The organism is Faecalibacterium sp. (genome assembly GCF_052358865.1).
Lineage (GTDB): Bacteria > Bacillota > Clostridia > Oscillospirales > Ruminococcaceae > Faecalibacterium > Faecalibacterium butyricigenerans.
Genome location: NZ_DAWCVJ010000012.1, coordinates 1 through 43561 on the forward strand (window position 1 = coordinate 1; position 43561 = coordinate 43561).

Below are 43561 nucleotides of genomic sequence, written 5' to 3' on the forward strand. Positions count from 1 at the left end.
ACTTGCAGTAAAGCTTGGCATTACCACGAGTGCAGTCTGCAATTCAGAATGCGGTGCAAGTTTCCCCAAAGCAGAGATGGTCTTCGGTCTTTGTGATATTCTTGACCTTACGCCCCGTGACTTGTTCGAGTGTGAATAAGTTCTTCCTGACCCGACAGCTTCTTGATAAGCGTTCGGCTTCAAACTTTTGCATAAAAGACGGGCTTACCACCTCAATTCTGTTCCGAAATGGACTGGAATTGCAGTTTTTCTACAAAACCGCCGAGACAGCAAAAAGCCCGAAAACCTTTTGATTTCCGGGCTTTTTTGTTACTTCGACTTTTCGTCGTCTTTCATGTTTCCGATAAACATAGCGTCGCCGAAAGAAAAGAATCTATAACGCTCCTGAACAGCCACTTTATATGCGGCCATCGTCTTTTCGTAGCCATAGAGGGCCGACACCAGCATGATGAGGGTGCTTTCGGGCAGATGGAAGTTGGTGATGAGACCGTCGATGCAGTTGAATTTGACACCGGGATAGAGGAAGATGTCGGTGTTGCCGCTGCAAGCTCGGATCTCACCGTACTTTGCGGCGACAGCTTCCAGCGTGCGGCAGCTGGTGGTGCCCACGGCGATGACCTGGTGGCCCGCAGCTTTGGTGTCATGGATGAGCTTTGCCGTTTCCTCGCTGACGGAGTACCACTCGCTGTGCATCTTGTGGTCGGCGATCTCGTCTTCCTGCACGGGGCGGAAGGTGCCCAGACCGACGTGCAGCGTCACTTCTGTGATGTTGACGCCCTTGGCGCGGATGGTGTCCATCAGCTCCGGAGTGAAGTGGAGGCCCGCCGTGGGGGCGGCAGCACTGCCAAGTTCTTTGGCATAGACGGTCTGGTACTGGCTCTGGTCTTCCAGCTGCTTGGTGATATAGGGCGGCAGCGGCATCTTGCCGAACTCGTCCAGCTTTTCGTAGAGCGTTTCGGTGTCATAATAGAAGGTGACAAACTTATTGCCGTCCTCCAGCGTCTCGTCCACGATGGCCGTCAGGCTGCCGTCGCCGAAGCTGACCTTGGTGCCGGGCTGCATCCGCTTGCCGGGCTTTGCGAGGCACTCCCACTGGTCGCCCTTCACCTGACGCAGGAGCAGCAGCTCACAGACCGCGCCGGTGGGCTGCTTGACGCCCACGATACGGGCCGGCAGGACTTTGGAGTTGTTGACCACCAGCAGGTCGCCCGGCTCAAGGTATTCGGGCAGATCGCGGAAGATGCGGTGCTGGATGCTGTCATCCTTCTGGTTCAAAACCATCAGCCGGGCCGCGTCGCGGGGGCACGCAGGCTCCTGTGCGATCAGCTCTTTGGGTAAATCATACCAAAAATCTCTTTTTAACATACTTAGCATTTGCCTTTCCGATGATTGACACGAATACCGTATCAATGTTATCATAAAATCTGTATAGACGGTATCTATTATATTGCATAGACGTCTGCTTTGCAAGCGGGGTCTTATGTGAATTTGCTTTTTTTGAAAGGAAAGGTGCTGGAAATGGATAAACAGTATAAAGTGGGCGTTGTCGGTGCGACCGGTATGGTGGGCCAGCGTTTCGTTACTCTGCTCGAAGATCACCCCTGGTTCAAGCTGACGACTCTGGCAGCTTCCGGCCGGAGCGCCGGGAAGACCTATGAGGAAGCCGTCGGCTCCCGCTGGGCTATGACCACTCCGATGCCGGAGAGCGTCAAGAAGATGGTCGTGCTGGATGCCTCCAAGGTGGAGGAGGTCGCCTCTCAGGTGGACTTCATCTTCTGCGCCGTCAATATGCCCAAGGCCGAGATCAAGGCTCTGGAGGAGGCTTACGCTAAGGCAGAATGCCCCGTCGTCTCCAACAACAGCGCCAACCGCTTCACCCCGGACGTCCCGATGGTCGTGCCGGAGATCAACGCCGACCACATCGAGATTATCCCCTCTCAGCGCAAGCGTCTGGGCACCAAGCGCGGCTTTATCGCGGTCAAGTCCAACTGCAGCCTGCAGAGCTATGTCCCCGCCCTGCATCCCCTGATGAAGGATTTCGGTGTCAGCAAGGCGCTGGTCTGTACCTATCAGGCCATCTCCGGCGCAGGCAAGACCTTCGACCGGATGCCCGAGATCATTGACAACGTCATCCCCTACATCGGCGGCGAGGAAGAGAAGAGCGAGCGCGAGCCGCTCAAGCTGTGGGGACACATCGAGGGCGACCAGATCGTCAACGCTGAAAAGCCGGTCATCACCGCTCAGTGCTTCCGTGTGCCGGTCTCCGACGGCCACACCGCCGCTGTCTTCGTGAGCTTCGAGAAGAAGCCCAGCAAGGAAGAGATCCTCAAGGCATGGGCGGAGTTTCGCGGTCCCGCACAGGAGCTGGAGCTGCCCAGCGCACCCAAACAGTTCCTCCACTACTTTGAGGAGAACGACCGTCCCCAGCCCAAGCTGGACCGCAACACCGAGCACGGCATGGCGGTCTGCATCGGCCGTCTGCGGGAAGATACCCTGTTCGACTACAAGTTTGCCTGCATGAGCCACAACACCCTGCGCGGTGCGGCAGGCGGAGCTGTGCTGCTGGCCGAGCTGCTGGCAGCCAAGGGCTATTTCGATTGATCTGCGCGTTTTTGAGAACCAACGCGCTGCAAAGGAGTTTTTGCTATGAAGAATCCTGTTTTTACCGGTGCAGGTGTTGCCATCATCACCCCGATGTACGAGGACGGCAGCATCAATTTTGACGAGCTGGGCCGCATCGTTGAGGATCAGATCGCCCGCGGCACCGACGCCATCGTCATCTGCGGCACCACCGGTGAATGCTCTACCATGACCGACGAAGAGCAGCTGGCCGCCATCAAGTACACCGTGGATCTCGTAAACCACCGTGTGCCGGTCATCGCCGGTGCCGGTTCTAACGATACCGACCACGGCTGTGCTCTGGCCGCAAAGTCTGCTGCCTGCGGTGCGGACGCCCTGCTGCTGGTGACGCCCTACTACAATAAGACCTCTCAGGCCGGTCTTGTGGCCCACTTCACCGCAATGGCTGAGGCCGGCGGTATCCCGGTCATCCTGTACAATGTGCCCTCCCGCACCGGCCTGAACATCGCCCCCGAGACGGCCAAGGAGCTGAGCAAGCACCCCCTCATCAACGGCATCAAGGAGGCCTCCGGCAACATCGGTCAGGTGGCGAAGATCGCAGCCCTCTGCGGCGACGAACTGAACATCTACTCCGGCAACGACGATCAGGTGGTGCCTCTGCTGTCTCTGGGCGGCAAGGGTGTCATCAGCGTCGTCTCCAACGTCAAGCCGGAGCTGGTGCACAACTGCTGCAAGGCATGGTTCGACGGCGACACGGCAAAAGCCCGCGCACTGCAGCTGGAGATGCTGCCGCTGTGTGACGCTCTCTTCTGTGAGGTCAACCCCATCCCGGTCAAGTATGCCATGAACGTGCTGGGCTGGGAGGCCGGTGAGTGCCGCCTGCCCCTCGTGGAGCCGAGCGACGCTCACAAGGAGCAGATCGAGCAGGCCCTGCAGGCTGCGGGAGTCATCAAGGAATAAACGATTTTATGTGCAGAATGCCCGGCGCAGTGTGTTCCGGGCATTTTGCCGTATGAGAAAAAAGAGGATATTGACAATGACCGATATTATCATTCAGGGCATCGGCGGCCGGATGGGCCATGTGCTGTGCGAGATGATCGCCCAGCGGGAGGATTGCCGCGTCGTGGCCGGTATCGACATGAAGGACGGCGAGCTGAACGGCATCCCTGTATACGACAGTCTGGACAAGTTGGACGGCAAAGGCGATGTCGTCATCGACTTCAGCGCCCCGGCGGCAGTCGAGAAGGCACTGCCCTACTGCGAGGCTCACAAGTTGCCCATCGTGGTCTGCACCACCGGGTTGTCCGAGGAGCTGCAGCTGAAGATCGTCCAGCTCTCCCGCAGCATCCCGGTGTTCAAGAGTGCCAATATGTCCATGGGCATCAATGTCCTGTCCGAGCTGTGCAAGCGCGCTTCGGCCATTCTGGGTGCGAACTATGACATCGAGATCGTCGAGCAGCACCATCACAACAAGCTGGACGCTCCCAGCGGCACGGCTCTGATGCTGGCCGACGCCATCAATGAGGAGAACAACGGCGCTTACCACTACGTCTATGATCGTTCTGCCGTCCGTCAGAAGCGCGACCCCAAGGAGATCGGCATCAGCGCCGTGCGCGGCGGCAGCATCGTGGGTGACCACGAGGTGCTGTTCTGCGGCCCGGACGAGGTCATCACCCTCCGCCACACGGCATACTCCCGCAATATTTTTGCAAATGGCGCGATAAATGCTGCCGTTTACCTTGCAAAAAAGGAGCCGGGCCTGTACAATATGAGTAACATGATCGCAGAGATGTAAGCTGTTCTGCGCATGGCATCATAAGGCACGGTATCGTGCGTCAGGAGACGAGCCTATGGCCAAGCACGCAAAGCACGCAGCCCCTCCCCGCCGTCGGCGTTCCGCCCAAAAGCACACCTCGCATAAGAGCGTCACCCTGTACACACTGGGGGTCCTGCTGGTGGCCGTATCGGCGCTGCTCTCTCTGCGCCTCTGGCCCCGCCGCATCGTGGATGCAATTCCTCCGGCAACGGAGGCGGAGTCCCCTGCTGTTTCGGAGGAGCTTGTTGTGCCTGAGCCGCAGCCTGTCGTCACGACATTGCGCTTCTCGGCTACAGGGGACAACCTCATCCATGCACCCATCTATTCGCAGGCTGCCCGGCGGGCTGCAGAGGGCGAAGGATACAGCTTCGATTACTGCTACGCGAATCTGCTTGATTTCTATGCACAGCAGGACATCAACTGGATCAATCAGGAGACGCTCTGCAGCAAAGAGCTTGCGCCCTCTACCTACCCCTGCTTCTCGACTCCCGGTGAGTGCGCCGAAGCGCTTTACCGGGCAGGCTTCCGGGTGTTCAGCCTCTCGAACAATCACACCTACGACAAGGGGGCTGCGGGCATTGCCGCCACCCTCCGGTTCTGGGAGACGATGCCCGAGGATGTGATCACCACCGGCCTGTGGAAGGGCGAGGCGGACTATGGCCGCATCCCCATCCAAACCGTGGACGGCGTAAAGATCGCGTACCTCTCCTACACTGAGCACACCAACGGCATCCCCCGGAACAGCAAGATGACCGCAAACATCATCTACACCAGCCAGCAGGATGTCATGGAGCAGCAGGTGCGGGCGGCCCGGCAGGCGGCCGATTTTGTGGTGGTCGGCGTACACTGGGGCGTCGAGGACAGCCACAACATCACGCAGGCACAGCGCACCTTAGCTCAGTCTCTGGCCGACTGGGGCGCGGATGTGATCATCGGCACCCACCCGCACGTTCTGCAGGACGCCGAATGGCGCACCGCAGCCGATGGGCGGAACGTCTTTGTGGCCTATTCGCTGGGAAATTTCCTGACCACCCAGAGCAAGCCCGACCAGCTCATCGGCGCGGTCCTGACACTGGATCTGGAGCAGACCGTCGAGCCGGACGGCAGCGTCCGCTGCGCGGTGCGCGGCCCGAAGCTCCATGTGACAGTGACCCACTATGACGCCGGAAAGTCCAACGTCCGCACCTATCTGTTCCGGGATTATACGCCGGAGCTTGCAAAGGCCCATGGCGTCCGCGCTGCCTACCCAAACTTCGGATACGATTACATCCGTCAGACGGCACAGACCTACATCAACAGCGAATTTTTGGAGCTTGCATAAAGTTTGAATCAGAACGCCCGATGGGCAGAATGGAGTGTTTACTATGTACGGTGTTTCCAAAATCAATATCGAGCCGAGCCTGATGATGATCAGCGTGCAGGATGCTGAGTTCAAGGGCAACACGATGGCTCGTTATCTGCAGATCTTCGCCGACACCGGCGTTGTGGTGGATATGATCAGCCAGAGCGCCCCCCACGGTACCAGCATGGACTTCAGCTTCACGGCATCCAGCAGTGATCTGCCGTTGGTGATGAAGGCCATCTCTGCCGCGAATCTCGACAAGGATGCCAAGGCCTCTCCCCTCATCAGCGTGGGCTACTCCAAGCTGAACCTCTTCGGAGAAGAGATGGTCACCAGCTGCGGTGTTGCCGCGCGTGCCCTGAACGCTCTGGCAATGGCAGGCATCGAGGTGCTGCTTATCACTACCAGCGACCTTGACATTTCCCTGCTCGTCCGTTCTGAGAATGAGGATGCTGCCTATGAAGTCCTGAAGAAGGCTTACGAGCTGTGACCTGAATAAAAACGAGTCTCCCTTGTCCTGTGCGGGACAGGGGAGATTTTTGTATGAAAAAGCCCCGGCTGTCCCCTCTCCTGTCACAGAGAGAAGACAGCCGGGGCTATTGTTTTACCAGAAGCTTACAGGCTCACCTTGTGGTAGACCTTCTTGCCCTTTTTGATGACGATACCCTTGGACAGCTGCTCGGCGGTAAAGCTTGCCGTGGGGGCAGCGACCTTTTCGCCATCCACCAGAACGCCGCCCTGCACGACCAGACGGCGGGCCTCGCCGTTGGAAGCAGCCAGACCAGCCTTGACCATCAGGGTCAGGATGCCGATGGCACCATCGGTCAGGTCGGCCTCGGTCAGCTGGGTGCCGGGCATATGCTCGGTATCTCCGGCAGCGCCGCTGAACAGTGCGCGGGCTGCGTTCTGCGCCTTGTTGGCCTCCTCCTCGCCGTGGACCATCTTGGTCAGCTCGAAGGCAAGGATCTCCTTGGCTTCGTTGAGGCGCTGATCTTTCCAGGTGCTCATCTCATCGATCTGCTCCAGCGGCAGGAAGGTCAGCATCCGGATGCACTTCATGACATCTGCATCGCCGACGTTGCGCCAGTACTGATAGAACTCGAAGGGGCTGGTCTTGTTGGGGTCGAGCCAGACGGCATTGCCGGCGGTCTTACCCATCTTCTTGCCCTGAGAATCGGTCAGCAGGGTGATGGTCATGGCATAGGCATCTTTGCCCAGCTTGCGGCGGATCAGCTCAGTGCCGCCCAGCATATTGCTCCACTGGTCATCGCCGCCGAACTGCATATTGCAGCCGTAGTGCTGGAACATATAGTAGAAGTCGTAGCTCTGCATGATCATGTAGTTGAACTCAAGGAAGGACAGGCCCTTCTCCATGCGCTGCTCGTAGCACTTGGCACGCAGCATATTGTTGACGGAGAAGCAGGCGCCCACATCGCGCAGCAGCTCGACATAGTTCAGGTTCAGCAGCCAGTCGGCATTGTTCAGCATCAAGGCCTTGCCCTCAGAGAAGTCGATGAACTTCTCCATCTGCTTCTTGAAGCAGGCAGCGTTGTGGGCAATGTCCTCCTTGGTCAGCATCTTGCGCATATCGGTGCGGCCGGAGGGGTCGCCGATCATAGTGGTGCCGCCGCCGATGAGGGCGATGGGCTTGTTGCCTGCCATCTGCAGGCGCTTCATCAGGGTCAGGGCCATGAAATGTCCGGCGGTCAGGCTGTCGGCGGTGCAGTCGAAGCCAATGTAGAAGGTAGCCTTGCCGTTGTTGATAAGGTCGATGATCTCCTCATCGGTGATCTGGGCCACCAGACCGCGGGCTTTCAGTTCTTCGTACAGAGTCATAAGAAATTTCCTCCTGTTTTGTCGGGCAGAGGGAAAAACAAAACGCCCTCCGCCAAAATAAATTGGCAGAGGGCGATAAAATTCGCGGTACCACCTCTGTTTGCCGCCTCTTCACAGAGACGGCCTCACGAGTGCACACCCCAGAGTAGAGTGACACTCCTGCGTTTGTAACGCTCGCACGCGGCACAGCCTACTCGTCGTTCAGCCTGCAGCTCCGGGAGGTATTTCACCTGCGTCTCCGCAGCCCCTTTCACCAGCCGGGGCCTCTCTGGGCAGAGCGCATCAGGGTACTCGGTTCCCATCTTCGCCTTTCAACGAGATTCAGTTTAGCACATCCCCGTGGGAATGTCAAGCACAAAAGCGCCTGCTTATTTCCCGGCGCTCCAGCCCAGCATTTCCCGGGCGTTGGCCAGCGAAAGCTCCGTGACATGGTCGCCGGAGATGAGGCGGGCCAGCGCCTCCACCCGTCCATTCTCGTCCAGCGGGTGGATCTCGGTATAGGTACGCTCATTCGTGATGTTCTTCTGGATGAGCAGATGGCAGTCTGCCAGCGCAGCGATTTGGGCCGTGTGGGTGATGCAAAGGATCTGATGACCCTCGGCACTCTGGCGCAGCACCTCACCGATGCGGCTGGCCGCCTTGCCGGAAACGCCGCTGTCGATCTCGTCGTAGATGACGGTCGGCACAGCGTCCTTGTCGGCCATCGCATTCTTGATGGCGAGGGTGATACGGCTCAGCTCGCCGCCTGAGGCGATCTTTGCCAGAGGCTTCGGGGCTTCACCGGGGTTCGTGGAGATATAAAACTCGATGCTGTCCTGTCCGTGACTGGCCAGCGGCCCCCGCGTATGGCGGAGCGTCATCCGCACGCCCGGCATATTCAGAAAGTCCAATGTGTCAGAGATGCGCTTGTTCAGCTCTTCAAACGCCTTCAGCCGGGTCTGGGTCAGAAGCTCCGCCTTTTCCCGCGCAAGGGTATAGAGACGGCGCTGCTCCTTCTGCAGATGCTCCACCCTCTCCTGCGAGGACTGTATCATCTCCAGCTCCTGCCGTGCCCGCTCGCCAAACGCGAGGATGTCCTCTACTGTATCGCCGTATTTCCGCCGGAGCTTGTAGATGAGATCGATGCGCTGCTCGATCTCGTCCAGCTCTGCGTCGTTGGTGTCGTAAGCGTCCAGACGGCCGATGAGGTCGGCGGCGACATCCTTTGCGGTGTAATAGAGGTCGAGCAGCTGGCCCGCACCGGCAGACAGCTCTCCGTCGAGCTGGGCCGCTGCATCCACGGCGTTGGAGGCTTCGCCCAGAAGGTCAACGGCACCGGGGGCTTCGTCACCGCCCGAGAGCAGCGCGTAACACTGGGCAATGCGGTCCCGGATGGTGGAAGCATTCGCCAGCACCTTGCGGCGGCTTTCCAGCGTCTGCTCCTCCCCTGCCGTCAACGCCGCATCGTCGATCTCCTGCACCTGATAGCTCAGCAGGTCGATGCGGCGCTGCTTTTCGCCCTCGTCGGTGATCATGGCGTCCAGCGTTTTCTTGACCCCCACCAGCTCCCGATAGATGGCATAGTATGCCTGATATTCCGCGCTGTTCTGGGCGTAAGCGTCCAGAATGCCCTCATGCCGGGCCGGGTTCAGCAGACCCACCGAGTCGTGCTGGCCATTGATGTTGATAAGTCCGCCGCAAAGCTCCCGCAGGACAGCGGCGGTGGCAGGCATCCCGTTGATGCGGCAGGTGCTCTTGCCCTCGGCGGTGATCTCGCGGCTGAGCAGCAGCGCTTCAGAGCGCTCGTAGCCTGCCTTTTCCAGACTGTCAAGGACGGCAGGCGGCACATCCTCAAATGCAGCCCGGATGACAGCCTTGGCCGCACCGGTGCGCACGAGATCCTTGGAGGCGCGGTTACCCAGAATAGCGTTGATGGAGTCGATGAGGATGGATTTGCCTGCGCCCGTCTCACCGGTCAGGACGTTGAGGCCCTTTTCAAAATGGACATTGGCTTTCTGGATAACTGCAACATTTTCGATCTGCAGGCTGCTCAGCATAGTTTCACTCCCGCGTTTATTTCTGCCCGATGTGACGGGTCAGTTCCGAACAGATAGTCTTGGCGTCCCGCTCCGAACGGGCCACGATCAGGAACGTATCATCGCCAGAAAGGGTGCCGACGACATTTTTCCACTTCAGGGCGTCGAACACTTCACAGGCGGCGTTCGCCATGCCGGAATAGCATTTTACCAGCACGACATGCCCGGCAAAATCCACACCCAGCACCGACTCGCGGAAGATCGTCTCGAACCGGCCCTGCATCTTGGGGTTGAGGCTTTCGTTGTGGCTGGAAACATAGCGGTAGCCGTCTGCGGTGGCGGCTTTGACGAGACACATTTCCCGGATGTCCCGGGAAATAGTCGCCTGCGTCACCTCGAAGCCCTCCTGACGCAGGTGCTCGAGCAGCACCTCCTGACGGCTGATGGGGTTCTCCTGGATCAGGCGGAGGATCGTCTGCTGACGTTCCGCCTTGCCTTTTGACTCAGCTGGATTGTTTCGGCCCATATTCCTTGCCTCCTCTTGTTGTTATCTCCGGCTGCGCAGCTTCTGGTCGATGGCCTGAAACTGATCCGCCCTGCTGAAGGTGACGAGCTGTACGATCTGGTCCGAAAGGCGGATCTCTGCCGTCGAACCGGCGCTGAGCGGATATTCCGCCGCACCATCGCAGCTCAGGAACACTTCGTTGTCCACCACCTGCCCGACACAGATGTTGATCTTCCGCTCCTGTGCAAAGACCATTGCCGGGCTGGTCAGGCTGTGGGGGCAGATGGGCGTGACGACAATGCCCTTGGTCTGCGAGTCAAGGATCGGCCCGCCTGCCGCCAGTGAATAGGCCGTAGAGCCGGTGGGCGTCGCTACGATGACGCCGTCTCCGCGATAATGCTCTACAAGGATGTCGTCGCAGTAGATGCTGAAATCGATGGCCTGCTGCAGGCGGCCTTTGGTCACGACCACGTCGTTGAGGGCATGGCCCTCCCAGTTCTCTTCGCCCAGCACCCGCACATAGAGCAGCATCCGGCTGTCCAGCAGATATTCGCCCCGCACCAGCGCCGCAAGTTTTTCCTCCATTTCATCCACCTCGCAGGTGGCAAGGAAGCCGCAGCGGCCGATGTTGATGCCGAGGATGGGCTTCTGGTATTGAAGCGTAAGGTTCGCCTCATGCAGGATGGTGCCGTCGCCGCCGATGGTCAGGATAACATCGGTACGCGGGAGGCACTCTTCCAGCGGAAGGTACTGCACCCCATCGGCGCAGCAGGTTTCGTTCAGGTCATCCCGCATCAGGACGGTGGCCCCCTGCATCAGCAGGAGCTGCGCTGCCCGCTGGGCGGTGGCCACCGCCTGCTCTTTGCCGGGGTTTGGCGAAATGTAAACGGTCATATGACGTCTCCCAGCCGATTTATTTGTCCAGCGAGCTATGGCTTGCGGCCACGACCTGCTCGGCGACGGAATCATCCAGCACGCCGGGCTGCTCGCTCTTCTGGACGAACATCAGATACTCGATGTTCCCCTCCGGGCCTTTGACTGGGCTGAAATCCAACCCCCGCACAACGAAGCCGTTTGCGGCGGCATAGCCCATGGCGTTGTGCAGCACCTCGCGGTGGGTGGCAGGGTCACGGACGACACCGTTCTTGCCCACCTTCTCACGGCCTGCCTCGAACTGGGGCTTGACCAGACAGACGCCCATCGCGTCCGGCGTCGTGATGGCCTGCGCCACCGGAAAGATGTGATGCAGCGAGATAAAAGACACGTCCACGCTGAAAAACTCCACTGGTTCGGCCAGCATATCCGGCGTGACATTGCGGATGTTGGTCCGCTCCATATTCACGACACGCTCGTCGGTGCGCAGGCTCCATGCCAGCTGGCCGTATCCCACGTCCACGGCATAGACCTTGACGGCACCGTTCTGCAGCATACAGTCGGTAAAGCCGCCTGTGGACGCACCGATGTCCATACAGACTTTGCCGCGAGGGGTCAGCGGGAAGCACTGCATCGCCTTTTCCAGCTTGAGTCCGCCCCGGCTGACGTATCCGATGTCGTGGCCGCGCACCTCGACCTTGGCATCTTCCTTTATCATCTCACCAGCCTTGTCCACCTTCTGCTCGTTGACGAAGACGACACCGGCCATGATGAGAGCCTTGGCGCGCTCACGGCTCTGGATCATACCGTGCTGCACCAGATATTGGTCCAAACGAATTTTCAAAGTGTTTTCTCTCCTTTCGGGTCTGCCGCCTGCACGGCCTCGGCCAGATGCACCGCATCCAGTCCGGTCGCCTGCTTGATCTGGGGCACCGTCGCGTGGGGCAGGCTCAGCTCCCTCACCGCGCGGTGGATGTACCGGCCGCACCAGCCTGCATCCTGCAGAGCGCGGGCCAGATGTTCGCCGATGCCGCCGCAGGCTGCGCACTCTTCTGCCATCAGGACGATGGAGTAGGCCGAAAGCTCCTGCACCAGCTCTTTCCCGAACGGAAAGATGCGGACCAGCTTATACACATCGCAGGGGATACCCTCTTCTGCCAGCAGCTCTGCGGCGGCAAGGGCATCCTCCACCTCATCCGCATAGCTCACCAGAGCAGTCTTTGCACCCGGCAGAGAGACGAGCTTGTCGTACTCCCTGCCCGTGCAGCCGTATCCGGCCAAGACCTTGCTCTCGCCGCCGCGGGGGTAGCGGATGGCCCGAGGCCCCTGCATCTCATGCCGCAGCAGGATGGCCAGCCAGTACCGCAGCTCCTCATAGTTCGAGGGCGAGTAGATTGGCATTCCGACCTGACTGAGGAAGGCCGGGTCGTAGATGCCCTGATGGGTCTCCCCATCGCCGGGCACAAAACCTGCGCGGTCAACGGCAAAGACAACATTCTCCCGCAGCAGGCTGACATCGTGGATGATCTGGTCATAGCTACGCTGCAGGAAGGTCGAATAGATGCAGACCACCGGCAGCATCCCCTTGCTGGCAAGGCCGGCGGCGAAGGTCACGGCGTGCTGCTCAGCCATCCCGACGTCAAAGAAGCGCTCCGGGTGGGCGTGGCTGAAAAATTGCAGACCAGTGCCATATTTCATCGCTGCCGTGATGGCACAGAGGGTATCGTCCGCATCTCCGGCCTCACTGAGCGCACGGCCAAAGGCATTCGAGAACGACTCCGCCGGGGCGATCTCCGGGTCGGGGATGCCTGCCAGATCGAACTTCGAGACGCCATGATAGTTGCCGGGATTCGACTCCGCCGGGGCATAGCCCTTGCCCTTCTTTGTCACAACATGGAGCAGCGTCGGCCCGGGCTGGGCACAGACCGTCTGCAGGATGCGCTCCAGCTCCGGCTCGTTGTGGCCGTCGATGAGGCCGAAATAATGGAACCCCATGTCCTCGAAGATCGTGGAGTGATACATGGCCCGACGCACCACTTTTTTGCTGTTTTGCAGGGCAGTCTTGATGGGCGCACCGACGAGCGGCACCCCGCTCAGAAAGCTGTTGACATTCTCCTTTGCCGTGAAATAACGGGTCGTGGTGCGCAGATGGCCCAGATACCCTGCCAGTGCGCCGACATTGTGAGAGATGGACATCTTGTTGTCGTTCAAAATGACCATCAGATTGTCCAGCTTTCCGATGTTGTTCATTCCCTCGTAGACCATGCCGCCGGTAAAGGCACCATCGCCGATGATGGCCACCACATGGCCCGGCTCACCCTTGAGCTTTTTGGCCCATGCGATGCCGATGGCGACCGAGAGGGCGGTGTTGCCGTGCCCGGCGATAAAAGCATCGTGAACGCTCTCATTCGGGTTCGGGAAACCCGAAAGGCCGTCCAGCTGCCGCAGGGTGCCGAAGCGCCTGTACCGTCCGGTCAGCAGTTTGTGGGTGTAGCACTGATGGCCCACATCGAAAACGAACGCATCCCGGGGGGTCTCAAAGATGCGATGGAGCGCGACCGTCAGCTCGACTGCGCCGAGGTTGGAAGCAAGATGTCCGCCCGTTTTGGATACGCTGTCCAGCAGGAATTGACGAATTTCCCCGCAGAGCTGCTGGATCTGCGCACTGTTCAAGCGCTTCAGGTCACTTGGCTGTGAAATATTCTGAAGCAGTGAAGGATGCATAAAGTGACCGTCCTCCTCACATTTCAAATTCCGGATAATTTCAACACAGAAGTCATTTTTGCAGGCAGGGCGGTCTCCTGAAACACCGCCCGGATGGGGCGCACTGCTTATGAAAACAACTTCTTATTAGAGGTGCATCGGATACAAAAAGCCGACGACGACGCCGACGACCATGCCTGCCATGACCTGCAGCGGCGTGTGTCCGACCATCTCCTTCAGATGCATATTCTGCAGAAAGGGAGCGTTTTTTTCGCTGATGTCGATCCACTCCTCGATCATCTGGTTGAGCACCTTTGCCTGTTCGCCGGTCTCGTGGCGCACGCCCATTGCATCGTGCATGGTGATGATGGCGACTACGCTGGCCACTGCAAAGATGGCCGAGCTGATGCCCTCGCTGCGGGCGGCGGCAATGACCATCGCACAGACCGTGGCACTGTGGGCGCTGGGCATACCACCATCGCCCCACATCCGTTCGAGCTGGAATTTGCCCAGCAGGATGAAGTTGATGATCGTCTTCAGCACCTGTGCGACGAACCAGCTTACGATGGAGACCGTCAGTATCTCGTTGACCGAGAACAATTCCTTGATCAGTTGCATTGTTTGTTCTCCTTCTTGAATTTTATCGCATTCCCGCAGCCGACGTCATAAGCGCCGCATCTGCCCTATCGTCCCAGACACGATGCTCAGCTGCGGCGGGCCAGCAGCGTGCGGGCCAGCTGCTCCAGAAAAGCGCTCTTTTCGCCGAATGTGTCATGCAGCGCCGCACAGGTCTCATCGTTCAGTTTCTCCGCCAGCTGCATCGCTCCGTCCGCGCCGAACAGGGTGACGAAGGTCGTCTTACCGTTCTCGCTGTCGCTGCCGATGGGCTTGCCCAGCTGCTCGGCGGTGCTGGTCACATCCAGCACATCGTCCACGATCTGGAACACTAGGCCGATGCCGTAGGCGTAGGCTTCCAGCGCTTTGCGCTGGGCCTCGTCGGCCTGTGCCGCCGCGCCGCCCATCTGGATGGCCGCATTGATGAGCGCCCCCGTCTTGTGGCGGTGGATGAGGCGGAGCTGTTCTTCCGTAGCGGCGAGCGCCTCGTATTTCAGGTCAAGCTCCTGTCCATACACCATGCCCCGGCTCCCGGCTCCTGCGCCGAGCGCCTGTGCTGCGCGGACGCAGACCGATGCCGGAGCAGGCGCACCGGCCACAGCCTCGAAGGCCTCCGTCAGCAGCACATCGCCCGCCAGCATGGCAGTAGACTCTCCGAATGCCTTATGGCAGGAGGGCTTGCCCCGGCGCATATCGTCATTGTCCATGCAGGGCAGGTCGTCGTGGATGAGCGAATAGCAGTGCAGCATTTCAACGGCCGCTGCAAACTGTTCCGCCGCCTCGGCGCTGCCGTGGAGCATATCGCACACGGCCAGCACCAGCACGGCCCGGATGCGTTTGCCGCCGCCCATCAGGCTGTAGCGTGCCGCACGGCAGACCTCAGACTCCTCGGGCAGATAGCGCTCGCACGCCCGGTTCAGTGCTTCTTCTGCACGGGCCAGATATTCGCCGTACTGCTTTTTATACTCGGTGCTCTCCATTATGATTCCTCCCTGCGGGCTGTTATGATTCTTTGGGTTCTGCCTCTGCCTTTTCGCTGCGGGCAGCGTCGATCTCCTCCATCTGGAGCGACGCCTTTTCCAGCGCAGCATGGCAGTATTCCATCAGCGAAGCCGCTTCTGCATAAAGCTTGACCGACTCCGTAAGGGTCGTCTCCTCGCTCTGCATCTGGCTCAGGATGGTTTCCAGACGGGCCATGCCGTCCTCAAAGCTTTTGGGTGCTCTCATTCAGTTCCTCCACGGACAAGACCGTACATTCTGCCGTATGCGCTGCGCCGCGCAGGGTGATCCGGTCGCCCGTAGAAAGGGCGTCCGCGCTGCACAGCCTGTTTTTGCTGTCGTATACCATCGCGTAGCCGCGCCCCAGCACCCGGTAGGGGCTGAGGGAGTCGGCCAACGCGGCAGCATGACGAAGCTGATTTGTTCGCTTCTGGATGCCGCTCCGGGCTGCATCCTCAAGCTCTTTTTGGTATGCCTCAAGCTTTGTCTGCCCGGCTGTGAGTGTCCGGCGGGTCATATCGCGGGAAAGCTGCTGCCCGGCCCTTTCCAGACGCCCCGATGCCGCAGCAAAACGGCTCTGCAAGGTGCTCTGACAGCGCTGTTCCAGCTGGAGCAGCACCCGCAGAAGCTCTGCGCGGTCGGGCACCGCCAGCTCTGCCGCTGCCGACGGCGTCGGTGCACGGCGGTCCGCCACGAAATCCAGAATGGTAAAGTCGATCTCGTGTCCGATGGCGCTGATGAGCGGCACTTTGCAGCGGTACGCCGCCCGGGCGATGACCTCGGCGTTGAAGACCCAGAGGTCTTCCCGGCTGCCGCCGCCCCGGGCCACGATGATCTCGTCCACTTTCCCGCTCCGGTCCAGCCGCCCGATGGCGTCGGCGACCTGCTGCGCGGCCTCAAAGCCCTGCACGCTGACCGGGCAGAGCAATAGCCTTGCTGCCGGCCAGCGTCGGCTGATGACATTGCGGATGTCCTGCAGTGCCGCACCGGTCTTGCTGGTGACGATGCCGATGCATTTGGGGTAAGCGGGCAGAGACTTTTTATGCTCTGCCGCGAAAAGTCCCTCCTGCTCGAGCTTGGCTTTCAGCTGCTCAAAGGCCAGCTGCGCCGCGCCGATGCCGTCCGGGAACATCTCGTTGACGTAGACCTGAAACGCGCCGTCCCGCTCGTAAAGAGTAGCACGGCAGCGTACGACCACCTTCATGCCTTCCTCGGGCCGGAAGCCGAGCCGTCTTGCATCCGAGCGGAACATCACCGCCTTGACGCTGGCAGCTGCGTCCCGAAGAGAGAAATAGCAGTGGCCGCTGCGGGCATTCTGTACAAAGTTTGCGATCTCGCCCCGCAGCGCCAGATCAAACAGGATGTCGTTTGCATCCAGCAGGGTCTTGACGTACTGGTTCAGGGCAGAGACAGAGATCACTTCAGCCATAGACCGGCCTCCCGTGCCGCAAGAATGGACACGCCGATGGCGTTGTCACTGGAATACTGTCCGGGCACAAAATACACCTGCGGAAGGCGCTGCTGCACCCAGCTGCGGATGATGTCGCTGCTCATGACGCCGCCTGCGCAGACCACCGTCAGCCCGGGATATTCCTTCTGGGCAGCTTTGGTCATCCTGACCACCGTATCCGCCACGCAGAGCAGACAGTATTTGCAGACATAGGCGGGGCTTTTGCCCGCCGCCAGCAGGGCGTTGCACTGGTTCTCCAGACCGGAAAGGCTGCATTCCATCCCTCGGACGCTGGATTTCGGCTTGATGGTCTCCTCACATTCTGCGGCCAGACGGGAGACCTCCGCGCCAGCCGGGAACCCAAAGCCCAGCTTGACGCCCACACGGTCCACTGCCTGTCCGGCGTAGAGGTCGGAGCTTGTGCCCAGCGTCTCGATATGCTTCACCTCATCGCAGAGGAGAAGGTCGGTGGTGCCGCCGGAGATGTGGAAGAGCAGCGTTTTCTCGCGGAAAAGTGTCTCCCCTTTGGCGGCAAACAGTGCCGCCGCCGCGTGGCCCTGCTGATGGGTCGTGCGGACAAGAGGGATCCCCCGGGCCAAAGCGAATGCCTCAGCGGCGCTGACACCTGCCAGAAAGCAGGGCATATAGCTGCCCTCCACCGGACGAGGTTTTTCCGACACGCCCACGGCGCTGATCTTCGTCAAATCGAATTCGCCGCCCAGCTCTGCCATCATCGCAGGCAGAGCCGCCGTGTGATGAAACAGCGCATCGCTCTGGCGCAGGCCAAGCTGGCCCTCCTTGACCGGAAGAAAACGCTTTTTTGCGCAAACAACCTCTCCGGCTGTATCAAAGACGGCCAGAGAGGTTGCATAGTTGCTGGTGTCGATGCCCAGTGTATAACTGCTCACAGCTGCTCGGACTCTGCGTCCAGACCCTGTTCCCGTGCCACAGTGCCCAGCAGACCGTTGACGAACTGATAATCCTCGTCTGCGCCATACTTTTTGGTCAGCTCGACGGCCTCGTTGATGACGACGCCGGGCTTCTTCTCATCGCCGTACAGCATCTCGGCCAGACCCAGACGAAGCACAGTCAGGCTCACGCGGGGCAGACGCTCCATCGTCCAGTTGCGCAGATGGGCGCTGATGAGGTCATCCACCTCGGCGGAGTGCTCGTAGTAGGCCCGCAGCAGACGCTGTCCGAACACATCCACGGGGTGCTCTTCGTCGCACTCGTGGTGGTTATCCAGAGCCTCCTGCAGGGGGATGTCACCAAAGGTCTGAGAAAATGCCAGCAGAAATGCATTTTCGCGTGCTTCACGGCGGGGCAGAATATTTTCCATAATGTTCCTCTCACAGCGGCAAAGCCTTCCCTTTTGCGGGAAGGCTGACCGCATCTTTGTTTTCGTTTTCGTTCTCGGCTCAGGCCTGCGGCTCAGCCGCCGGGGCCAGACCGGCAATGACAAGGTCAACACGGCTGACCGTAACATTGGTCATGTTCTGGACAGCAGACTTGACGTTCTCCTGCACCTTCTCGGCCACAGCCGGGATGCGTGCGCCAAAGGCCGCCACAATTTCCAGAGTGATCTCTGCCGTGCCATCCCGCATCTCTACGGTGACGGGCGACTGGACGTTGGCACGCTCCAGAAGGTCTTTCACCTTCCGGTTCTGCTTGCCGCAGGACACTTCTGCCACGCCCTCGATCTCCAGCGCTGCACAACGAGCGATCTTGCCGATGACCTCCGTGGAGATCTGCAGACTGCCGCCCTTCAGATCCATATTCTGTAAATCCATTCTATGGCCCTCCATCCAAAATGAGCGAACGCCCATTTTATTTTGTGCGATCCATGCAAAAGGCAAAGCCCTTTGCAAAACCTTTGATGCCATTATACCATTTTCTCCGGTTTTATACAACACCTTACTTCACTTCCACCACAGTAATATTCTGTGCAGTCACCTCGCTCTTGCTGAGGACGATGTCTCTTATCTGAGCCACCTGTGCCGCGGTCAGGGCGTCGCCGGAGGTCATAACGGTCAGGTCTGCCCGGCCGGACTGCAAAAAGCAGAGGCAGTCGGCAAAGCCCTTCGCCTTGACCAGCGTTTCGATCTCGTTCTCGGCGTTGAGGTCCTCGAGGTTTGCGGTCATCTGCCGGGTGCAGTCCTTTTTCTCCTCGGCGGAGAGGCCCGAGGTCTTGAGAGTCTTCTGGATGGTGTCCATCGCTTCATCGTGGGCTTTCTGGCGCTTGAGACGGGCTTCTTCGAAGAATTTTGCCCCTGCGTCGTTGGCTACGCTGACAAGCTGGGCCTCGCCGTAATTCTTGTTGGCGCTGGATACGGCCTCGGCCTCCGTCATCAGCCCGTCGGTGACGGGCGAAGCCACCGGCTCTCCCTCCACGGCCACCGCCGAGACGTTGACGGCCTCCTCATCCACCCCGATGCCGGTGCGGGCGTACTGCCAGTTGAGGTATACTGCCACGACCAGCGCCGCCGCAAGGGTCAGCGCAGTGACCCTGCGTGTATTTTTGGTGATAGCTCTCATCCGTGTCTCCTCCTTGCATATTTCATGGTTCTCATAGCTGCAAAAAATCATTCCCGGCGCTGCTCTACGCAGATGCGGTTGGACGGAACATCCAGCAGCGCCCCCACCAGCTCGGTGATGCGGACGGCGACCCGGACATCTTCCCCGCCCTCGCATACCACAGCCACTCCGCACACTCTGGGCGTGCAGACCGTCTGTGCCAGCGCCGTCCCATCGTCCAGCAGCACATGGGTCTGCTGTTGCTGGGTCTGTCCCGAGAGCGTGTCCAGAGCATAGATGGTCTCCTCCCCGCTTTCCAGCGTGATCATCACGGTGGTCCTCCCTGCACCTTCCACCTGCGCGATGAGGTCGGAAAGCTGCTGCTCGAGCTGCTGACGGTAGGCGCTCTCATCCGCCGGGGCAGCGCTGGCCGCTGCAGGCTTCTCCGAAGGGGTGAACAGCTCCGACAGCAGGAGGAGCAGCATCGCCGCAGCCCCCAGCAGGACCGCCAGCCGGGCGCGGTTCTCCTTCTGCACAAGGTCCTTCAGCCGCAAAAAGAGCTTGTTTTTCATGGCACAGCCTCCCCCCAGCATATGCTTTCCGGCTCAAGCTGAAGCTGTGCTGTCAGCAGTTTCTCCACCGCCTGCTTCCGGGCATCGGTGAGGGCGCCCTGCGGGACGACCTGCACGGCGGATGCCGCCACACCCTCCGCGGTCCGGCATAGGGTGATGCGCAGTTTCACCCGGATGCCTGCCTCGCGGAGACAGGCATCCTCCAATCGTCGGGAAAGCTCTTCTTCCGTCTGCGCAAGGATGGCATCCTCCAGACTGCCCACCGAAGCAGTCTCCGCCTGCGGCAGCTTCGGCGCGGTGAGCTGGGCTTTTGCGCCGGGCAGGGCATCTGCAAAGGCTACTAGAATATATAGCCCCGCCACCGCTTTTATGCACTTCTGCCCCCAGCCCGGCCCCACAAAGCGGGCCGCCAGCTCGGCACAGATACAGGCTGTACAGAAGACCGCCGCCGCACGCTCCAGCGCCTGCATCACGAACCACCTCCTACCATAAAAAGCAGAGCCACCCCTGCCGCTGCCAGCCCGAAGAAGAGGGCCACAGCTGCTGCCATACAGCGCACCGCCTCGGCGAAGCAGTCGAACAGGGCGCGGCAGCGCGAGATGCCCGTCAGGCTGCAAAGCAGACTGCATCCCATAAGCAGGGCCAGCTGGATCATCAGCCCCAGATAGAGCGGCACAAATTCTGCCCCCAGCACCGACAGCGCTGCCAGCCCCAGCCCGCTCTTGAGCATCTGCACCCCTGCAAGGATGGACTCCGACGCACTGCTGAGGGTCTGCCCGATGATGGGCACGCTCCCGGCCAGAAGCTGGCCGGTGCGGAGCGAAAAGCGGTCCAGCTGGAACGCCGCAGTCCGCTGCAAGCCCAGCAGAGCGACCAGCACTTTCCCGGCCCAGCCCAGCGCTTGGCGGAGGGCACTGCCGACACCCTTGCAGAAGACGCCCAGCGCCGGTTCTGCGCTGATGCAGCAGGCCATGCTGAGCATCAGATAACAGTGGAGCAGAGGCTGCACGAAGGCTGCAGCCAGCTGTGCCAGAAAACAGAGCGCCGTCAGCAGCGTTCCGCTGGCTGCACTGCCTGCCGCCGCTTCGCCGCCCAGCGTGAGGACGCCTGCATAGACGGGCAGAAAGCCCAGCAAAAAGCTGCGCCAGCTCTCCATCTGCGCGCAGAGCGTCTGTGCCTCTTCCACCAGATTCCCCCAGAGCAGGACACCACAGCCGCCCGCCGCAGCCAGATCCAGCAGATCGCTGTCGGCACACTCTCCCGCCAGAAGCCCCAGCACCGCGGTCAGTGTCAGGAACAGGAGGACCGAGGTATAGTCCCGGGCCGTCTGCCGCACCATTGCCCCAAAGGACTGGGGCAGAAAGCTTTTCAGCGTCTCCCACGGCGAGGATACGGCGTCCTCCAGATCAATGCGGCTCTGCTGTAAATACGGCTCCCAGAGGTCGCTCCCGGGCAGCGTCGCATCCGAAGCAGCTCGCGCCGCCGGGGCCGCGAGCGCAAGGCTCGTCCACAAAAACAGTATGGCCAGCCCGAAGCGAAAAAACTTGTCCCATTTCATCCTGCAATGCTCCCGATCTTCTGGCCGATCTCTTCCAGCAGGGGCCACGCCGCCGCCAGCACCAGCACCCGGCCTGCCAATGCCGTGCACCACGCCAGCGATTCGGCCCCGGCTTCCTCGCAGAGTGTGCGGGCGTAGTCGGCCAGCAGGATAACGCCCGTACACCGCAGCAGGCAGGAAAAGGCGTCGCCGCCTGCCCGCTGTTCCAGTCTCTCAAGGCCGGCAAGCACGATCTCGGTCGCTGTGCTGATCTTCCACAGCACGAGGACTGCCGCCCCCATCGAGACGAACAGCCCGAAAGCCGGGGCGCTCTTCTGGAACAGGGTGTACAGGACGGCTCCCACCACCGCAAGCCCCAGCATCGTGAGGGCGCTCATAGCGCAAAGAGGGACTTGATGGTGACGAAGAGCACACTGATCTGCTTGACTAAAATGGACAGCACCACCACAAGCCCTGCCAGCGTGGTCATCATCGCCTGATCCTCTCGGCCCGAGCGGATAAGAAGCTGGTTGAGCACCGCGACGATGATGCCGATGGCCGCGATCTTAAAGATCAGGTCGATCTCCATACACATTCCCCCTTCATAGGCAGAGGATGGCCGCTGCCAGCCCGGCGGCAAGGCCCAGCTTATGGCAAAGCTCCAGCTGAGGGCGGGTGCGTTCCTCTGCCTGACGCAAAAATACCCTGAACCGCTCCTGATAAAACGTCAGCCGCTGGCATTCCTGCCCGGCCTCCGCCCGTCCAATGCCCGAAAAGCACTCGGTATAGCAGTCCCGCTCCGGGCGGGTCAGCCCGGGCGGCGGGCAAAGAGCCTGAAAGCTCTCGCCCCGGACAGCCCCCTCCCGTTCCAGCCTGCGGAACAGCAGGGTGAGGTCGGTGCGGCGGTAATCGATCTCCTGCCGGACCCGCTGCAAGAGCAGGAGCGTCTCTTCCAGCGCCTCCAGATGCCGCCGGGCGTTCCGGCAGGCTGCATCTCCCGCGCACCAGCCGCAGCCCAGCCAGAACAGTGCCCCGACGATCCGCAGCGTCTTCATGAGAACCGCACCTCTTTCAGCTGGCCCGGCGCGGTGCGGCCCTTCAGCAGTACCGCTGCATGGAGCGCACCGCATTTTTGGAGATACTGCACCTGCGGGCGGCGGGCGGCTTCCTCCCAGCTGGCGGCATGGAGGGTGGCGATGAACTCCACCCCGCTGAACAGCCCCTGTTCGAGGGCATAAAGCTCGTCCATCCCGCCCAGCTCGTCCAGTAATATCACCTGCGGCGAGAGAGTGCGCAGAGCCATCTGCACTGCCTGCCCCTTCGGCACGCCGCTGAGGATATCGAGAGGCAGGGCCGCTGTTTCCTCCGAGGGGAATATCTCCCGCCGCTCGTCGATGACGGCCACCGCTCTTTCCCGGCTTGCCAATTCCCGCGCGATGCCCCGCAGGAGGGTCGTCTTGCCGCTGTCCGGCTCCCCCATCAGGAGCATCCCCACAAAGCGCTGCTGCAAAATATCCCGGAGCTTCTGCGGCAGAGGGAACTCCCGGCTGCGGGCCACACGGATGTTGACCGAGCGCAGCTCCTGCAAAACGGCGCTCTGCCCCGGCGGGCAGTAGAACCGCCCGGCCAGCCCGGCGCGGCATCCGCACCCGAGGGTGACATAGCCTGCCGCGATCTCTGTCTCGTGGCTGTGCACCGACCCACTGCAAAGGGTGAGGAAGATCTCCTCCATCTGCAACGGCGTCAGCCGGAGCTTTTGCAGAGCGGGCAGTCCCGCCGGGCAGCAGGGCCTGCCCCCGATGGTCAGCTGCACCCCGCAGCCTACCCGAAGGCGTATCTCATGTACCTGTTCTGCAATGTCCGGCGGCAGGGCGCTCAGAGGCCGCGCCAGCCATGCAGGCAGGGCCTGAACGGCCCGGTAATACTCGTCCATCTCGTTTCTCCTTCCGTCTCGTCGCTTTGGCTTCTTGCTCCTACTGTATGCGGCGGCGGCGCTTTTAGAACGCAAAAAGGCCCACGCAGCGGTTCTCCACTGCGTGGGCCTCTGGGCCTGTTCTGTTTATGTTAAGCTTCCGGTTCGTCCCGCAGCATAGCGAGGAATTCCGCTTCCGTCAGCACGGGCACGCCGAGGGTCTGCGCCTTGGTCAACTTGGAGCCTGCCGCCGCACCGGCTACGACATAGGCCGTTTTCTTGGAGACCGAACCGCTGGCCTTGCCGCCGTTCTTGACGATGAGGGCCTCTGCCTCATTGCGGGAGAGGCTCTCAAGGGTGCCGGTGACGACCAGCGTCTTGCCCGCCAGCTTATCCCCTTTCGGCTCGCCCTTCCACGTCATGTTCACGCCAACGTCGGCCAGACGGTGGACAAGGTCGGTGGTGCCGTCCTTGGCGAAGAACTCCACCACGCTCTGCCCCATCACGCCGCCGAAGCCGTCGATCTCGCTGATCGTTTCGATGTCAGCCTCCCGGATGGCTTCCAGCGTGCCGAAGTGCTCGGCCAGCAGGGCGGCGGCCTTGTCTCCGATGTTGCGGATGCCAAAACCGAACAGCAGCTTGTCCAGATTGTTCTGCTTGGAATTTTCGATGGCGTGGAGAAGGTTCGTTGCGCTCTTCTCCTTGAATTTTTCCAGCGTCAGCAGCTGCTCGAGGGTCAGGTCATAGAGGTCTGCCGCCGAGTGGACAAGGCCCTTGTCCACCAGCTGGGTCGCCACCGCCGTGCCCAGACCGTCGATGTCCATGGCGTCGCGGGAGGCAAAATGGATGATGTTGCGCAGAGATTGGGCCGGGCACTCAGGGTTGACGCAGCGCAGGGCGGCTTCGTCCTCAAGATGGACGACCGGTGCCCCGCAGGACGGGCAGACTTCCGGCATCTGGTAGGGCGCGGCATCCTCCGGGTGGTGGACGACGCCGATGACCTCCGGGATGATGTCGCCGGCCTTCCGCACCTGAATGGTGTCGCCGATGCAAAGCCCGAACTGGCGGATGAAGTCCTCGTTGTGGAGGGTCGCACGGGCCACTGTCGTACCGGCAAGAAAGACGGGGTCGAAGCAGGCCGTCGGGGTCAGCACGCCGGTGCGGCCCACAGCCACCTCGATGCTGCGCAGGGTCGTCTCCTTGACCTCGGGCGGGTACTTGAAGGCGATGGCCCACCGGGGGAATTTGTTGGTAGAACCCATCTGCGCGCGCTGGGCGAAATCATTGACCTTGATGACCGCACCGTCCATGTCGAAGTCGAGCTTTGAGCGGTTCTGGCCGATCTGCTCGATCTCCCGGATGGCGTCCTCGATGTCGTGGACGATATGGTAGCGGGGCGAGACCGGAAGGCCGAGACTCTTGAGGTAATCGAGGCTCTCTGCGTGGGTGGACAGCTCCTTGCCCCGCACCTGCTGGACATTGAATACAAAGATCGAGAGGCCCCGGCTCCCGGTGATCTTCGCGTCCTTCTGGCGCAGCGAACCGGCAGCGGCGTTGCGGGGGTTCTTGAAGGGAGCGGCGCCCTGCAATTCCTGCTCGGCGCAGAGATGCCGGAATGCCTCGTGGGGCATATAGACCTCGCCGCGCACTTCGAGAAACTCGGGGGCATTCTTCAGCTTCTTCGGGATTTTTTTGATGGCCCGGACATTGGCAGTGACATCCTCGCCCACTACGCCGTCGCCTCGGGTGGAAGCACGCACCAGCTCCCCGTTCTCGTACTCGAGGCTGCACGAAAGACCGTCGATCTTGATCTCGACCACATACTCCGGTTCAATGCCTGCATCCCGCACTCTGCGGTCAAAATCACGCAGTTCATCGTAGGAAAATGCATCCAGCAGGCTCTCCATCTTGACCGCATGGGTCACTTTCTGGAAGCGGCCGCTGGGCGTTCCGCCGACGTGCTGGGTGGGCGAAGCGGCCGTGACCAGCTCGGGGTACTGCGCTTCCAGCTCCTTCAGCTCCCGGGTCAGGGCGTCGTATTCGAAGTCCTCCAGCTCGGGGGCATCCTGATCGTAATAAAGGCGGTTATTCTTCTCGATAACAGCGCGCAGTTCCTCGACGCGCTTTCTGGCTTGTTCCAGTTCCACAGTTCCACTCTCCTGCCTGACACGGCATCACGCCCGCGTCTTATTTCTCATGCGATAGTATACCACAAAACGGGGCATTTCGTAAACGAAAAAACAGAGCTGCCCTCCCCTTTTGCGGGGAAATGCAGCCCTGCAGTATTCTTGCTTTTTAGATGGAGATGGTATTGCAGACGTCCACGAGGACCGGGTCGATGCTCTTGGTCATCTCGAGCGCCTCGTCCACGGGGTAGTCCACCAGCTGCTCGCCCTTCATGCCGACGATGCGGTTGTATTTGCCCTGCTCGAGCAGGCAGACAGCGTGGTAGCCCATTGCAGAAGCATTCACGCGGTCGCGGAGCGTGGGAGAACCGCCGCGTTGGACATGGCCCAGAATGGTGGCGCGAGTGTCGATGCCGGTGCGGGCCTGGATTTCGTTGGCGATCTCCTGCGAGTGGCCGATGCCCTCGGCGACGATGACGATAAAGTGGCGCTTGCCGGTGCGCTGGGTCTCGACGATCTTGTCGAGGATGTCGCGCTGCATATCAAATTCCTTCTCCGGCAGCAGCACAGCCATAGCACCGGAGGCGATGGCGACGTTCAAGGCGATGTAGCCTGCGTTGCGGCCCATGACCTCGACGACGCTGCAACGGTCGTGGCTCTGGGTGGTGTCGCGCAGCTTATCGATCATCTCGAGCGCGGTGTTCATCGCCGTATCATAGCCGATGGTGTAGTCGGTGCAGGCAATATCGTTGTCGATGGTGCCGGGCAGGCCGATCATCGGGATGCCGCGGTGTGCCAGCTCACGGGCACCGCGGTAGGAGCCGTCGCCGCCGATGACCACCAGCGCATCGATGCCCAGCTCGCGGCACTTGGCTGCACCCTTATCCTGACCCTCTTTGGTCTTGAACTCAAGGCAGCGTGCGGTGTAAAGGATGGTGCCGCCGGCAGAGATGATGTTCGAGACGCTGCGCAGGTTCATTTCGAAGCACTCACCGTTCAGCAGGCCGTTGTAGCCGCGCTGGATGCCGATCATGCGGAAGCCCTTGTGCAGGCCGGTACGGACTACGGCACGGACAGCTGCGTTCATGCCGGGGGCGTCGCCGCCGCTGGTCAGAACACCGATCGTCTTGATTTGCTTTTCCATAGAGAGATTCCCTCCAATTTGTTTCTTCACATACCACTCGGGGCGTGCGCATCCCCTTCTTCCACAGATGCGGCCCGGTTCGATGCAACATATTTGCTATGGCTTGCCTTAGACAATTATATCACAAAGCCAGCCATTTGGAAACAGCGTGCTTGTAAAGATTGGTGCACAGAAATGTCATTTTGTTGCAACATTGTGCTCGCCAAGCAGGCGCTTCAGCTCCTGAAACAGCAGCGGGTGGCCCGAAGCATACAGCCTCCGGGGTGCGGCAAGCTTCTGCCTGACGTCCTCGAGATAGAAAATGACTGGCATATCGCCATCGAATATCTCAAGAAGATTGATGACCTTCGCGTACTCCGGGCAGCTGCGGGACGGCAGACGGATATAGAGCCTTTGGGCAGCATCCCGCATGAGGTTCGGGCGGTTGGCCTGCGGACGCTTGGGGTCATAGCCCTCGATGGGCAGGATGCTCTCCGCCATCAGCTTGGACGGTTCATCCTCCCGCACCGAGAGACGGCCTTCGATGACCACGACGGCGTTCTCCTTGAGCGCGTCACGGAAGGTATCCAGAACCCGCGGGAAGACGATGATCTCCATCGTGCCGGTCAGATCTTCCACGCTGGTAAAAGCCATCATGGTGTTGGATTTGGTGGTCATCATCCGGTTTTTGACGATGGTGCACACGATACGGACGTGATCACCGTCCAGCCTATGGGCATCCTCGCCGGTAAGCTCCTTGATGCTGTTGGAGGCAAAGCGGGCCGACTGCTCCCGGTAGGCATCCAGCGGATGACCAGACAGATAGAGTCCGCTGACCTCTTTTTCCTGCTGGAGCAGCTCGGTGTGGCTGTACTCCGGGAACGGCTTGATCTCGTAGCTGTCATCAGCAGCCTCCGCTTCGCCGCTCATCACTGAGAACAGGTCGAGCTGCCCTTCGAGGTTGCGGCGGGAGTCGCTCTCCACGCTCTTGATGATGCCGTCCACGGCCTCCACAAGGCTGTGGCGGTTGATGCCCATGCCGTCGAACGCACCCGCCTTGATGAGGCACTCCACGGCCCGGCGGTTCAGCTCGGTGCCGTGCATCCGCTTGCAGAAATCGTAGAGGCTTGCGTAGGGCTTTTCCCTCCGCTCCTCCACGACCCGCTCGATGAGGTTGCGACCCACATTCTTGACGGCGTTCAGGCCGAAGCGGATCTTGCCGTCATCCGCCGTGAATCCGCCGTTCGAGATGTTCACGTCCGGCGGAAGCACCTTGATGCCAAGGCGGGCGCACTCACCCGAATATTCAATGACTTTGTCGGTATTGTCCAGCACGCTGGTGAGCAATGCGGCCATAAACTCGCTGGGGTAATGACACTTGAGGTAGGCCGTCTGGAATGCGACGTAGGCGTAACAGGCCGCATGGCTCTTGTTGAATGCGTAGGAAGCAAAGCTCGACATCTCATCGTAGATCTCATTGGCGACTTTTTCGGAGATGCCGTTGGCGACGCAGCCCGGGCACTCGTGGCCCGGCTCGGTACAGCCATGGACAAAATGCTCCCGCTCTGCCTCCATCACGGCGTGCTTTTTTTTGCTCATGGCGCGGCGGACATTGTCAGCCTGTCCGAAGGAGAAGCCCGCCAGTTCGCGGAAGATCTGCATGACCTGCTCCTGATAGACGATACATCCATTGGTCACGTCGAGGATGTGCGCCAGCTGGGGCGTCTTATAGCTGATCTTGTCCGGCTCGTGGCGGTTGCGCAGATAGGTGGGAATGGAGTCCATCGGGCCGGGGCGGTAAAGACTGATGAGAGCGATGACATCTTCAAGGTTCTGCGGCTGCAGACCCACCAGCACCTGCTTCATGCCCGAGGATTCAAGCTGGAACACGCCCTCCGTCTCACCCTGTCCCAGCATCTTATACGTCGCCGCATCGTCGTAATCCAGCTTCCGGATGGAGAAAGAGGGGTCTTTTTTCTGGACGGCCAGCTCGGCGTCCCGGATGACCGTCAGGGTGCGCAGGCCGAGGAAGTCCATCTTCAGCAGACCCAGCTCTTCGATCTCGGTCATGTTGAACTGGGTAACGGGCAGGCCGTCGTTGGTGGCCAGCGGCAGATAGTAGTCCGTCGGCTCCGGTGTGATGACGACGCCAGCCGCGTGTGTAGAGGCGTGGCGGGGCATTCCCTCCACCTTCAGGGCGGTATCGATCAGCTCTGTGACCTGCGGGTCGCTGTCGTACATCCGCTTCAGCTCCGGCGAGACTTCCAATGCGCGTTTCAGCGTCATTTTCAGCTCCATGGGCACCTGCTTTGCCACGACATCCACGCTCTGGTAAGGCAGTCCCATCACGCGGCCCACGTCGCGGATGGCGTTGCGGGCCGCCATTGTACCGAAGGTGACGATCTGGGCCACATGGTCCGCGCCATACTTCCGGTTGACGTAGTCGATGACCTCCTGACGGCGCTCGTAGCAGAAATCGACGTCGAAATCGGGCATACTGACGCGCTCAGGATTCAGGAAACGCTCGAAGATGAGGTTGTAGCGGATGGGGTCGATGTCGGTGATGCCCACGCAGTAGGCCGCGATGCTGCCCGCACCCGAGCCACGTCCCGGGCCGACCGGGATGCCCTGACTCTTGGCGTAGTTGATGTAGTCCCAGACGATGAGGTAGTAGTTGGTGTAGCCCATCGACTTGACGACGCCGATCTCGTAGGTCAGCCGGTCCTTGTTGGACTGCGGAGCATCGGGGCCGTAGCGGCGCTCGAGGCCGTCCCAGCAGAGCTTCTCGAAGAATGCCTGATTGTCCATCCCGTCCGGGGCTTTGTAATAGGGGATCTTGGTGTGACCGAAATCAAAGTCAAACTTACACTCGTCTGCGATCTTCTGGGTGTTGGCGCAGGCCTCCGGCACCATTGCGAACAGATCATACATCTCATCGGTAGTTTTGACGTAAAACTCATCGGTCTGGAACTCCATCCGGTCGGCGTCCTGAATAGTCTTTCCGGTCTGGATGCAGAGCAGGATGCTCTGCATCTTGGCATCATCCTTCCGCAGATAGTGGGCGTCGTTGGTGGCGGCCATCGGGATGCCGGTCTCCCGGGCCAGCTTGATGAGCTGGGGCAGGACGATGTTATCCTCCTCGAGGCCGTGGTCCTGCAGCTCGATGTAATAGTTTCCCTTGCCGAACAGGTCCTGATACCACAGCGCCGTGGACTTGGCCCTCTCATAATCTCCGGCCAGAATGGCCTGCGGGATCTCACCCGCAAGGCAGGCCGACAGGCAGATGAGGCCCTCGTGGTACTGTTCGAGGAGCTGCTTGTCCACACGGGGCTTGGAGTAAAAGCCTTCCACAAAGGCCGCAGATACCATCTTGATGAGGTTTTTGTAGCCCATCTCATTCTTGCACAGGAGGATGAGATGGTTGTTGCCGTCGATCTTATTTACCTTATCGAAGCGGGTGCGGGTGGCCACATAGACCTCGCAGCCGATGATAGGCTTGATGCCTGCCTTCTGGGCCGCTTTGTAGAACTGGACGCAGCCGTACATGACGCCGTGGTCGGTGATGGCGACGGCGTTCTGACCGCACTCCTTGACACGGTCCATGAGCTGGTCGATGCGGCAGGCACCGTCCAGAAGGCTGTATTCGGTATGGATGTGGAGATGGACGAAGTTTTTCTCCGTGCGGCTGCCTTCGTTCATGCCCGCACCTCCTCTGTGTCCGTTTTGCTGCTCTGTTCTGCAAGCCGCTGGCGCAGTGCGTCGGCCAGAGCTTCCAGCTTTTTCATCCGGTGGGAAAGACCCGATTTGCTCATGGGCGGGTCGAAGCTGGCACAGAGCGCCGCCAGCGACAGGTCGGGATATTTCAGCCTCCGGGCCGCCGCCTGCTGCAGCGCCTCCGGCAGCGTTTCCAGCGCCCCCTGTTCGTCCAGAAAGCGGATGGCCTTGAGGGTCTGGGCGTTGGCGCGGGCCGTCTTGCTGAGGTTTGCAGTGTCGCAGTTGGTGTGTCGGTTGATCTGGTTGCGCACTTGCTTGACGGCCTTCTGGGCGCTGAGCCGGGTCGAGGCATCCGCCGCCCCCATAAAGGAAAGGATGCGCTCCACATTGTCGCAGCTCTTGACGTAAACGAGGTTCACGCCGTTGCGGCGGGTGCGGTGGGGCGCAAATTCATGCTCCGCCAGCAGGGCCTCGAAGTCGCGGGCAAGGTTCGTGCGGCTGGTGAGGAACTCAATGCTGTACTCCTTCTGGGGGTCGGTGACGGTGCCGCTGCACAAAAAAGCCGCCCCGATGTAGGCGCTGACGCAGGTCTGGCAGCGGATGAGTCCGGGGTCGATCTGCAGGCTCGTCTCGGTGCCGGTGGTGCCAAAAAGCTCGTGCATCCGCGCCACCTGCTCCGGTGCGCGGATGCTGAACTCATACACCACCCCGCTGGGGCGCTCCTTCCGGACGATCTCGCCCTGCACACCGCAGCGTGCAAACAGCTGCGCGGCCACCTGCGTGGTCAGCTCCTGCTCCGTCTGAAGCACCAGCCCGCTGGCATCAAAATACTTGGCAAAGCAGGCGATGCCGTAGGCAGCGGCACGGACGCAGCAGTCCTTCTGTAAGCTGCGGCGGGCGATCTCCTCCCTCGCTTGGGATGCAAAACTCATGATATGGTGATCCTTTCAGCGGACGGCGTCGCGGTGCTGGACGCCGGGCCGATAGCCCAGCGCGTTGCAGTATTCCGCGATTTTCCGCGCAAACGTGATGGAGCGGTGCTTGCCGCCGGTGCAGCCCACCGCGATGGTGAGCTGGCTCTTGCCCTCCTTGACGTAGAGCGGAAGAGCGTATTCCAGAAACGACTCATAGCGTTTCAGCAGCTCCTGCGCCTCCGGATGGCCCATGACGAAATCGACGACTTCCTGATCGAGTCCCGTCTTGTGCTTCAGCTCCGGAACGTAGAAAGGGTTGGGCAGGCAGCGGACGTCCAGCACGAGGTCGGCCTCCGGCGGGACGCCGAACTTGAAGCCGAAGGACATGACCGTCAGGCGCATGGCGTTCTTGGCCCCGCCGTTCGGGTTGAACAGGTCGCAGATCCGCTCTTTGTTCTGGGAGGTGGAGAGCAGGCCGGTATTGATGGTATAATCGGCCCGCTCCTTGAGGGGTTGCAGGATAGCACGCTCTTTCCGGAAGGCCTCCCGGGTGGAGAGGCCCTCGGCGATGCTGATGGGGTGGCGGCGGCGCGTCTCGCTGTAGCGGCGCATCAGCACCTCGTCCGGCGCGTCGAGGAAGAGGATCTCATACTCTACCCCCTGCTCGTCCATCTGGTCCAGCGCGTGCTCGATCTCCTCCGGCGTGCGGCAGCCGCGGACGTCCATGCAGAGGGCCACCCGCTTGAGCTGGTTGTCGCCCGCTTTCGAGAAGGCCGTGATGCTGGGCAGCAGCGCCGACGGGATGTTATCGATGCAGAAAAAGCCGATGTCCTCCAGCGCATTCATGGCGACGGATTTTCCAGCGCCCGAAAGGCCGCTGACGATCAATAGCTTCATCTTCTTGTCCTCTTTCTGTTCAGGCTGCGACCACACGGATCTCTTTTTCGAGGTCGTAGCCGGTTTTTTCCTTTACGATGGCGCGCACCTCGTCGCAGAGCGCCAGCACATCTGCGCAGGTCGCCCCGCCCAGATTGACCACGAAGCCGCAGTGCTTCTCGCTGACCGCTGCACCGCCGTGGCGATAGCCCCGCAGCCCGCACTGGTCGATGAGGGCCGCCGCAAACGCGCCCACCGGCCGCTTGAAGGTGCTGCCGGCGCTCGGTTTGTCGAGGGGCTGCTTGTCCCGTCGGCGGGCCATCAAGTCGTCCATCTTGGCCCGGATGTCAGAGGCACTGCCTCTGGCGAGATAGAACTTTGCCGAGAGGATGCAGCCGCCGTTTTCTTCAAAGATGCTGTGGCGGTAGCGGAGGTCGAGCTGCTCCGCCGGGGCTTCGACGATCTCCCCCTCCCCGGTCAGATACCGCACCGAGGCCAGCACATCCTTCATCTCGCCGCCATAGGCACCGGCGTTCATGTAGACCGCACCGCCCACCGTGCCGGGGATGCCGTAGGCAAACTCGAGTCCGGTGAGGCTGTTTTCCAGCGCCGCCATACAGAGGGACGAGAGCATCTGACCGGCCCCAACGACGACCGCATCGTAAGTAAGGGCCGGGTCTTTCCCCGGGAAACTGATATTTTCGATAACGCCGATGCCGCTCTTCATGGCCGACACGTTAATGACAGCCCCGCGGTAGCCCGCATCCTCGAACAGGATGTTGCTGCCGTTGCCCAGCAGATAGCTCTTGACCCCTGCTTCTTTTGCCAGCCGGATGGCGGCACAGAGCTGCTCCTCGTTTTCCGGCAGGACGAACAGGTCTGCCGGGCCGCCGATGCGGAAGGTGCAGTGGGCACAGAGCGGCTCATTCTCCTTGTATGCAATGCCCGCAGCGGACAAAGCCTCTTTTAATCGTTCCATTCGTACTCCTCTTTGGAAATCAGACGTTTTTGGTGAGCACCGGGTGGTGTGCAATGCCTGCGCTCAGTCCATGGTGTCGTTCAGGCCCAGACGGATGAGCAGCTCTTTGGCCGCGTTGTAGCCCATCTTCTTCTGACGGTTGTTGATGGCCGCCGTTTCCAGCACGACGGCGAGGTTGCGTCCCGGAGAGACCGGGATGATGGTGCTGGGGATGTTGACCCCCAGAATGTCGTAGTACTCGCTCTCCAGACCGGTGCGCTGATAGTTCTTGGTGGGGTCCCACGCTTCCAGCTGGACGACGAGGTCGAGGCTCTCGCTCACCTTGACCGCGCCCACGCCGAACACGCGGGCCACGTTGACGATGCCGACGCCGCGCAGCTCAATGAAGTGGCGGATGTTCTCCGGCGCAGTGCCCATGATCTGGCGGTTGGAGACCTTGCGCAGCTCCACGGCGTCGTCGGCGACGAGGCGGTGGCCGCGCTTGACCAGCTCGATGGCCAGCTCGCTCTTGCCGATGCCGCTGTCGCCCAGGATCAGGATGCCCTCGCCGTAGACCTCCACCAGCACGCCATGGCGGGTGATACGGGGCGCAAGCTCAAGGTTCAGCACGCTGATGAGGCTGCCCATCAGGGTGCAGGTCATCTCGTTGGAGCGCAGCAGCGCTACTTTGTGCTGCTGCGCCAGCTCCAGCATCTCCGGAAAAGGCTCCAACTCCTCGCTGCGGCAGACGATGACGGCCGGCGGCTGCTGGCGGAACAGCTGGTCGAGGCGCTCGCGGCGCTTTTCGGGGGCAAGCCCGGCCAGAAAGTTCATTTCCGCGAGGCCCATGATCTGCAAGCGCAGCTTGTCGAAGTAGTCATAGTAGCCGGTAAGAAACAGACCCGGGCGGTTGACTTCAGCGATCTCGACGCTGATCTTGTCCAGCTCGCACGGCGCATAAGTGACCTCAAGGCTGACCTTCTCGACCAGCCGCTTGAGCGAAACAGCGAAATTCCCCATTCGTTTTTCCTCCTGCATCCTCTGTGTGCCCCAAGACGGCGGCACAGCGTATCCTTCCTTATATTATAATCAAGATGGACGGCAAAAACAACAATTCTTGCAGGAATCTTTTCTGGTTTTGTATCAGGGCTTGCATCCGAGGGCCAAACCTTTATAATAGGAGACAGGGGTAGAGTTTACTTTTTCTTTACATTTTACATGGCTTTTACATTTCGCCGGTTTCCGATTTTACATTCAACCCGTATACTCATAATCAGGGATACGACCGGTGAAATGCGGTGCAAGGTCATGTAAAAAGTTAGGACATGTCCGCGTACCGTCCTCGCCGTCGATGCCGATGTGTATCGCAAGTCAAGAAATTAGTGCAACATGAAAACAGCATATTTGCGATATGCAATTCAACGCTGTTGCTGTTGCATTAAAAAGTTGAATTGCTATAAACGTAAGCTTCAACAAGTGAGGAGTAAAAACATGACTCTATTCAATGTCTTTTCTCTGCTGGGCGGTCTGGCTTTGTTCCTGTTCGGCATGGACATCATGGGCAAAGCCCTTGAAAAACAGGCCGGCGGACACTTACAGAAAATTTTAAGCAAGCTGACCGACAATCCCATCAAGGGCTTCTTCCTCGGTCTCGGCGTGACCGCCATCATCCAAAGCTCCAGCGCCACCACCGTCATGGTGGTCGGCTTCGTCAACAGCGGCATCATGGAGCTGCATCAGGCCATCGGCATCATCATGGGCAGCAATGTGGGTACCACCGTCACCAGCTGGCTGCTGAGCCTCTCCGGCCTGCAGGGCGACAGCATCTGGATCCAGATGCTCAAGCCCACCTCCTTCAGCCCGCTCCTCGCCTTCATCGGCATCCTGCTCTATATGGGCAAGAGCGAGAAGAAAAAGGGCGTCGGCACCATCCTCATCGGCTTTGCCATCCTGATGACCGGCATGACCACCATGTCCAATGCCGTCGAGCCGCTGCAGGGCGAGGCATGGTTCACCAACCTCTTCGTCCGCTTCTCCAACCCCATCCTCGGCGTTCTGGTGGGTGCACTGGTCACTGGCATCATCCAGAGCTCCAGTGCCAGCGTCGGCATCCTGCAGGCCCTGAGCGCCACCGGTGTCATCACCTACGGCAGCGCCATCCCCATCATCATGGGCCAGAACATCGGCACCTGTGTGACGGCGCTGCTCTCCTCTGTGGGCGCGAACAAGAACGCCCGCCGCGCCGCCATGGTCCATCTCTACTTCAACATCATCGGCGTCACGGTCTTTCTGGCCGGTTTCTACGGCCTGAACGCTGTGGTGCACTTCGACTTTGTGAATGAGACCATCGCCGCATGGGGCATCGCCGTCGTGCACTCTGCCTTCAACATCGCAGCTACCCTCATCCTTCTCCCCTTTGCGAATGCTCTGGAAAGGCTGGCCATCCTCACCATCCCCGACGACGCCCAGAAAGAGAGCTTTGCCCTGCTGGACGATCGTCTGCTGAACACCCCCGCTGTGGCCGTGGCCCGCGCCCGTTCTGCCACCGCTGATATGGCCGAGCTGGCCCGTGTGGGCGTCATGCAGGCCATGAGCCTGACCCATACCTGGGACGACACGCTGGCTCAGAAGGTCCGGGACGAGGAGCGCAAGGTGGACCAGTACGAGGACGCACTCGGCACCTATCTGGTCAAGCTCTCCAGCCATGAGCTGAACCACGCAGACAGCCAGAGCGTGAACACCCTGCTCCACACCATCAGCGATTTCGAGCGCATCAGTGACCATTCCGTGAACCTTCTGGAATCTGCACAGGAGATGCACACCAAAGAGATCAACTTCTCCGCCGACGCCCGCGAGGAGCTGCAGGTGCTTGAGGACGCCGTGCAGGATGTGCTGAACCGCACCACCGACGCCTTCCGCAAGGACGACCTGCATCTGGCCAGCAAGGTGGAGCCTATGGAGACCGTCGTGGACGAGCTGGTGCGCGCCATCAAGGCGCGTCATGTCGCCCGTCTGCAGGCCGGCAGCTGCTCCATCGAGTACGGCTTCGTGCTGGAGGATCTGCTGACCAATTATGAGCGCGTCTGCGACCACTGCAGCAACGTGGCCGTCGCCCAGATCGAGGTGGCGCAGGACAGCTTCGACACCCACGCCTACCTCAACGACCTGCGCAGCGGCCACGCTTCCACCAAGGAGAGCGAGCAGTTCCAGCGCCGTCTGAACCGCTACCGCGAGCGCTACCTCTTCCCCGATGAGGCTGCTCCGGATGAAACGGAGGATAAACAGGTATGATCTATATCGTAGAAGACGATGCAGCCATCCGTGAATTGGAACAATATGCATTGCAGTCCAACGGCTACGAGGCCGTGGGCTTTGAGTCCTCGGAGCCGTTCTGGCAGGCCGTCCACACCACGCCGCCGGAGCTGGTCATTCTGGATGTGATGCTGCCCGGCGAGGATGGCTTCTCCATCCTGAAAAAGCTGCGCGCCGCCCCTTCCCTGCGGCGTCTGCCCATCATCATGATAACGGCCAAGTCCAGCGAGCTGGACACGGTGCGCGGCCTTGACTGCGGCGCAGATGACTACATCACCAAGCCCTTCGGCATCATGGAGTTCCTGAGCCGGGTGCGTGCAGCACTCCGCCGGGCTGAGCCGGAGGCACGGCCCAACGTCTACAGCTTCCGGGAGATCCTTCTCGACAACGCCCGCCACAGCGTCACCGTCAGCGGCACGCCGGTAGAGCTGACCTACAAAGAGTACAGCCTGCTCCGGCTGCTGCTGGAAAATACGAATCTCGTCGTCACCCGCGAGACCATCCTGCAGGTGGTGTGGGGCACCGACATCTCGGTGGAGAGCCGGACGGTGGATATGCACATCCGCACCCTGCGCAAGAAGCTGGGTGATGCCGGAAGGTACATCTGCACGGTGCGGAAGGTCGGTTACAAGCTGACCGACAGCGAGGAGGAGCTTGAGCAATGAAACCACGCAGCATGGAAGAAAAAATAAGCTATCTGCTGTTTCTGATGGGCTTTGCCGGCCTGCTGTGCACCGCTGCGCTCTGCATTTTTGTGTTCCACAAGGCTTTCCGTGCGCAGGCGTGGACAGCCCTCGAGCGGGAGGCCGATCTCGTGGCCGCCGGGTGCACACAGGTGGATGACCCCAGCCAGTTGAAGGCTTATGTGGACGGCTCGCTGCGCATCACCCTTATCGCGTCGGACGGCAGCGTGCTCTTCGAGTCTGCGACGGACCAGCCGATGGAGAACCATCTGCGCCGCCCTGAGATCCAGCAGGCCATGAAGAGCGGCGTCGGCCGTGACTGCCGCGACTCCCAGACGATGGGCTATGAGACTTATTATTACGCCATGCTGCTGCCCGACGGGGACATCCTCCGTGTGGCGCAGGACTCCGAGACCATCTGGTCCATCTATGATGCTGCCCTGCCCGCCATCGTTCTGAGCTGCTTTCTGATGATGGGTGCCGCCGCCATCATCGCTGGGCTGCTGACTAAGAGCCTCGTTCAGCCTGTGCTGAAGATGACCGACGACCTTGACCACATTCAGGAGAATGTTCCCTACAAAGAGCTGATCCCCTTTGCGGAGAGCATCCATTCCGACCGGATGCTGCGGGAAAACAACGAGAAGATGCGGCAGGAGTTCACTGCCAACGTCAGCCACGAGCTGAAGACGCCCCTGACCAGCATTTCCGGCTATGCCGAGCTGATCGAGACCGGGATCGCTAAGCCCGAGGACACCCCGGATTTTGCCCACAAGATCCATGTAGAGGCCAGCCGGATGATCCAGCTGGTCAACGATATTCTCCAGCTCTCGAACCTCGACAACGTCAGCGAGACGGGGGCTTCCCCCACCATGGAGACGGTCGATCTTCTGGATGTGGCCCGGGAGTGTGTGGAGCGCCAGAAGGTCAACGCCCGCCGCTCTTACATCTCCCTGACCTACCTCGGCGAGAGCGCCCCCGTGACGGGCAGCCGGAGCCTGCTGGATGAGCTGTGCCAGAACCTCTGTGACAACGCCATCCGCTACAACCGTCCCGGCGGCAAGGTCCAGATCATCACGGCCTGCACCCGGGACGGTCACTGCACCCTGACCGTGAAGGACAATGGCATCGGCATCCCGAAGGAGGCGCAGGCCAGCGTCTTTGAGCGCTTCTACCGGGTGGACAAGAGCCGCAGCAAGGCCACCGGCGGCACCGGTCTGGGTCTGGCCATCGTCAAGCACATTGCCCGCATCCATAACGCCCGCATCAAGCTGGATAGCGCCGTGAACGAGGGAACGACCATCACCGTTATCTTTGAGTCTGTTTGAGTCTGTAAATTCTTAAAACTGCATAAGCCTTACGTCTGCCCGGAGATCCGGGCAGACGTTTTTTGTTGTGAGGTCAAGATCTCCGTCCCGCAGGGCCTGATAGGCCCCGAGGCCGGAAACATCCAGTCCCATCGTCCAGCAGCGGCGGATGGTATCCTCGCAGAGTTTTTTCAGCTCCTTCTCCGCGTCCGGGGGCAGCTCACCTCGGGCGAGAGCATTCACCCGGAGAAGAAAGCCCTCCCCTTCCCGCTCCACACCGCAGAAAGCCCGGTGCAGGCGGAGCGTCCCCGTGCCCAGCACAAAGCGGTGCTCCCCGGCAGTCGTCCGACTCCTGCCCTGCAATAACAGTACCATCTCGGTTTGGGCTTCAGTCAGTGTCCCGGTCTGCTCTGGGGTCACGACGAGAGCCTCGGGCCTGCAGTGTGCCCCCTCCTCTTCCAGCTCCACGATGGGCAGGACGAAGCCGCTGCCCTGCTCATACAGCCGGGGCGCGGAAGGCGCGGAATTTTTAACGCATTGCAGGAGATTTTCGGGCAGGACATCCGATGCCTCGGCCCGCTCTTCCAGCGTTTCCACCGAAAAGCCCGCCCCGAACATCCGGGACGCCAGCCTCCCGCAGGGCTGATGCAGGAACAGCTCCTCACAGACAGGCAGCGCACGCCGCACCGAGTCCTGCTCGACAAAAAGATATTCGCAGAGCCGCCAGTCCGCCCGCTGAGGCAGGGCTTTTTCGGCGGCAGCGATGGCAGCGGAAAGCTGTGGGCCGCGGCCCACGCAGAGGCGGATGGCGGCTTCGGCCTCGGAGGAATCGGCGGAGGCCTCCGGGAACTGGTACAGCAGGCCCACCGTCCAGCTGTCGTCCTTCGTTTCGACGAGAATGGAGCGGATCATGCTTTTCTCGGTATTGTCCCAGTGGAGAAAAAGGCAAAGCCAGACGGTCAGCACGCCTGCGGCCAGAAGCCGCAGCCCCTCACGGCGGCTCATCGTGCAGCCTCCGCGCCCGCTGTGCCCGAGGGCCGCCCGGCAAGCCGCTCACAGAGCAGCCGCGCTGTGCGGACAAGAAAACAGAGACGAAAGACCGCCGCCGCCAGCCAGAGGAGCAGAAATGCGGCATCGAAACGGGAGATGCCCCCGAAGCTCCACGCCCGCAGAAGCTCATAGCCCGGATAGCCCTGCGGCGCACCAAACAAAAGTGCCAGCCCCAGCGTATAGCCGGAAGAAATGATCGCAGGGATGACCGGAAGCCACAGCGCTGATTTTTGACTGGTCTTCGAGGCATTTTTATCCGTACAAAGAAGCGGGAACGAGAAATATTCGGGGTAAAAAAACGCATCCGGCAATGCGAACGACCGGCCTGCCTCGCCCATCACGAGATTCTGCCATTCCAGCTGACCTGCCAGCCCCAGCAGGCAAAATAAGCTCCCCAGCACCACGAATGCCCCGAGGACAGCGGCCATCCGGTCATACAGCTCACAGCCGAGGCTCCATCCAGCCCAGAGGAGCAGCGGCAGCAGGCCGAAAAAGGCCATCGACGAGAACTGTTCCCAGCAGACCTGCTGGATCATCGCCGCCGTGCGGACAAGCTCCCAGAGATACCAGAACAGGAAGGCGGCGCAGCAGCAGTTACCGACAAATCCCGGACGGCGCAGGCGGGCGGCGTTCCAGGAAACGAACACCGCAAGGAGCACCAACGCCGCTGCCGCCAGCACATTCCCCAGCAGGGCAGCGCGGACGGAGCCGCTCTGCCCTGCCCTGAGGATGACGCGGCCCAGCTCTGCTGCCGCAGTGCTGAGGGCCAGCGTCCGGGCTGAAAACCCCTCTCTCTGCTGCATTTAAGACCCCCTCCTTTTCCAGATGGCGAATGGGTGGCGGGACAGCGCCCGGTAGTTGCGGCGGATGATACCATCCCCTGAAAAGACAACGCTCGAAAGGTAGGGCACCCCCATCGCGGAGAGGGACGTCAGCGCCGCCAGCACCCCCAGAGCCGCGCACACCAGCCCCACCGGCCCGGCCAGACCCGCCGCCAGCGTGACACCCAACCGCAGCAGGGTGGCAGGCTCGTACAGCGAAGGGGTGACGAAGACGGAGATGGCCGTGATGCTGGCCACGAGAATGACCGGTGTGCTCATCAGCCCGGCCCCGACGGCGGCATCGCCGATGATAAGTGCCGCCACAAGACTCACTGAGTGGCCCAGCGTCTGGGGCATCCGAAGCCCCGCCTCCCGGATGATCTCCAGCAGGAGGATGACCAGCAGCATCTCCGCGAACAGCGGAAGCGGCGTGGCCTTTTCCGCCGCCTCGATTTTATAGAGCAGCTGAGGCGGGATAAGCTCGGGCAGGTAGACTGCGAGACAGACGAAGACCCCCGGCAGGAAGATGCTGAGGTAGAACGAACCATATTTCAGGATGCGCAGGAAGGACGAAAAGAGCGCCGTAGTCGCGTAGTCGTCGAGGCAGTCGAAATTTTCGCAGAAGAGGGAGGGCAGCACCAGCGCAGAGGGACTGCCGTTGACTAAAACAACGATCTTCCCTTCGCAGAGCTTTGCCGCGGCGGAAGCCGGGCGCTCGGTGTAGCTCACCGGAGCGAACAGCCGACATCTGGCCGGGAAAAGCCACGGCACGAAGTAACTGGAATCCAGCAAAAGCTCCGGCTTTGCCTCTTGGAGGGTCCGGCGCACCCGGGCCACCGCCTGCCTGCTGGCTCTGTCCCTGCAATAGCAGATGGCGTACTCGGTCTTCATGGCACAGTCGGCCTGTGTCGTCTCCATCACAAGGGTGTCGGTGCGGATAAGGCGGCGCAGCAGGCTCAGATTGACCCGCAGAAGGTCGGCGAAGCCCTCCCGGGAGCCGCGCAGGTTTCCTTCTCCGGAGGGTTCCTCCACCGACCGGGACTTGAGGCCCTGCACCGAGAAGACGATGCCCTTTTTGCACCCATCCAGCAAAAGCACCGCCATGCCGGCGGTCAGGCGGCGGACGAGGTCCTCCATATCCTTGACCGGACTGTTCTCGGCGGGCAGACCGGAGTGGTGCATCAGAAGTTCATAGACCTGTGCGCCGCTGTGGGCCAGCCGCTCCGGCTCAAGGCCGGGCGTATGACGGGTGGCAGCGTCCAGCAGGAGTGCCCAGAGCGCTTCGAGGCTGGCCATGTTGTCGAAGAGCACGATGGCCCCCGGGCAGTGATAAAGCTCGATGCGCTTGGCATAAAAATCCGCCGAAGCGCCAAACCTAGCGTTGAGCGCCTCCAGATTCTCATCCAGCAACGAGGAAAGCTGCAGCATACGGTATCCCCCTTTGCCTGCCAGTATTCCCCCGTCGGAGTCGCTTATTCAACCCACAAGGAGGGCCTTCTGTGAAGCTTCTGATTTTCCGCACCCTGCTCATTTACCTCTGCGTCCTGTTCGCCATGCGGCTGATGGGCAAGCGTCAGCTGGGCGAGCTGCAGCCCGAAGAGCTGGTGTCCACCATCCTCATCTCCAATCTGGCGTCCATCTCCATCGAGTCGGAGGAAGTGCCGGTGACGGCCAGCCTCATCCCCCTCTTCCTCATTGCAGCTCTGGAGCTGCTGGGGTCAGCGCTGAGCTTTCGCAGCCAGAAATTTTTCAATCTGATGTCCGGCCGCCCCAAGACGGTCATTCTGGATGGACAGATCGACCAGAATGCTCTGCGCACCCTCCGGCTGACCACAGCCGACCTGATGGAGGCCCTGCGGGGCAAGAATATCTTCGACCCCCGGGACGTCTCCTACGCCGTGGTCGAGACGAACGGCAGTCTCTCGGCAGCGCTCCGCCCCGAAAAGGAGACGGCCACCCTCGCTGACCTGCGGCTGAAGGTCGAGCACAGCCACGCCACCATCCCCTTCGTGCTGGACGGCCAAGTCCTCGAGGACAACCTCCAATGGTGCGGCAAGGACAGAAGCTGGCTCGAGCGGACCGCGCAGGCCAACACCCTGCTGCCGGAAGAGATCCTGCTTCTGGTCGGCAACGAGACGGAGGATTATTTTCTGCTGAAAAAAGAGAGCCGCCGCAAGGGCAGCTCCCGGTGAGAGGTACAGAATGAAACGGATCTACGCGTGTCTGTGCATCGTGGCGGTGCTGCTGAGCATCGCCTTCTACAGCAGCTGGCGGGTGCAGAAATTTGCCGAGGATATTTCAGATGACATCGACGACGCCGTGGAGGCCCTCCGGGACGAGGATCTCCCTGCCGCACGGCAGGCTCTGGCCGAGGGAGCAAAGCTCTGCGACGAAATGCGGGAAGGGATGAACCATCTTCTCCGCACACAGGACTTCACGGAACTGGAGAGCGCTCTCCGCGCCGCCGACGGCCACCTCGAGATGAATGCTCCCGAGGAAGCCCTCGGCGAACTGCGCCGGGCACAGGTTCAGGTGGAAACTCTGGAATGGCTTTCCCGGAGATTCGTTTAATTAAATCTCCGGGATCCGTTTTTATTTCGTGTAATCTTCGTTATCTGAAATTTATTTACCCCGGCCCGCCGAGAAATAAGAGCCATAAACCGGATTTTATGCAGAGAGTTGCTGCAATTTCAATCGATTCATCATTCGTTTTTCTATATGAAATGCCTCGTTCGGAGATCGTCGTCCTCCATCTGTACCCTATATGGATTTTTATATAGGGTATCTTCGGCAATTCCCCAAAGGCCCTTCCCGTCCGGATACAGCGTGCACAAAAAAGCGCCCCATCCCCTGCCCTGCGGCAGAGAATGAGGCGCTTATGCTTTGAAGCCAGATTATTTCTTGCGGTCGCCCATCAGCTTTTTTAGCTCATTGAAGAAGCTTTCGACGTCCGCGAACTGCTGGTAGACCGAGGCAAAGCGGACATAGGCCACCTCGTCGATCTTTTTCAGCTCCTGCATGGTCAGTTCACCGATGCGCACGCTGGTCACTTCGCGGTCGTAGGTGCTCATCAGGGTCTGCTCGATGCTGCTGACGGCGCGTTCCAGCGCTTCGTAGCTCACCGGCCGCTTGGCGCAGGCGCGAAGCATGGCGTTCAGCAGCTTCTGTCGGTCGAACGGCTCGCGGGAATTATCCTTCTTGATGACGATGAGCGGCACTGTCTCCACCACCTCGTAGGTCGTGAACCGCATATGGCAGTTCAGGCACTCCCGGCGGCGGCGGATGCGCTCGCTGTCTTCGGTGGGGCGGGAATCAATGACTTTGGACTCCTCATCGCCGCAATAGGGGCATTTCATGGTCGTTCCTCCTATAGCAGGTTGCGTTTTTAATGCACAGGCAACATCCGCAAAC

Annotated in this window: 43 protein-coding genes and 1 other annotated feature; of the genes, 10 read left to right on the forward strand and 33 right to left on the reverse strand. The window is 60.6% G+C overall.

Annotated elements, in window-relative coordinates; all coding sequences use genetic code 11:
• Positions 1–309: 309 nt before the first annotated feature.
• Complete coding sequence (queA, locus tag ACT8X9_RS03585; RefSeq protein ID WP_444268151.1) at positions 310–1365, reverse strand: tRNA preQ1(34) S-adenosylmethionine ribosyltransferase-isomerase QueA; 1056 nt, start codon at positions 1363–1365, stop codon at positions 310–312.
• Positions 1366–1518: 153 nt separating this feature from the next.
• Between queA and asd the strand changes: the two genes are divergently transcribed.
• The 5 genes from asd to ACT8X9_RS03610 all read left to right on the forward strand — a co-directional run bounded on the left by asd (position 1519) and on the right by ACT8X9_RS03610 (position 6228).
• A complete protein-coding gene (gene asd, locus ACT8X9_RS03590) occupies positions 1519–2601 on the forward strand; it encodes an aspartate-semialdehyde dehydrogenase (RefSeq protein ID WP_444268152.1) in 1083 nt (360 codons plus the stop codon).
• A 45-nt stretch (positions 2602–2646) separates the two neighbouring features.
• Entirely contained in the window at positions 2647–3540 is an 894-nt protein-coding gene (gene dapA, locus ACT8X9_RS03595) for a 4-hydroxy-tetrahydrodipicolinate synthase (RefSeq protein WP_227620842.1), read from the forward strand.
• Positions 3541–3616: 76 nt separating this feature from the next.
• Entirely contained in the window at positions 3617–4375 is a 759-nt protein-coding gene (gene dapB, locus ACT8X9_RS03600) for a 4-hydroxy-tetrahydrodipicolinate reductase (protein WP_227620841.1), read from the forward strand.
• Between the two features lie 55 nt (positions 4376–4430).
• Positions 4431–5717: a CapA family protein gene (locus ACT8X9_RS03605; protein ID WP_444268153.1), complete on the forward strand. Its 1287-nt coding sequence runs from the start codon at positions 4431–4433 to the stop codon at positions 5715–5717.
• Positions 5718–5760: 43 nt separating this feature from the next.
• Positions 5761–6228 (forward strand): ACT domain-containing protein, encoded by a 468-nt coding sequence (locus tag ACT8X9_RS03610; protein ID WP_249234631.1) that lies wholly within the window; start codon positions 5761–5763, stop codon positions 6226–6228.
• A 125-nt stretch (positions 6229–6353) separates the two neighbouring features.
• Here ACT8X9_RS03610 and tyrS read toward each other — a convergent pair whose 3' ends face one another.
• The 28 genes from tyrS to hprK form a co-directional block, all read right to left on the reverse strand.
• Positions 6354–7574, reverse strand: coding sequence for a tyrosine--tRNA ligase (gene tyrS / locus ACT8X9_RS03615; protein WP_249234632.1), 1221 nt, complete (start codon positions 7572–7574; stop codon positions 6354–6356).
• Between the two features lie 65 nt (positions 7575–7639).
• Positions 7640–7888: a binding site (T-box leader), on the reverse strand.
• Between the two features lie 54 nt (positions 7889–7942).
• Positions 7943–9610 (reverse strand): DNA repair protein RecN, encoded by a 1668-nt coding sequence (gene recN / locus ACT8X9_RS03620; protein ID WP_412591114.1) that lies wholly within the window; start codon positions 9608–9610, stop codon positions 7943–7945.
• Positions 9611–9626: 16 nt separating this feature from the next.
• Entirely contained in the window at positions 9627–10115 is a 489-nt protein-coding gene (locus ACT8X9_RS03625) for an arginine repressor (RefSeq protein WP_249234634.1), read from the reverse strand.
• 21 nt (positions 10116–10136) lie between these two features.
• Positions 10137–10988 (reverse strand): NAD(+)/NADH kinase, encoded by an 852-nt coding sequence (locus ACT8X9_RS03630; RefSeq protein WP_249234635.1) that lies wholly within the window; start codon positions 10986–10988, stop codon positions 10137–10139.
• A 19-nt stretch (positions 10989–11007) separates the two neighbouring features.
• Positions 11008–11811, reverse strand: coding sequence for a TlyA family RNA methyltransferase (locus ACT8X9_RS03635; protein WP_249234636.1), 804 nt, complete (start codon positions 11809–11811; stop codon positions 11008–11010).
• Positions 11808–13691 carry a 1-deoxy-D-xylulose-5-phosphate synthase gene (gene dxs / locus ACT8X9_RS03640; protein WP_444268154.1) on the reverse strand — a complete coding sequence of 628 codons (1884 nt, stop codon included), beginning with the start codon at positions 13689–13691 and terminating at the stop codon, positions 11808–11810. Before dxs ends, ACT8X9_RS03635 begins: the two co-directional genes overlap by 4 nt.
• Positions 13692–13817: 126 nt before the next feature.
• Positions 13818–14288, reverse strand: coding sequence for a divergent PAP2 family protein (locus ACT8X9_RS03645; RefSeq protein WP_227620832.1), 471 nt, complete (start codon positions 14286–14288; stop codon positions 13818–13820).
• Between the two features lie 86 nt (positions 14289–14374).
• Entirely contained in the window at positions 14375–15265 is an 891-nt protein-coding gene (locus ACT8X9_RS03650) for a polyprenyl synthetase family protein (protein WP_444268155.1), read from the reverse strand.
• 22 nt (positions 15266–15287) lie between these two features.
• Positions 15288–15512 (reverse strand): exodeoxyribonuclease VII small subunit, encoded by a 225-nt coding sequence (gene xseB / locus ACT8X9_RS03655; RefSeq protein ID WP_227620830.1) that lies wholly within the window; start codon positions 15510–15512, stop codon positions 15288–15290.
• Positions 15490–16713 (reverse strand): exodeoxyribonuclease VII large subunit, encoded by a 1224-nt coding sequence (gene xseA / locus ACT8X9_RS03660; RefSeq protein ID WP_444268156.1) that lies wholly within the window; start codon positions 16711–16713, stop codon positions 15490–15492. The genes xseB and xseA overlap by 23 nt, the downstream gene beginning before the upstream one ends.
• Positions 16701–17642 carry a glycoprotease gene (locus ACT8X9_RS03665; RefSeq protein ID WP_227620828.1) on the reverse strand — a complete coding sequence of 314 codons (942 nt, stop codon included), beginning with the start codon at positions 17640–17642 and terminating at the stop codon, positions 16701–16703. The genes xseA and ACT8X9_RS03665 overlap by 13 nt, the downstream gene beginning before the upstream one ends.
• Complete coding sequence (gene nusB / locus ACT8X9_RS03670; protein ID WP_227620827.1) at positions 17639–18073, reverse strand: transcription antitermination factor NusB; 435 nt, start codon at positions 18071–18073, stop codon at positions 17639–17641. Before nusB ends, ACT8X9_RS03665 begins: the two co-directional genes overlap by 4 nt.
• 79 nt (positions 18074–18152) lie before the next feature.
• A complete protein-coding gene (locus tag ACT8X9_RS03675; RefSeq protein ID WP_149793355.1) occupies positions 18153–18539 on the reverse strand; it encodes an Asp23/Gls24 family envelope stress response protein in 387 nt (128 codons plus the stop codon).
• Between the two features lie 109 nt (positions 18540–18648).
• On the reverse strand, positions 18649–19269 hold the full coding sequence (locus ACT8X9_RS03680) for a SpoIIIAH-like family protein (protein ID WP_227620826.1): 621 nt from the start codon (positions 19267–19269) through the stop codon (positions 18649–18651).
• Positions 19270–19316: 47 nt separating this feature from the next.
• Positions 19317–19820 (reverse strand): stage III sporulation protein AG, encoded by a 504-nt coding sequence (locus tag ACT8X9_RS03685; protein ID WP_444268157.1) that lies wholly within the window; start codon positions 19818–19820, stop codon positions 19317–19319.
• Positions 19817–20290: a hypothetical protein gene (locus ACT8X9_RS03690; protein ID WP_444268158.1), complete on the reverse strand. Its 474-nt coding sequence runs from the start codon at positions 20288–20290 to the stop codon at positions 19817–19819. The genes ACT8X9_RS03685 and ACT8X9_RS03690 overlap by 4 nt, the downstream gene beginning before the upstream one ends.
• On the reverse strand, positions 20290–21378 hold the full coding sequence (locus ACT8X9_RS03695; protein WP_444268159.1) for a stage III sporulation protein AE: 1089 nt from the start codon (positions 21376–21378) through the stop codon (positions 20290–20292). The genes ACT8X9_RS03690 and ACT8X9_RS03695 overlap by 1 nt, the downstream gene beginning before the upstream one ends.
• On the reverse strand, positions 21375–21740 hold the full coding sequence (locus ACT8X9_RS03700) for a stage III sporulation protein AD (RefSeq protein ID WP_444268160.1): 366 nt from the start codon (positions 21738–21740) through the stop codon (positions 21375–21377). The genes ACT8X9_RS03695 and ACT8X9_RS03700 overlap by 4 nt, the downstream gene beginning before the upstream one ends.
• An 11-nt stretch (positions 21741–21751) precedes the next feature.
• Positions 21752–21946 carry a stage III sporulation protein AC gene (gene spoIIIAC, locus ACT8X9_RS03705; RefSeq protein ID WP_005934292.1) on the reverse strand — a complete coding sequence of 65 codons (195 nt, stop codon included), beginning with the start codon at positions 21944–21946 and terminating at the stop codon, positions 21752–21754.
• Between the two features lie 13 nt (positions 21947–21959).
• The gene (locus ACT8X9_RS03710; RefSeq protein WP_444268161.1) at positions 21960–22412 is read right to left on the reverse strand and encodes a hypothetical protein; all 453 of its coding nucleotides are present in this window, start codon (positions 22410–22412) and stop codon (positions 21960–21962) included.
• Positions 22409–23290, reverse strand: coding sequence for an ATPase, T2SS/T4P/T4SS family (locus tag ACT8X9_RS03715; protein WP_444268162.1), 882 nt, complete (start codon positions 23288–23290; stop codon positions 22409–22411). The genes ACT8X9_RS03710 and ACT8X9_RS03715 overlap by 4 nt, the downstream gene beginning before the upstream one ends.
• Before the next feature lie 131 nt (positions 23291–23421).
• Entirely contained in the window at positions 23422–25416 is a 1995-nt protein-coding gene (gene ligA / locus ACT8X9_RS03720) for an NAD-dependent DNA ligase LigA (RefSeq protein ID WP_444268163.1), read from the reverse strand.
• A 148-nt stretch (positions 25417–25564) separates the two neighbouring features.
• Entirely contained in the window at positions 25565–26539 is a 975-nt protein-coding gene (gene pfkA, locus ACT8X9_RS03725; protein ID WP_227620818.1) for a 6-phosphofructokinase, read from the reverse strand.
• A 177-nt stretch (positions 26540–26716) separates the two neighbouring features.
• Complete coding sequence (locus ACT8X9_RS03730) at positions 26717–30217, reverse strand: DNA polymerase III subunit alpha (RefSeq protein WP_444268164.1); 3501 nt, start codon at positions 30215–30217, stop codon at positions 26717–26719.
• Positions 30214–31164, reverse strand: a complete 951-nt coding sequence (whiA, locus tag ACT8X9_RS03735) for a DNA-binding protein WhiA (RefSeq protein ID WP_249233001.1) — start codon at positions 31162–31164, stop codon at positions 30214–30216. Before whiA ends, ACT8X9_RS03730 begins: the two co-directional genes overlap by 4 nt.
• A gap of 15 nt (positions 31165–31179) precedes the next feature.
• Entirely contained in the window at positions 31180–32043 is an 864-nt protein-coding gene (rapZ, locus tag ACT8X9_RS03740; protein ID WP_444268165.1) for an RNase adapter RapZ, read from the reverse strand.
• A gap of 19 nt (positions 32044–32062) precedes the next feature.
• Positions 32063–33001, reverse strand: a complete 939-nt coding sequence (gene murB / locus ACT8X9_RS03745) for a UDP-N-acetylmuramate dehydrogenase (protein WP_412591132.1) — start codon at positions 32999–33001, stop codon at positions 32063–32065.
• A 63-nt stretch (positions 33002–33064) separates the two neighbouring features.
• Positions 33065–34000 carry an HPr(Ser) kinase/phosphatase gene (hprK, locus tag ACT8X9_RS03750; RefSeq protein ID WP_227620813.1) on the reverse strand — a complete coding sequence of 312 codons (936 nt, stop codon included), beginning with the start codon at positions 33998–34000 and terminating at the stop codon, positions 33065–33067.
• A gap of 471 nt (positions 34001–34471) precedes the next feature.
• Here hprK and ACT8X9_RS03755 point away from each other — a divergent pair, with 471 nt between their 5' ends.
• From ACT8X9_RS03755 to ACT8X9_RS03765, 3 genes are read left to right on the forward strand one after another with little or no spacing between them, the layout of a single operon-like run.
• The gene (locus ACT8X9_RS03755) at positions 34472–36271 is read left to right on the forward strand and encodes a Na/Pi cotransporter family protein (protein WP_444268166.1); all 1800 of its coding nucleotides are present in this window, start codon (positions 34472–34474) and stop codon (positions 36269–36271) included.
• The gene (locus ACT8X9_RS03760) at positions 36268–36957 is read left to right on the forward strand and encodes a response regulator transcription factor (RefSeq protein WP_444268167.1); all 690 of its coding nucleotides are present in this window, start codon (positions 36268–36270) and stop codon (positions 36955–36957) included. The genes ACT8X9_RS03755 and ACT8X9_RS03760 overlap by 4 nt, the downstream gene beginning before the upstream one ends.
• Positions 36954–38300: an ATP-binding protein gene (locus ACT8X9_RS03765; RefSeq protein WP_444268168.1), complete on the forward strand. Its 1347-nt coding sequence runs from the start codon at positions 36954–36956 to the stop codon at positions 38298–38300. The genes ACT8X9_RS03760 and ACT8X9_RS03765 overlap by 4 nt, the downstream gene beginning before the upstream one ends.
• A gap of 12 nt (positions 38301–38312) precedes the next feature.
• On the opposite strand, the gene ACT8X9_RS03770 is transcribed toward ACT8X9_RS03765, so the two are convergent.
• Genes ACT8X9_RS03770 through ACT8X9_RS03780 form a run of 3 tightly spaced genes read right to left on the reverse strand, consistent with a single transcriptional unit; the run spans position 38313 to position 41578 of the window.
• A complete protein-coding gene (locus tag ACT8X9_RS03770; RefSeq protein WP_444268169.1) occupies positions 38313–39284 on the reverse strand; it encodes a hypothetical protein in 972 nt (323 codons plus the stop codon).
• Complete coding sequence (locus tag ACT8X9_RS03775; protein ID WP_444268170.1) at positions 39281–40132, reverse strand: hypothetical protein; 852 nt, start codon at positions 40130–40132, stop codon at positions 39281–39283. The genes ACT8X9_RS03770 and ACT8X9_RS03775 overlap by 4 nt, the downstream gene beginning before the upstream one ends.
• Positions 40133–41578 (reverse strand): spore germination protein, encoded by a 1446-nt coding sequence (locus tag ACT8X9_RS03780; protein ID WP_444268171.1) that lies wholly within the window; start codon positions 41576–41578, stop codon positions 40133–40135.
• Between the two features lie 71 nt (positions 41579–41649).
• Here ACT8X9_RS03780 and ACT8X9_RS03785 point away from each other — a divergent pair, with 71 nt between their 5' ends.
• Positions 41650–42342 carry a DUF421 domain-containing protein gene (locus ACT8X9_RS03785; protein ID WP_227620806.1) on the forward strand — a complete coding sequence of 231 codons (693 nt, stop codon included), beginning with the start codon at positions 41650–41652 and terminating at the stop codon, positions 42340–42342.
• A 10-nt stretch (positions 42343–42352) separates the two neighbouring features.
• Complete coding sequence (locus tag ACT8X9_RS03790; protein WP_227620805.1) at positions 42353–42721, forward strand: DUF4363 family protein; 369 nt, start codon at positions 42353–42355, stop codon at positions 42719–42721.
• A 323-nt stretch (positions 42722–43044) separates the two neighbouring features.
• On the opposite strand, the gene nrdR is transcribed toward ACT8X9_RS03790, so the two are convergent.
• Positions 43045–43506: a transcriptional regulator NrdR gene (gene nrdR / locus ACT8X9_RS03795; protein WP_227620804.1), complete on the reverse strand. Its 462-nt coding sequence runs from the start codon at positions 43504–43506 to the stop codon at positions 43045–43047.
• Positions 43507–43561: the final 55 nt, after the last annotated feature.

Excerpts from the sequence above, each read along its gene's own strand:
- ACT8X9_RS03645 (WP_227620832.1), bottom strand. The coding sequence starts at position 14,288 with ATGCAACTGATCAAGGAATTGTTCTCGGTCAACGAGATACTGACGGTC.
- dxs (WP_444268154.1), bottom strand. The coding sequence starts at position 13,691 with ATGCATCCTTCACTGCTTCAGAATATTTCACAGCCAAGTGACCTGAAG.
- ACT8X9_RS03650 (WP_444268155.1), bottom strand. The coding sequence starts at position 15,265 with ATGGAGAGCACCGAGTATAAAAAGCAGTACGGCGAATATCTGGCCCGT.
- nrdR (WP_227620804.1), bottom strand. The coding sequence starts at position 43,506 with ATGAAATGCCCCTATTGCGGCGATGAGGAGTCCAAAGTCATTGATTCC.
- dapB (WP_227620841.1), top strand. The coding sequence starts at position 3,617 with ATGACCGATATTATCATTCAGGGCATCGGCGGCCGGATGGGCCATGTG.
- hprK (WP_227620813.1), bottom strand. The coding sequence starts at position 34,000 with ATGGGGAATTTCGCTGTTTCGCTCAAGCGGCTGGTCGAGAAGGTCAGC.
- rapZ (WP_444268165.1), bottom strand. The coding sequence starts at position 32,043 with ATGAAGCTATTGATCGTCAGCGGCCTTTCGGGCGCTGGAAAATCCGTC.
- dapA (WP_227620842.1), top strand. The coding sequence starts at position 2,647 with ATGAAGAATCCTGTTTTTACCGGTGCAGGTGTTGCCATCATCACCCCG.
- ACT8X9_RS03710 (WP_444268161.1), bottom strand. The coding sequence starts at position 22,412 with ATGAAGACGCTGCGGATCGTCGGGGCACTGTTCTGGCTGGGCTGCGGC.
- asd (WP_444268152.1), top strand. The coding sequence starts at position 1,519 with ATGGATAAACAGTATAAAGTGGGCGTTGTCGGTGCGACCGGTATGGTG.
- ACT8X9_RS03695 (WP_444268159.1), bottom strand. The coding sequence starts at position 21,378 with ATGAAATGGGACAAGTTTTTTCGCTTCGGGCTGGCCATACTGTTTTTG.
- ACT8X9_RS03630 (WP_249234635.1), bottom strand. The coding sequence starts at position 10,988 with ATGACCGTTTACATTTCGCCAAACCCCGGCAAAGAGCAGGCGGTGGCC.
- ACT8X9_RS03780 (WP_444268171.1), bottom strand. The coding sequence starts at position 41,578 with ATGCTGCAGCTTTCCTCGTTGCTGGATGAGAATCTGGAGGCGCTCAAC.
- ACT8X9_RS03625 (WP_249234634.1), bottom strand. The coding sequence starts at position 10,115 with ATGGGCCGAAACAATCCAGCTGAGTCAAAAGGCAAGGCGGAACGTCAG.
- xseB (WP_227620830.1), bottom strand. The coding sequence starts at position 15,512 with ATGAGAGCACCCAAAAGCTTTGAGGACGGCATGGCCCGTCTGGAAACC.
- ACT8X9_RS03765 (WP_444268168.1), top strand. The coding sequence starts at position 36,954 with ATGAAACCACGCAGCATGGAAGAAAAAATAAGCTATCTGCTGTTTCTG.
- tyrS (WP_249234632.1), bottom strand. The coding sequence starts at position 7,574 with ATGACTCTGTACGAAGAACTGAAAGCCCGCGGTCTGGTGGCCCAGATC.
- ACT8X9_RS03770 (WP_444268169.1), bottom strand. The coding sequence starts at position 39,284 with ATGAGCCGCCGTGAGGGGCTGCGGCTTCTGGCCGCAGGCGTGCTGACC.
- ACT8X9_RS03775 (WP_444268170.1), bottom strand. The coding sequence starts at position 40,132 with ATGCAGCAGAGAGAGGGGTTTTCAGCCCGGACGCTGGCCCTCAGCACT.
- ACT8X9_RS03730 (WP_444268164.1), bottom strand. The coding sequence starts at position 30,217 with ATGAACGAAGGCAGCCGCACGGAGAAAAACTTCGTCCATCTCCACATC.
- spoIIIAC (WP_005934292.1), bottom strand. The coding sequence starts at position 21,946 with ATGGAGATCGACCTGATCTTTAAGATCGCGGCCATCGGCATCATCGTC.
- murB (WP_412591132.1), bottom strand. The coding sequence starts at position 33,001 with ATGGAACGATTAAAAGAGGCTTTGTCCGCTGCGGGCATTGCATACAAG.
- ACT8X9_RS03700 (WP_444268160.1), bottom strand. The coding sequence starts at position 21,740 with ATGCTGGGGCTTGCGGTGGTGGGAGCCGTCCTGTACACCCTGTTCCAG.
- ACT8X9_RS03790 (WP_227620805.1), top strand. The coding sequence starts at position 42,353 with ATGAAACGGATCTACGCGTGTCTGTGCATCGTGGCGGTGCTGCTGAGC.
- ACT8X9_RS03680 (WP_227620826.1), bottom strand. The coding sequence starts at position 19,269 with ATGAGAGCTATCACCAAAAATACACGCAGGGTCACTGCGCTGACCCTT.
- ACT8X9_RS03675 (WP_149793355.1), bottom strand. The coding sequence starts at position 18,539 with ATGGAGGGCCATAGAATGGATTTACAGAATATGGATCTGAAGGGCGGC.
- ACT8X9_RS03690 (WP_444268158.1), bottom strand. The coding sequence starts at position 20,290 with ATGCAGGCGCTGGAGCGTGCGGCGGCGGTCTTCTGTACAGCCTGTATC.
- ACT8X9_RS03755 (WP_444268166.1), top strand. The coding sequence starts at position 34,472 with ATGACTCTATTCAATGTCTTTTCTCTGCTGGGCGGTCTGGCTTTGTTC.
- ACT8X9_RS03715 (WP_444268162.1), bottom strand. The coding sequence starts at position 23,290 with ATGGACGAGTATTACCGGGCCGTTCAGGCCCTGCCTGCATGGCTGGCG.
- pfkA (WP_227620818.1), bottom strand. The coding sequence starts at position 26,539 with ATGGAAAAGCAAATCAAGACGATCGGTGTTCTGACCAGCGGCGGCGAC.
- xseA (WP_444268156.1), bottom strand. The coding sequence starts at position 16,713 with ATGGCTGAAGTGATCTCTGTCTCTGCCCTGAACCAGTACGTCAAGACC.
- ACT8X9_RS03760 (WP_444268167.1), top strand. The coding sequence starts at position 36,268 with ATGATCTATATCGTAGAAGACGATGCAGCCATCCGTGAATTGGAACAA.
- recN (WP_412591114.1), bottom strand. The coding sequence starts at position 9,610 with ATGCTGAGCAGCCTGCAGATCGAAAATGTTGCAGTTATCCAGAAAGCC.
- ACT8X9_RS03605 (WP_444268153.1), top strand. The coding sequence starts at position 4,431 with ATGGCCAAGCACGCAAAGCACGCAGCCCCTCCCCGCCGTCGGCGTTCC.
- nusB (WP_227620827.1), bottom strand. The coding sequence starts at position 18,073 with ATGGAAAATATTCTGCCCCGCCGTGAAGCACGCGAAAATGCATTTCTG.
- ACT8X9_RS03610 (WP_249234631.1), top strand. The coding sequence starts at position 5,761 with ATGTACGGTGTTTCCAAAATCAATATCGAGCCGAGCCTGATGATGATC.
- ACT8X9_RS03685 (WP_444268157.1), bottom strand. The coding sequence starts at position 19,820 with ATGAAAAACAAGCTCTTTTTGCGGCTGAAGGACCTTGTGCAGAAGGAG.
- whiA (WP_249233001.1), bottom strand. The coding sequence starts at position 31,164 with ATGAGTTTTGCATCCCAAGCGAGGGAGGAGATCGCCCGCCGCAGCTTA.
- queA (WP_444268151.1), bottom strand. The coding sequence starts at position 1,365 with ATGTTAAAAAGAGATTTTTGGTATGATTTACCCAAAGAGCTGATCGCA.